This window comes from Mucilaginibacter angelicae, assembly GCF_042434235.1.
Taxonomy (GTDB): Bacteria; Bacteroidota; Bacteroidia; order Sphingobacteriales; family Sphingobacteriaceae; genus Mucilaginibacter; species Mucilaginibacter angelicae.
The window spans coordinates 1-57,671 of record NZ_JBHLTS010000068.1; the positions used below are offsets into that span (position 1 = coordinate 1).

Consider the following 57,671-nt stretch of genomic DNA (forward strand, 5'->3'; position numbering starts at 1 on the left):
AGGCCCCAAGGATTATACGGGGTCTGTAGTTTGACCTTGTTTTTCCAGGCAAATATCTTACTTCTCATCCCAAAGCACGTCATTACATTTTTTTTCAGGTTTCCCCTGATCGTTACTCGCAATGACGGGAGTTATTATACGCGCAGTATAAGAAACCGCGCTGATGGCGTTTAACTCACACTCGTTACCGTTTTCTTCAACTCTGTTTCCAGGTTTTGAAGCTCGGTGTTCAGGGTGCGGCGGTTAGCTGTGCCTTCGTCGTGAATGCGTTTTACCTCGGTAAGTGTTTCAATGAGTGATGAGGTTGTCTTTTTCAGTGTATCTAATGACACTACAGTTTTTTCATTTTCGCGGGCTACGTCAATACTGTTTTGTTTCAGCATTTCGGCATTCTTTTGCAAAATGGTGTTGGTAGTATCCGAGATCTTTTTCTGCATCTCCACGTTCTCTTTCTGACGATTGAGCGCCACCGCTATGGTAAGCTGGTTTTTCCAAACCGGGATAGTGGTTGATACAATTGACTGTGCTTTTTCGGCAATCGTAGTATTGTTATTCTGCACCACACGGATCTGCGCCAGCGACTGCATCATAATGAAACGAACCACTTTCAGGTCGGCCAGGCGTTTATCCAAACGGGTCACAAAATCGCGCAGATCGGCAATTTCATAGTCCTGGTAAGCTGTTGGGTTGCCATCCATCACAGCCAACTTTTCGTTAAGCTCATTGTACTTAAGCTGCCCGGCAATGATCAGGTCTTCCATTTGCTTGATGTAGGTAACGTTACTGTCAAACATGGTTTGCAGCGAGCTGTTATCCTTCAAAGAGTTAACGCGACCGGCCTTGATCTTATTGGTGATTTTGTCGATGTTGTTAACCACAGTATCGTACTTCTGAAAAAGCTTTTTGGTATCAACTACAAGCTTTTTCATGAACGGAATATGTGATATGAACGAGGTGAACGCGTTTTGGTTCAATTCATCAACATCAATATAATTAAGCTCGGTAAGCAGGTCATTGATTAGCACGCCAACCTCACCCGAGTTATAGGTACGTACCGAAGTAAGGAAGTTGTTGCTGTATTTCTCCATCGAGTTTTGTACCTCAACACCATAGTTCAGTATGGAGTTAACATCACTCGGGTTCAAGTCCTTACCCATCTCACCGTATTTTTTAACATCTTCGGTGGGGATAACATCAAGGTTAACATTGCCCTGCTTATCCAGCCTCATAGGCACACTGCTTGCCGCTGGAGCTGCCGCCGGAATATCCAAACTGGTTGGAGTGATCAGCGGTGGTATATTTAGTTCATCATTGTTTGGTGCACTTTCCATAATCTTATTTTAAAAATAATTATTGTGACAAATAACGCCCGGATAACCAATATACCCCGGCATTGGTAGTACTTATAAGTAAGTTGCGGTAACAGTTTTCACGGTTTCTTCCAGCTTGCGGTCGCGGGTTGGCTCACCTATCGCGTTAAATTTCCACTCGTCGTTCTTTTTGTAAAACACGCCCATCACCATTGATACGTGGCCTGCAAAATCTTTGCTGTGCGCAATATCATAGGTAGCGAAGATCTCGTTAACGCGGGTTGGCGTGCCTTCATAAATGCGGATAGATGCAAACGGGATGCTGCCAAAATCCTGGCCCCGGAAGCTGTTCAACACAAAGGCTACATAGCTAACGGTTGGGCTCAGCGTGCCAAAATCAACCGTGATCACTTCGTTGTCTAATCCGTCATTCCCGGCCATGTCGCCAGTAAGGTCGTCACCGCTGTGTTTTACCGAATGATCTTTTGAACGCAGGTTACCAAAGTAAACCACATCAATCAGCTGTTTGCTGTCGTTATACAAAATGCAGCTGGCATCAAGGTCAACCGCTTCTTTGGTAGTACCGAAGCCAAACAAGCCTTTCTTTTCAATAGCTCCCCAGTTTATCCCAACACATACATTTTGTAATTTACTGCCGTTACTTTTTTCAAGGCTGATCCGCTGCCCTTTTTGAAGATTGATAGCCATAATTTTAGTTGTATTTGTTTAAATAATCCTGCAAGCCGCCTTTCATACCGGCCCCCACAGCTTCAAATTTCCAGTTGTTGTCTTTTTTATAGATGCGGCCAAACTCAACGGCAGTCTCTATTGAAAAATCCTCTTCCAGCTCATATTTCAAAATATCTACATTGGTAGCCGAATCAAAAATGCGAACAAATGAATTGCGCACCTGCCCGAAATTCTGGCGGCGGCTTTCGGCCTCGTGAATGGTTACCACAATACAGATCTCGGTAGCCCGCGGATCTATCTTTGACAGGTCGACAATGATCTGCTCGTCATCGCCATCACCTGCACCGGTAAGGTTATCGCCGGTATGCTCCACAGCGCCATCAGGCGATTTTGGGTTATTGTAGAAAACGAAAAAATCGTCGGTCAGTATTTTTTTGTTATCGCCCATGATGAACACCGAAGCGTCCAGGTCAAAAGCCGAGCCTGTTGATGAGCTGTTTGTATCCCAACCAAGGCCTATAGTAAATTTGGGGGCACCAATGGTTTCCCGCTGGCCTTTTTGCAAGTTAATTGCCATGCTGAATTAGTTTATTGTTGTTTATTAATAGGTTTTGTTTAATAAAGTTTAAGTTAGGCGCATAGGCTTCAATAGTATGGTAACCGTTACCCAAAGCCATATCATACAACAAGTTTATGAAATTGCTGCCTTGATCTTGTATAAAAATGCAAAAACTTTCGTGATCGTAATTTAAAATATATTTGACGATGCGGGTATTGATACAAAAATCCTTGCCTTTGATGATATCATTTAAATGATATATCTTTTTAACATGATGATAATTGAGGTAATTTTCAATATTAGGGTGGATGTTTTTGTTCACCAGCTCGGCAAAGTACAGCATGTAAATATCATTCTGTAAGCCATATTCATCAACCATTTTCATGATCATGCGCTCGTGACTGCCGGTTATTTTGATATCATCCAAAAACAGCAGCGTTTTACCCACAAGGAAATCCTTATCTATATGAAAGGAATCGTTACCTATCAAACTGATCCTTTGCTCGGCATCCAGCTCGCCATAATCTTCTTTATAAGTTATGGTGCGGTGTACCTTGGTTTCCTGCACCACAGGGTAACCATGGTCGGCCAGCCAGCGGTTAAGCCTGCACACAAAATGGTTTTTCATGGCGAAGGTAGCCGTAGGGATAAACGAGTATGGGCTCGATATTACTACTATTTGCTTTTTTATGGGCTGTTTGCTCAAGTGTTTTGCAATGAACCCATCGGCCAAATCGGTACCGAAATAGCGTGATACTTCACCATCGCCAAATTTAAAGCGACTGTAATCATCCGCATCGAAACCAAAGTGTGTTGCGCTGTTGATGTGATGTAATGAGTAGGTAGCTTTCATAAACTTAATAAGTTTAAAATTGATAAGTTGTTTGAATTGATGAGCAAGCTGTTAAGGCCCGCATCATTAGCCCCTGCTATATCTGCCGCCGGGTTATCGCCTATGTGTATGATATCTGCCAGGCTTATTTGTTTTGGTTTATTACAATCTTTAACGTTTTGCACCATCAGGTTAAACAAGGCCAGGTTAGGTTTCGACATTCCTTCCTCGTCCGAATAGATCTGGAAGTTAAAAAAGTCGGCCAGGCCTAATTTAACCATCACCTTGCGGAGCGTTTGCCCCTTTATAAAACCTGTATTACTTAAAATACTCAATGAGCAATCGCCTTTTTGTTTTAGATGCTGCAGCGTATCAATTGTTACAGGCGAGTAAACCACCGGCAGGTAGTAGAACAGCAGTTTTTCCATATCGGCGTAAAGCTTATCAATATCTACATCGGCAAGCGGATACTGGTTATCATTGATCATGCTGATCACCATAAGGTACATCTCATCGGCATCAATATTTTTGCCGGTACGCTCGTTTACAGCATTGCACATCAGATCAATCTGGCGGAAAGCCCTTGCAACCTCATCAATACTTTTGCCTGCCGGATTAAAATCCCGCTGAAAGATCTTGGTACGCTCTATCTTAAAATATGGATTTGATTTGATCAGCGTAAGCCAAAGATCAAATGAATAATGCTGGTAGATTTGCATGTTTTTTATAGAGTCAAGAAATCAAGAGAAAAGAACCAAGATAAAAGTCTATGCAGATAATCCTATTCATGATTCTCAAAATCTTTTGTCTTGACTCTTTCTTCCTGGCTCTTACTTCTTGATGTCTTGATTCTCTTTTAATAGCCCTTCAGCAACTCCGAAAGGCTATCAGTTGTATGCGGATCGCCGATGGCGCGGAATTTCCAGGTGCCGTCTTTGCGATAAACCTCAGCAAAGGTCATGGAGCACATGCCGTTATACGTCGAATCGCCCGAGAGACTGAATTTGGCAATCTCTTTACCGTGACTATCAACCGCTCGGATAAAGGCATTCTCCACCATCCCAAAGTGCTGGTTGTTTTTTTGCCCCTGGTATATAGCCACCAGGAAAAGGATGCGGTCATATTTGGGATCGAGCGAATCAAGCTTAACAATGATCTGTTCATCGTCACCATCTCCTGCGCCGGTACGGTTATCGCCGGTAAGCCAGATCTGGCCAGATGGGTGACGCATCGAATTAAAGTAGATCACATCGCCTTCAAACATATGAATGGTACGACCATTAGCGGTTTGCTTGGCATAACCACGATTGGCTACCTTGCCGTTCTTATCCAGCAAAAACGCTATGGCATCCAGGTCATATTCCGCTTCTTCGGCGCCACCAAACAGCTTGCCCAAAAAGCCACCGCCATGGGTTTTTCGCACATCCCAGCCTAAGCCTATAGTTACTGATGACAGATCGAAACTTTCGCCTTTATCATTTTTACGCAGGTCAATTGTTTGACCTTTTACCAAATTTATAGCCATTGCCTTATTTGATTATTTGCCCTTTGAAATATTTACTTAAAAAGAAAGCGAGGTCTTCCTTATAACCCACGCCCGATGCTTCAAATTTCCACGCACCGCCGCGTTTATACAACCTGCCAAATTCAATAGCTGTTTCGATAGAAAAATCTTCGCCCAACTCGTACTTGCAAACTTCGGCTCCTGTTTGGTTATCTAAGATACGAATATAGGAATCACGTACCTGCCCGAAATTCTGACGGCGTGCCTGCGCTTCGTGGATAGTTACCACAAACAGGATCTCCTGGATGCGGGCATCCACTTTCGTTAAATCAACGGTGATTGATTCATCATCGCCGCCATCGCTGTTACCACCTGTGGGGTCATCACCGGTATGGTGAACGGATTGCTCGGGCGAATCGACATTATTATAGAACACAAAAAACTCATCCTGCGGTACCAGCCTGCTGGCGTCGATCATGATGGCCGATACGTCAAGATCGAAATCATAACCTGTACCTTCGTTTGGGTTCCAGCCCAAACCAACTGTCATTCTTGAAAGGCCGATATCTATTTTCTGCCCTTTTTGTAAGTTAATAGCCATTTTAGTATGTGTTATTTTTAGGTGAAACCTGTATTGCCTATTGGGTTTTGCGCGGCATTGCAGGTATTGGCCGGTGACAAACCGGCAATTAAACATTTAATCTAAGGTAGATGTTTTATTGAGGTGATATTGTAAAATTGTCTACACAAAAATAAGACTGTAACAGGCAGTGGTTGTTACAGGATTGAGGGGGATATTTTAGTGGTAAGATAAGGATATCTTTCTTTGGCGCAAGTATTGTAGGCAGGATGTGGGGCACGCACACTTGTACCTATGCGGGAATAATATTAATCCTTTGTCATCCTGAGGAACGAAGGATCTTCTTCGCCCTGTATAGCGGCCCTGTATTTTCAAGAAGATCCTTCGTTCCTCAGGATGACAAAAAAATTCTTCTTTGGCGCAAGTGTTGTGGGCAGGATGTGGGGTATGCACACTTGTGCCTATGCGGAAGCACAAGTCTCCGACTACACTTCTCCCTCGCTCAAGACTTACGCTAAAATACGAGGAAATTGCACAACCCCAGGTTATATCAATTAATGCGCACCAAACTTTATCCAAACAAAATACCCTACCCACAGCAGGATATTGGAATAAACACCGGCCAGCACATCATCCATCATAACGCCTAAACCGCCGCCCAGATCTTCCATCTTGCGAACACCAAGCGGTTTCACAATATCAAAAAAGCGGAACAATACCAATCCGGCTAAAAGGAAATATAAATTAGCGGGGATAAAGAGCATAGCTATCAGCATCCCGGCAACCTCATCAATTACCACGCGCGAGCTGTCTTCGCCCCAGTCGGGTTCAACTTTATTGCCTACAAATACACCCAGCGCGGTAATAAATATGGTAATAGCCAACAGGTACCAGGGATTTTGCAAGGACGGACTTTGCCACAGCAGCCAGATAAAGCCACAGGTAACTATTGCCGCGTAAGTGCCCCCACCCTTCAAAAATCCAATGCCAAAAATGGAAGCTATTGTTTTATTTAAGAACATTTGTTTAATTACTAATCAATCTTTTTCAATTCCCTCCCCAGGGAGGGGTGCGGCTGCCTGTGTTGTGACAGGGAGGGGTCTATACGCTTTGCAAAATCACAAATAGTTCAAGAAACCCCTCCCTACACCCTCCCAGGGGAGGGAATCGCACATGCCCCACGCTTTTACTGAGGCACACTGCCAACTCAAAACTGCCAACTGAACACTACTGCTTATCCAGCACATCCTCCGCTGCCTCGGCAACTTCGGGCTCAATGGTATGCCTTTTAGGGAAGTTGAACAGCAGCGATGTTAGTACCGGGATAATAAATATGGCCACAGTGAATACTGAAGTGAAAATATCAGCGCTTTCGCCTTCCATCATTTTCGAAAATCCGGCTTCGGGGAAAAAGTGAACGTATAATGATGAGGACAGTTTAATACCCAGTACACCTATTACTATAAACGCTACCGTTTCCAGGAACGTGAATTTCTCCATCAGCTTAACAAAAGCCTGGGCCACAAAACGCATAGCCAGGATGCCGATAAACACACCAATATAGATCAGCATTTTGTGATCGGTAAATGCCACTGCTGCAAAAACGTTATCGATAGAAAAGGCAAGGTCCATCAGCTCAACTAAAGCGATGGTTGCCCATAAATTACCTATCAAACCCACGGTCGACTTGTAAAGCCAATTCTTGTTTTTATCAACAGATTCTTCTTCGCTATCACCGTCGGCAGCTGTTAGCTTACCTTTAAAATAATTGAAGCATAAATAAATGAGGTACAAACCGCCCAGTGGCTTTAACCACCAAACCGATACCAGCCAGGCAGCTAAAAACAAACAAACACCACGTAAAACATATGCGCCAATGATACCATAGCGTAATGCTTTTTTACGCTGGTGCGGAGGCAAGTCGAGCACCATGGTAGCCAGTACGGCAGCATTATCAACAGAGAGCAGGCTCTCAATAACAATCAGGTTTAAAATAATCAGGACGCCGGCCTTCAGGTCGGGGCCAAGCACATAGTGTAAAAACTCCATAAATTATATGATATCGGTATTAAGCATTGCTTTTAAAATATTAGCCTGTACATCAACATCGCTCAGGCTTTGTAAAAAATTGATGTCGGCTATTTTTTTATAGTTTTCGGCTAACAGGGATTTTATTTCGGGAGGCATATATGATTTCATCGTTACCACATCACTTTGTAGTTTGTCAATTTTATCCTGCAGCTCATGCGCCAGTTTTTCCTTTTTTGACAGATTGTTATTATTCTCGATGCCCGAAAGCTTTGTTACATCGCAAAATAGGAATAAATTATTGGCAGGCGAAAATAAAAAGTGCCTGTCTTCATCCATAAATTTATAAACTTCCAGTATCAGGTTGCCGGCCTTTAACCCGCAGTAAAACTCGGTACGAAACTCGTGCTTTAACAATACCCCCATCAACTTACGCTGGATAACGGCGTAATTATTATGATAGGTGTCGTTATAATTATGCTGCACCAGTTCGTTATATAACTCGGGCATTATGTTGTAAAAAAAGTCGGAGCCGTAACGCAGACTGAAAGCATTAATATTTTTAGAGAAAGGATAATCAGCGGAGTTATCAGAAAGCACCTGGTAAAGCTTCCGTAAGGAAAGGTTCACTTTAAGGGCCTGGCGTTGCCTGTCAATCTTAAAACCCTGCTCGGTGAGCACATTGTCATCCATCTTATCAATCATCTCTTTGGTAAGCTGGATTTCATCGAGCACAAGGCTCACGTTGTTCTCGTTGTTTTTCTTGATCTTACGGAGCAGGTCGACCAAACTCGTCGTAAACTGAACGTGAAAAAGCTCCAGCTTGTTGATGTCAATCTCGGGATTGGTTTCAAAAAGCTTATGGATAACCTGGGTACGCAGGTATAATTTGTAAATGAGCTCATCTTCAAAAAACACCGACAGCAGCTGAAGCTTGCTGAGCATCCTGTTCGACCCATTTAAAATATTTAACCTGTTTTCATCCATCAACTTACTGTACCCCTTATAATAAATGTAAAAATACAAAATTATAGGATTGAATGTTTGGGCGTATGTTACGAATAAAGGGTGCGTATTTGGATTATTGGATTTAGAATGTACGGCTTTAATTGAACCCAAATATGCGTTAGGGACTAAAGCGGATACCGGCCCGTGGCTAAGGCCCTGTGTAGTATGAGCGTAAAGCCCGGCCGCAGGCAACGCGCGCAATCAATTGACGGTTTTGGAAGAGGCAGTTAAAAAATATGTCATTGCGAGCGTAGCGTGGCAATCTCGTAGCCAATGCATGTCCGATCTGTATAGCTACGAGATTGCTTCGTCGTTCCTCCTCGCAATGACATGCCTTTTTAACCAGCAATGGTAGGAGCTACCCATTCCCACCAAAATAAATTATATTTACATAAAGGTGTAACCCGATCTGCTAAGGTGTAGTCACAGAGGTTATATAATGCAAAGCAAGCTTTCAGATATCGAACTTATTGAGCAAACCCTGGCGGGTAACCAGTTTGCCTATGCCGATTTGGTTAAGCGGCATCAGCGTTTTGTTTTTACGCTGGCTATGCGCTTTGCCAAGGGACGGGAGGATGCTGAAGAAATTGCGCAGGATTGTTTTGTGAAGGCATACCGCTCGCTGGCATCGTTCCAGGGGCAGTCGAAATTTAGTACCTGGCTTTATAGTATAGTTTATACTACCGCCATGACATTTTTAAGAAAGAAAAGGGTAGATACCGATTCTATTGATGACGAGGGCACATTTGTGCAGGTTGAAAGCCATGAATCGGCCTATGATACCAATAATGTAGAAAATAAATCGAGGTCATATTACCTGAACCAGGCCATTGAGCAGCTACTGCCCGACGATGCCACTATAATCACCCTGTTTTATAAGGGCGAACAATCATTAGAGGAAATTGCCCAAACAATGGGTATTGAAACAAATACCGTTAAGGTTAAACTATTTAGGGCGCGCCAGCGTTTGAAAGAAAAGCTGGAGCGCAATTTAAAACACGAGGTGAAAGAACTGATATGAACACCATCGAAGAAAAACTTTGGAACTATATTGATGGTACCTGCACACCGGCTGAGCAGGAAGCCATTGCCCGGCTTATTGAGCAGGATGATATGTACAAACAAAAATACACCGAACTGCTTGTGCTAAACCAGGAATTTGCCAATATGGAGCTTGATGAGCCATCAATGGCCTTTAGTTATAATATAATGGAGGCCATACGGGCCGAACATGCACTGGCGCCTTTAAAATCAACCATTAATAAAAAGATAATATTAGGCATTGCCGCTTTTTTTGTACTGAGCATATTAGCCCTGTTAACAATCATCCTTTCAAACGTTCAAATTTCAGGAAATCCGTTCAGTGTTGTAAACATTAAATTACCAGCAGATTTTAAGTTACCTGCAGCCAGCAGTATTTTCAATAGTGCTTTTATGAAAAGTTTTTTCGTGTTTGATGTAATTTTGGCGCTATTTTTAACCGATAGTTATCTGCGTAGAAAAAAAGCTGCAAAAGAGGCATAAAGTGTTCACTTTTCTGTATGCCAAATTAAGACTATGTGTCTTTCTGACACTTAGTCATTCCCCCGTTTTGTAATATAAACATCAACTTAACCTAATATTAATGTATCAACATGGATACATTAATAAAAAATTTAAAAAGTCCCCGGTTTTGGCACAGTGATTGTAATAGTATTTACGAACTGGTAAACTTACCGGTTTAATTGTGATAAGGTTTAGGTTGAAAGTCTCCCGACGCAAGGTTGGGAGGCTTTTATTTTTTATAACCAATTCTGTCACCCCTCCGCCCTATCCTGCCACTTGACACCCAGGTTTGATTTTTGTAACTTTGTTTTTATGTCGAAAGCAGAAACACTTGAAGATTTTTATCAAAGGAAGATTAACTGGCTGCCCGGTAACCTGCAGCAAAGCATCGGTCACTTCAATGTATTCAGAATTGAGGATTGCATTGGCCCTAATGCAAAGCAGGTAACTTATAGCCGCCGTACCTTTTATAAGATCAGCCTGATGCGCGGTGATAATATCATCCACTACGCCGATAAAAGTATTACCCTTTCGGGCTCAACGCTAATGTTCTTTAGCCCGATGGTACCGTATACGTTTGAGCATATGTCTGACGATCGTACCGGCTTCTTCTGCATATTTACTGAAGAGTTTTTCCTGGAGAAATTCAGGACAGGTTTAAGCGAATTCCCGATGTTTGGCATTAACGCCAAGCCGGTTTATGCTTTAAATGATGAACAGGATGCCTACGTGACCAATCTTTTCCAAAAAATGCTGGAAGAGATTAACACCGAATATGCCTTTAAATATGACCTGCTCCGCAATTATGTTACCGAGCTGGCTTACTACGCCTTAAAGACCGAACCATCCGAAAATGTTTATAAACATGTTGATGCCAAATCGCGCATCACATCTGTATTTACCGAACTACTGGAGCGGCAGTTCCCTATCGAAACCCCTTCGCAACGGTTTGCGCTGCGCTCGGCCAATGATTTTGCGCAACGGCTATCGGTACACGTAAACCACCTGAACAGGGCCATTCGCGAAACTACCGGCAAAACTACTACAGATCATATTGCCGACCGTTTGCTGAGTGAAGCCAAATCGTTACTAAGGCATACCGACTGGAATATCTCTGAAATTGGTTATTGCCTCGGCTTTGAAGAACCTACCCATTTCAATAATTTTTTCAAAAAACAAACCAAGCAAACTCCAGGCTCATTTCGAAATGTTTGAATTTCGTAACCTTTGGTTTGATTAATGTAATGCACTCCCTTTGTTGCCGCTGTAACTTTGTTCTATCTTAATAACAAAGCAAACAATTTTTATGGACAACAACAAAGTATGGTTTATTACCGGTGCTTCAAAAGGCTTTGGCCTTAGCCTGGTAAAACAGCTACTGGATGCAGGACAGCTTGTTGCCGCTACTTCCAGGAATTTACAGGAGTTAACAACCGCGGTTGATACAACAAGCAATAAATTTTTACCCCTACAGGTCGATCTGGCAAATGAAAGCAGTGTATCGCTGGCTTTACAGCATACCCATGAATTTTTTGGTCGCATTGATGTAGTGATCAACAATGCAGGTTATGGCATTGGCGGCGCTATTGAGGAACTGAACGATGCCGAAACCCGCCTGGCATTTGACGTAAATGTATTTGGCACCCTGAATGTGATCCGTGCGGTAATGCCTTACCTGCGCAAACAACGCTCGGGCCACATCATTAACATTTCATCTATTGCAGGCATTACTGCCAACACCGGCTGGGCTATTTACGCCGGATCAAAATATGCGGTGATCGGCATTTCGGAAGTGCTTGCTGCCGATGTTAAAGAGTTTGGGATTAACGTAACCGTGGTTGCTCCCGGGGCTTTCCGCACCAGCTTCCTTACTGCAGATTCGATTTCAATTACCGAAAACAAAATTGAGGATTACACCGAGGTACGTGCCATCCACAATAAATACCTTAAAATGGATGGCAAACAAGCCGGCGACCCTGAAAAAGCGGCAACTGCTATCATTAATGTAGTTTACGAAGAAAACCCGCCATTATACCTGTTATTAGGTGGTGATGCATACAATCGCGCTTTGGCCAAGTTGGATACTTTACACCAGGAAATCAGGCAGTGGCAGGATGTAACCTGCTCAACCGATTTCTAAATTTTATTCCGTTTACCCTATATCTACCTATATAAAAACAATAAAATGGAAAGTATCAAAAACAAAGTGATTGTAATAACCGGTGCCAGCAGTGGCATCGGTGCATCTGCCGCCCGTAAACTGGCACAGCTCGGCGCCAAAGTGGTTTTGGCCGCCCGCAGGGAAGACCAGCTGAAAACCCTGGTACAGGAAATTGGCGACAATGCCATGTACGTAGTAACCGATGTTGCCAAACGTACCGATCTGGATAACCTCATTCAACAGGCTATAGCCAAATTTGGCCAGGTTGATGTAATGTGGAACAATGCCGGCATTATGCCCATCTCCTTTTTTGAAGAGGGCCATGTTGATGAGTGGGACAAGATGATCGACATTAATATTAAAGGTGTATTGTATGGCATTAATGCGGTGCTCCCCCATATGCTTCAACGTGGCGAAGGTCATATCCTTTCAACCTCATCGGTAGGTGGATTAAAAACTTCACCGGGCATCGGGGTGTACAGCGGTACCAAGTTCGCGGTGAAAGCTATCATGGAAACCCTGCGCGAGGAAGTGGCTCAAACCATTAAGGTAACTACCATTTACCCGGGGGCTACAAAATCGGAGTTAGGCCATGACATTACCAGCCCCAAAATCAAAGGCTTATATGGTAACCTTACCAATATGCCCAAACTTGATGAAGAGGCCATAGCCAACGCTGTTATTTATGCAATAAGTCAGCCGGATAATATTACCGTTAATGAGGTTGTGGTAAGGCCGCTTGGGCAAACACGATAATATCAACTGCCGGAGATTTAACCTTTCAAAATAAGCGAAAATCAAAAATCGCCGGTAAAACAGTAACAAATCAATAAAATTAAAATCTATTTAAAACTATGGAAAACAATAAAGTATGGTTTGTAACCGGGGCCTCAAAAGGACTGGGACTTGCCTTAGTAAAAAAACTATTAAATGAGGGCTATAAAGTAGCCGCCACATCGCGCAATTTAAGCGATCTGAACAATGCAGTTGATGTGCACAGCGAGCAGTTTTTGCCACTTGCCGTTAATTTAACCAACGAAGAAAGTGTACAGGAAGCCGTTGAGCTTACCGTAAAAACCTTCGGGAAAATTGACGTTGTTGTCAACAACGCCGGATATGGCTTATTGGGAGGCATTGAAGAACTGACCGACCGCGAGGCGCGTGACAACTTTGAGGTTAACGTATTCGGATCATTGAATGTAATCCGCAAGGCCCTGCCTTATTTACGTGCTCAAAAATCAGGACATATTTTAAATGTATCATCTATAGGTGGCTTCACCGGTGCCTTTGCAGGCGGTGGGATCTATTGCGCCACCAAGTTTGCCGTTAATGGTTTCTCCGAAACCCTATCGGCCGAGGTAGCACCCTTTGGCATTAAGGTTACCATTGTACAGCCAGGTTATTTCAGGACTAACTTCCTGTCGGCCGGCTCATTGGCAGTGCCGCAAAACCAGATAGCAGACTATCAAAACGTACGTGATACAGTAAATTTTCACCAAAACGATATGGACAAGCAACAGGCCGGCGATCCTGAAAAAGCAGCCGCGGCTATGATCAGCATAACCACCGAAGCTAACCCGCCGCTAAATTTATTTTTAGGCGAAGACGCTTATGGGCTGGTTGAAAAAAAGCTTGCCTTCGTTCAAAACGAATTAGAAACATGGAAAGATTTAACACTTTCAACAGCAATACAACAATAAATGCACATCATTATATAGGTGTTTGGGTTACCCGCGATGGGTTTATCCGTCATGAATTTTTACCCAACGGCCGGTACACCGAGGCCCGCGGCGATAAACAAAATGCCTACACCGGTTACTACAGCGTATTAGGTAACCACGTTGAATACCTCGACGATACCGGTTTTACCGCCGAAGGCGATTTCAGGGACGGCGTGTTTTATCACGCGGGCATGGTTTTGTATAAGGAAACGGCGTGAATGAGTACATTAATAACCCGATTGTCATTTCGACGAATCAGCCGGGGAAAGCGCGTAAGGGGGAGGAGAAATCTTCTACACGATGCTTTAAAGTTTGCATGGTGTAGAAGATTTCTCTTTCGCCCCGATGCTTCAGCCCCTCCCATGCTCTATCGAAATGACAAGGGGTTTTGATGACTTAATCAAAGCGGATTTTAAGAAAATACATCATCGTGCTATAATAAAATCAGTAAACATTATTAGCACATAAAAGCTTGCTTGTTAAAGCAGGCTTTTTTTATCTTAGGGGAAATCAAACCCTTGAAAAAATATGAGTTTTAAAACCCAGCTCAGCTCAATTTTTGTTGATGAAATCAATATCCCTCCCGAATTTCAGATTGAAGAAGTACACCAGCGCGAATACCTGAGCGGTGGCGAAATGAAACCATGGAATGGCGAAGTAAGTGAGGTTTACTCCCCCGTTGGCTTTTGGGGCCAGGACGGTACTTTTACCCGCAAACTGATTGGCACCTACCCTGTTTGCACCGAAAAAGAAGCTTTTGAAGCATTGGATGCTGCCCTTGAAGCCTACGACAACGGCCGCGGCGAATGGCCGACCATGAGCATTGCCAACCGTATTAAATGCATGGAGCGCTTCATTTACAAAATGAGCGAACAGCGTACGCTGGTAGTAAAACTGCTGATGTGGGAAATCGGCAAATCATACGCCGATTCGGCTAAAGAATTTGACCGTACCATTGAGTACATCAATGCTACCATTGATGCCCTGAAAGATATCGACCGCCAGTCGTCACGTTTTGAAATGGCCGAAGGGTTGGTAGCCCAGATCCGCCGTTCACCATTGGGTGTGGTGCTTTGCATGGGGCCGTTCAACTATCCATTGAACGAAACTTTTACTACCCTGATCCCCGCCCTGATCATGGGGAATACCATTTTATTTAAACCACCTAAGCACGGTACCCTACTCCATTACCCTTTGTTAAGGGCTTTCCAGGAATCATTTCCTAAAGGTGTGGTAAATACCATTTATGGCCGTGGCGCCGTGGTAACTCCGGGATTAATGGCATCGGGCAAGGTGAACGTGCTGGCTTTCATTGGTTCAAGTAAAGTTGCTAACGACCTTAAAAAGCGTCACCCTAAAATAAACCGCTTAAGGGCTGTTTTGAGTTTAGATGCCAAGAACGCCGCCATCGTAACCAAACATGCCGACCTGCACCAGGCCGTGAGCGAATGTATTTTAGGTTCGCTGTCATTTAACGGGCAGCGTTGTACCGCTATTAAAGTAATTTTTGTACACAAAGAGATTGCTGATAAGTTTCTGAAACTATTAAGTGAAGCAGTCGCCAAGCTTAAATTTGGCTTACCATGGGAGAAAGACGTGAAACTTACCCCCTTGCCTGAGCCTCATAAGCCGGCTTATCTTACCGATATTGTAAACGATGCCTTAGCCAACGGCGCAAAGGTGATCAACGAAAATGGCGGTGAAACATCCGCTTCGTTCTTTTTCCCGGCGATAGTTTACCCGGTTAACGAAAACATGAAGCTATACCGCGAAGAGCAGTTTGGCCCCGTGATTCCTGTAATTCCGTTTGAGGATATTGAAGAGCCGATCACCTACCAGATAGATTCGCCGCATGGTATGCAGGTGAGTATTTTCAGTAATGATGCCAAAGAAATTTCATCACTGATAGATCCCTTTGTGAACCTGGTAAGCCGTGTAAACATCAACAGCCAGTGCCAGCGCGGACCCGATGTGTTCCCTTTCACTGGTCGTAAAGATAGTGCTGAGGGTACCCTATCAGTACATGATGCCTTAAGATCGTTTTCTATCCGCTCATTGGTTACCACCAAAATGACCGAAACCAATAAGAACATCATCAACGAAATTGTGAATGACAATGATTCAAACTTCCTGAGTACGAAGTTTATATTGTAAGTGCAGTTAAAAAACTAAAAAACCAGGCGTCATTGCGAGGTACGAAGCAATCCCCGACTTGCAGGTCCGCCCTGTACAGTTTGGGATTGCTTCGTACCTCGCAATGACGCTTTTTATTTATCCGACTATTCCTTAATTAAAAAATATTTGCATCTTTGTACCAATTCCTTAATTGTTAACCCTTTAATATTTTAAGGACTATGCTACAGAGTATCTCATCCATATCCCATTAGTGCATCACCTTTAACAGGTGGACAGCAATTCTTTTGTTTTTATTTAAACGTTTTTACCGGTGTATTTAACCGGTAATAGGTTTTGTTTGTCTGCGGATTTTTTAGTGTTGAAGGTTTGGCTTGCACTTTCAAAATGGGTATCTCCCTAACCCGGGGACGAATTTTTGAAAATCATAACAGATTTTGAAAAATTAAACACGTAAAGTCCGATGGACATACATGATTTGCCGTACCGTTTAAAATCGGCACGGAGAAAAAAACGACTGGTTAAAGATGCCTTTGATAAAAAGCTGATCGAGCTTGACAAGCAACGCTGGAAACTAAGGTGCCAAATCAGAGAACTGCCGCCTATCCCTTTGGAAAAACCTTACCAAAGTGGTTACATACGCTATTTTATTTTACGCAGCGACATTGCACGCAGTGATAAAGCCGAATTTTATCAAAACCTGCTCAATAAAATAAATGTAAAGTGGTGGCACCACGATAAATCATTTAAAAAGAAAAAGCGCCGTAAAGGCAAATACCTTTATTCGGAGAAAGAGCAAAAACTCAGGGAATTTGATCCTGAAGAATTTCACAGCGCAAAGCTCAATCTTTCAGACGCAGAAAAACGCTGCTTTTATTTAAAGGAAATATGGGATGCACGGCGTCAATGTTGGAAGCCTACATACGCTTTTACCGAACAATGGCGATTTGTATTGGTGATCAGGCCACACATTATCTATACTGCAAAACAAATTGACGAAGTGCTTGAACAACAACTTAGCGCAATCAATAAGTTTATCGATTGGAATAATCATTGGCCACGCATCCGAAAACTAAAGGATCAAACCAATAACCGATGGGATTGGGATTTTTACGAGTTCCCCAAATACATCAACGAATTTAAAAACAAACCGAAGTACACCTCAAAAGAGGCCTACCTCGACCATTAAACTATACCCCTTATGGGCAATTTAAAAACAAAAGAACTGACACAAATAGGTTACGCCGATAATAAACAGCGCAGCCTTGCCGTGAATATGATAGCCAAACACTTTAAGCATTACAGCAAAACCGAGGCAATCAATTTATTAACCGGTATCAGGCAGCAGCCGGATGCCCATCTAAACAATGCAATAACCGGCAAAATTGCCGAAACGTTCATCAGCAAAATACATGAACCGGTATCTGCATCATATGAATTAAAGGATCAACATGGCCCTTTAAATATCTTTGGCGAAGAAAACATTGAGCCATCCGCCATAAAACAAATGGAGCTTGCCCTAAAATTGCCGGTTAGCATCCGGGGAGCATTGATGCCTGATGCCCATAACGGCTATGGCCTTCCTATCGGCGGGGTACTTGCTGTTAAAAACGCGGTGATCCCCTATGGCGTAGGCATGGATATTGGCTGTCGCATGGCTCTATCCATCATTGATGCCGATGAGCGCTTTTTAAAACGCTACACCCATCAAATTAAACAGGCTATAAATGACCATACTCATTTCGGGATCGATGGCGGGTTAAGCGAGTCGCAATATCACGAGGTGCTGGATAGCCCTGTATTTAACCAAACCACGTTGCTCAAAAAACTGCATGGCAAGGCAATTAAACAATTAGGCTCGTCGGGCAGCGGTAATCATTTTGTGGAGTTTGGGCTTATGGCGTTTTATGAAGATAACGCGCTCAATCTTCCGCCAAAACAATACTTCGCTTTATTGTCGCATTCGGGCAGCAGGGGTTTGGGTGCTAATATCGCCCGGCATTATACACAAATAGCCATGGATACCTGCAAGCTTCCGCGCGAAGCACAGCCACTGGCCTGGCTTAATCTTGATACCGAAGCAGGACAGGAATACTGGCTCAGCATGAACCTCGCCGGTGATTATGCGAAGGCCTGTCATGACCGCATCCACGCCAACCTGTTAAAAGCGTTGGGCCTAAAAGCACTGAGCCAAGTGGAGAATCATCACAATTTTGCATGGAAGGATACACTGCCCGATGGTACTGAAGCAATCATCCACCGCAAAGGGGCCACACCTGCACATGCAGGCGAATTGGGAATTATTCCCGGGAGCATGGCTACGCCTGCTTACCTGGTAATGGGTAAAGGAAACGGTGACGCCTTACAATCCGCATCACACGGCGCGGGCCGGGCCACGAGCCGCAAAGAAGCCCGTGAAAATATAACGGGATCGGCCATGAAGAAAATGCTGACCGATGCCGGGGTAACGCTGATCGGCGGTAGCTTGGACGAAAACCCCTCGGCCTATAAAAACATCGAAACGGTGATGGCGGCCCAGCAACAATTAATTGAAGTACAGGGTAAGTTTTACCCGCGCATTGTAAGAATGGATAACGAATAATGAAAAAGATCATACAAATTACAGCCGGCAAAGGCCCGGCTGAATGCTGCCTCGTTGTTGTTAAGATAAGGAACATGATCCTGAAACAGGCAAAAGCTCAAAACATAACCATATCCGTAACCGAAGATAAACCGGGTGATCAAAGCGGCACACTCCTGTCATCTACTTTAATGGCAACAGGCACCCAACTGGAAAGCCTGCTTAAAGAATGGCAGGGAACTATACAATGGACAGCGCAAAGCCCCTTTCGCCCTGCTCATAAACGTAAAAACTGGTTTGTGGGTGTCGAAGTATTTTACATCCCGGAGCAAACACGCTTTGATCCCGCTGATGTAACCTTTGAAACTATCCGTTCATCAGGCCCCGGCGGGCAAAACGTAAACAAAGTTGAAACAGCCGTACGCGGCGTTCACAAACCTACCGGCATACAGGTTACTGTAATGGATAGCCGATCACAATTGCAAAACAAAAAGCTGTGTTTAAGCCGGATCGAAGCCAGGATAAACGCACTGCATGCGGGTAAGCTAACAGATCAGCAGCAAAGCCAGTGGCTGGAGCATCACTCGCTTGAGCGGGGTAATCCGGTTAAGGTTATCAGATTACCGCTTATTTAAAAAGTACTTGTGTAAACCTTACGAAGTTTTGAAAACTTCGTAAGGTTCTTTATGCCCTGCTTTCATTTATAATTCAAATAAGCATCCAGTAAATCTAACCGCATTTTATTTAAATCAGCAGTTTCCGTATTGGAAAGCAGGATAAGTGTCACACCCTTATCTATCAAATGCACCCAGTTTGATTCGTTTCCATACCCTCCGCCCTGCCTTTCGGCAAAAATGGTATTTGTCTGTCCTATTTTTCGCGGGTACACCCAAAAGCCAAATGCCACATCGTCAAGTTTAGGGTAGGATGTCAACATTAAATCTACCGTGGCTTTCTTCAGCAGGGTATGGTTAAATATGGCCTGATCAAAAATGAGCAGGTCCTGCGGTATTGAATACATGGCCCCTGCCGAAAAATGATTATCGATATAGTGATAGGTAGGCATAACTAATGAATCAACACTGCCTTCTTTGTTGTAGTAACCTTCATCAAGATTGGGAACAATATCCTCATGGTGCCAGTAATTGGTATTATTCATTTTCAGCGGGGTCAGGATCTTTTCTCTCAAAACAACATCAAATGGCTGTTTGTAAATTTTTTCGATGATCCTGCCCAATAAAATAAAATCACCGTTGCTGTAATTAAATTTTTTTCCCGGCGTATCAATCAGCTTTTCGGAACAATACCTGTTAATGAAGGTATCTACCGGCCATAAATTCTGATCATATGCTTCAGGAATAAATTTCGGATCCATTTCTTTTAAATACCTCCCGCTGCTATAAGTAAGCAAATTGCGAATGGTAACTTTATGTGATGCTTCCCCTTTATATTCAGGATAGTAAGCCGATATGGTTGAGTCAAGGCTGATCTTACCCTGCTCGTATAGCTGCATAATGAGCGCCGCCGTAAAAGTTTTTGTAACAGAAAAGATCTGGAACCTCGTTTTGGGTGAGAAGCTGAAATTATAATGCCTGTTGGCTATGCCTGTATATTTTAAATAATCCGGCTTACCGTTTTTAGCTATTAAAACTACACCGTTAAAATTTCTTTTTTTAATACAGGAATCAAGCACCTTATCAACTGCCTTATGCTGGCCGTAAGCAGTTGTTATTAGTAAGGATAGGAATAGGCCTAAGAGATGTTTTTTCATTAGCAATGTATAGATCAGAAAATTAGGCATTAATATACTAACTTACAATTGCAGTATTTTTCAGGCTATATAACAGATTAAGGCTGCAAAGTAGATTACATTAGGAAATCACGCATAAAACAGGAGGCACCTACGGATTTAAACGCGTTTACCCTTAATTTTCAAACCAATTAAATTACCCCTAAATCTTGTATCATTTTCCACCCGCCCGCTTCACCATAAAATCTAAAGCCGCCTTATCAGGCAAAGTTTTCGCTCCTGGCTTTTCGCCCAATATCATTACTTTATTATCGCTTGTTGAATAAGCCGGCCAGGCTGGTACAGCTTTTCCGTTTGGGTTACCGGTTTTTACAAAATTAGCCCAGTAGGTACTCATGGTATTGGCCAGCTGCTGATCAACAGGCTCCCAGGGACGGTTCAGAAATTTGAGATTATCGTAAGCATAAGCCACCTCCCCGGTATGGAAAGCACCGTATTTAACAAAATCGGCAGTAGCAGGCAGGCGGCGGGTAAAACGGTAAACATAAATTTTCGATTTCCCCTTTTCGCCCTGTACATTGGCCCAGGTATAATTCTGGATCCCGAAAGTTTGATCACGGTTAATCCTGATCTGCGATGTAGCCGCTTCCGGGTCTGAACTTGCCGGATAAAGCTTCAAAAACTCTTCTGCCTGTGCTCCGTATTGCGTACTGATCATCTTTTTATAATCTTCGGCCGTTTTGGGTGCGCCCACAAAAGCGTCATCCTCGTTCCAGCCGGTAAGTACCGGTACATCGTTTTGTTTATGCTCGTTAAAAATACCGGCTATAGCATCGGGCAAAACATAACCATCAATAACCGGGCGGCTTTGACCTTTGCCAACAAGTTCGGCAGCAGGTTTACTCCTCAGCTCGGCAATAGAATTTGCGCCTAAAGCAGTGGCTGTTTTTACGCCATTTACTTCTGCTTCTCTTAAATCGCCATACCCTCGCGGACTGATGAAGCTTGCCCCACTTTCGGCAATCGCGCCGTTAAAAAGCCCCTTACCTAACGGTGATGCCACCAAACAATTTACGCTCATCGCCCCCGCCGACTGCCCCGCTATGGTAACCTTATCCGGGTCTCCGCCAAAGGCGGCTATATTCTGTTTCACCCATTTCAGCGCGGCAAGCTGATCCATCAAACCATAATTCCCGGAAGCATTATGCGGCGACTCTTTGGTTAATTCTGGATGCGCAAAAAAGCCAAAGACCCCAACGCGATAGTTAATAACCACAAATATAATCCCCTTTTTAGCCATGGCTTCACCGTCATAAATAGGTACGCCCGCACCTCCGCTTACAAAACCGCCACCATAAATGTACACCAGTACAGGCCGTTTTTCGGATGGTGTTTTTGCTGCAGTCCACACGTTCAGATACAGGCAATCTTCGCTGATGGGCTCATAAGGGATCAGGAACTCACGTGTGTAAACGCCGAACGGATCCGGCTTGCTTTGCATTGGGCTGGCTGCAAATTCGGTACATTTTTTTACGCCCTCCCATGGTTTTACAGGTTGTGGTTCCTTCCAGCGCAAATCACCAACCGGCGGTGCGGCAAAGGGGATCCCTTTATAAATATGCACATCCCCGTCCTGGCTCATGAAACCCGAAACCTTACCGGCATCGGTAGCAACAACATCAAGGCTTTTATTTTGTGCGATAGCAAAGCCGGCCAGCAGCAAAAGCGGCAGTAAAAGGATACGTTTCATTGATTATATGTTTATGACATTGGTTTGTTAAACTTACGAAGTTTTGAACATTTTGTAAGCCGTTCTACCTAAGAATAGCATGGCGCATAGTTGACTCACCCGGTCGGCGCTTCGCTGGACCACCCTCTCTCCGGCTTCGCCGCAAAGAGGGCTAAAAAAATAAATTAAAATCCCCCTCTTTACGCTTGCGTAGAGAGGGGTGACAAGCGTAGCGATGTCGGGGTGAGTCGATACCGCGTTTATTTAAAGCTCCCCCCTTTGTAACAATCGCCACACTTAACAAAAACATCATATTGCATTTTAAATGCTTTGCTGATATTTGGCGCAATCAATTTTTTTCTCGATGAAGTTTAAACATCTGCTTCTTATTTCCCTCTCCTTCGCTACCGTTTCGGTATCGGCACAAAAAAAGAAAACTACAACGGCCGCCCCTGCGTCGGCATCAATTCCCCGCCCCAAACTGGTTGTGGGTTTGGTGGTTGATCAAATGCGCTGGGATTACCTGTACCGCTATTATGACCGTTACCAGGCAGGTGGTTTTAAACGGATGCTGAATGAAGGCTTTACCTGCGAAAACACCAATATTGAATACATTCCTACAGTAACCGCTGCAGGGCATACCTGTATCTATACCGGCTCCATCCCTGCTATTCATGGCATAGTGGGTAATGATTTCATTATCCAGGCCACCGGCAAACCTATATACTGTACTGACGACAGTACCGTTGTAGCTGTTGGAAGTACTTCAAAAGCCGGGCAAATGTCGCCCCGCAATTTGCTGGTTACTACGGTTACCGACGAGTTGAGGCTGGCCACTAATTTCCGCTCAAAAGTTATCGGCATAGCATTGAAAGACCGCGGCGGTATCCTCCCCGCAGGCCACTCAGCAAATGCGGCTTACTGGTTTGACGATGCCAGCGGCAACTGGATCACCAGCACTTATTACATGACAGACCTGCCTGCCTGGGTTAAAACTTTTAACGGCCAAAAAATTGCCGAAAAATACCTGAAGCAAGACTGGAACCCGCTATACCCTGTGGACACTTACATTCAAAGTGCACCTGATAACAGCGACCGTTATGAAGGTAAATTTGCAGGTGCCGCAACACCAACCTTACCGGTTAAAACATCTGAGCTTTATAAAGGCCGCATCGGCATGATCCGCTCAACTCCTTTCGGCAATACCATGACGCTTGATTTGGCTAAAGCAGCCATTGAAGGCGAAAAATTGGGTAAAAACACCGTAACCGACTTTTTAGCAGTGAGCCTTTCATCAACAGATTATGTTGGTCACCAGTTTGGCCCTAACTCGGTTGAGGTTGAAGACACTTATCTAAGGCTGGATCAGGACCTTGCCTCGTTTTTCAATTATTTAGATGCAACCGTAGGTAAAGGCAATTATTCGGTTTTCCTGAGTGCCGACCATGGTGCTGCCCATAACCCCAACTTTTTGAAAGATCATAACATCCCTGCAGGTGTTTGGGACGATGCCAAAGCTGCAAAAGAAATGAATGCAATGATCAGCGATAAATACAAAGTGAATAACCTGATCATCAGCATGGATAACTACCAGGTTAACTTTAACAATGCCACTATTGCAAAAGCAGGCGTTAGCGAAGACGCAATAAAACAGGATTGTATCGAATACCTGAAGAAACAGGCAGGTGTTGCCTATGCAGTCGATCTGCAAAAGATCCAAACAGCCAATATTCCTAATGATCTGCGCAGCATGATCATTAATGGCTATAATGCCGAGCATAGCGGTGCCATCCAAATCATCCTGAAACCAGCATGGTACACCGGTCACGGTACAAATGACCGTGGCCCAACCGGTACAACACATGGCACCTGGAACCCTTATGATTCGCACATTCCCTTGGTATTTATGGGCTGGGGCATTAAACATGGCAGCCTTACCCGCCAAACACATATGACAGATATTTCGGCAACCATAGCATCGTTATTACATATTCAGGCCCCGGATGGCAGCGTAGGCAAAACCATCAGCGAAGTTTTGAAATAATGTTGAAATAATATTGAGGCCCGGAGGCTGGGAAATTTTTAAAGTCCGAAAGATTCTTTGTAGTTTTTCGGACTTTATATTTCAGCCAAATTCCCGGATTTAAAAATGAAAAAATACGTCTCTAAATTTCATTATCTAACACATGATCTGCCTGGCTTTAGCCATGTACAACAGGTGCAGATGGCTTGCGGCGCAGGTGCAAACTGGGTACAATACCGTTGCCTTACCAAACCCGAAGATGAGCTGATTGATGAAATAAACGAGATAGCCGAAATTTGTGATGACTGGGGCGCAACCCTCATCATTGCCAATCATTACGACCTGATTGACCGTGTTGACGTGCAGGGTGTGCATATTGATGATATTGATGCCGATTTGCCTACCATCCGTAAGGTTATCGGCCCGGATAAAACCCTTGGTGCATCAGCCGCAGATACTGATGAATTGCTGCATTTACAAAGCACCGGTGTGGTTGATTATTATGCCTACGGACCTTTTGCATCCGCTGCTACTGACGAACTCACAGCGCATAGCCCGATTGGTTTTAATGGTTATCGCCAGTTAGAGAAACTGGGAATCGGCATCCCGGTGATAGCCATTGGGGGCATCCGGTTGGATGATGTAGAGCATTTACTCCAAACCGGCATTGATGGCATAGCAGTGTCATCGGCCATAAACCTCGTAGCCGACCCTGCAGCAAAGGTTAAGGAGTTTTACAGGAAGATGTATTGATAGCGGGAATTTACTTGTACGTAGATATCTTTAACCCGATGTCATTTCGAAATGAGGAACGAGTGAGAAATCTTATACGCCCTGCTTAAACACTGTTCTGTTGTAGAAGATTTCTCTTTCGCGCCACGGTCACGCTCCCCTCCGCTCTATCGAAATGACACTGCGTTAAAAAAATTTAACACTGACAATACATGGAAATCAAGTTTATCTTAAAAGCGATTCCTTCGTCATAAAACACCGTCACCGCCCCATATCCCGATAAAAATCTCATCTTTATATTTTCATTTAATATTCATCTGTTCCATTTACATTAGCAATGTCATCACATCATATAGTACGCGAAAAACAGGAGCCGGCTTTACTGGTTTTAAGTATGGATACTTTTGATGAGGAAATGCTGGGGCAACTGCTGGAATGGAGCCCAACGGTGATCTGCACCACTGATACCGCCGAAAAGCTGGATGCCGGAGGAATAAAGGTTGACTGGATAATAGGCGATGGTGATGTGGGTGATTTACAGTCGGATGTGAAACTGATGCCTGCGGGAGAAGACAATGCGGCGGGGGCAGCTTTAAAATACCTGGTAACGCATAATTATCCGGCGGTTAATGTAATTATTGATGTGCTGGAGCTAAAGGACTTTTTATTTTATGCTGATAAAATAAACCTGGTGATTTTCAGGGAGCGGCAAAAGATTTACCCGGTTAATTCGGGGTTCAGCAAATGGAAACCGGCCGGCGAGTTCATTGAATTACTTTCGCATCCGTCAGGGTTGCAAATAAGCGGACTTGAAGCCAGCGGCAGTAACAGGTATAAAACCACCCACGATGGCTTTTTTACTCTGCAGTTTGAGCAATCTTTTTTGTTCATTGCCGAGGATATGGAGTAGCGAAAGCAATACCCGGTACGTATAGATAGTATTGGTTCGCTTTTTGAGTAAAAAATAATTTAAAACGCGTTAAACCGTTTAAACATTTAATAGTCTATATATTTATATCAGCAAAAAATACCGTGCTGATCAGTTAAAAATCTTTCATCATGAAAAGGACATATAAAAATCTATTAACAATTGCATTAGGGGGCTTGTTGAGCTTATCCCTGGCATTTAATGCTGATGCACAACGTGGAGGCGGTTCTCGCGGAGGCGGTGGTGGCGGCGGAGGCGGCTCAAGATCGTCAGGTGGTGGTGGCGGAGGCGGTAGTGTTTCCCGTTCTTCTGGTGGCAGTTTTTCCCGTCCGTCAACTTCATTTAGTGGTGGTACACGTACTGCTATAGCTGCTCCAACACGGAGCTATGGTACAGATTCACGCAGCAGTGTGGGTTCTCAACGCAGCTATGGCGGTATCAGGCCAAATGGCACAGCTATAGCGCCACAACGCAGCTACGGCAACACTGCCCGTGTTTATAACGGCAGCCGCAGCTATACTACTGTAGACAGGCGCGTTTATAACGGCGGTCGCGGTACTTATTACAGGGGTGGTGTCAGCTATGGTGCTGGCGGTCGCAGGGTTTATCCGGGCACTTACCACTATGGTGGCCGTGGCGGTTACTTTGGCAGCCACTACTATTATCCATACCATAACTATTACAATTCGTTCTATTATCCACGTTTGGGCTTTAGCATAGGTTTCTTACCTTATGGATACTATCCTTTCTGGTGGGGCGATTACCAATATTACTACAGCGATGGTTTGTACTATCGTCAATATAACGATCAATACACTGTTGTTGAGCCGCCAATAGGTGCCGAGATAAAAACATTGCCATCAGGTGCTCAGTCAATCATGATTAATGGCGAGCAGTACTACGAATTAAACGGTGTTTACTACCAGCCATATACCAAAGATGACGGCTCAACTGTTTACGTTATTGCGGGTAAAGACGGCGAGTTAAATACAGATCAGGGTAATGGCGATGGCAGTAATGTAGACCAGGGCCCGCAAATCGGAGACATTGTAACTCAGTTACCAGCCGATTGCAGGAAGATCAAGATCAATGGCGAAAAGCTGTTTGTATCACCTGATGGTTATTACTACCAGGAAATCCAAAACGGCGACAACAAAAGCTACAAAATTGTAGGTACCCCGTCAGACGATCCTGAAGATAACAACAGCGATCAAAACCCTAACCAACAGTAATTTAATAAAAATTCAATTATATTATGAAGGCTGCTTCCGTAATGGAGGCAGCCTTTTTTTGTTCCAACGTAGTGACTAAGAAAGCTTATCTTCATCTTCATCTCCGTCAGCAGACAAGTTTCGGGCGAAAGCGGGCAGAACAATGGCGGCCTTGTGCGGCCGCTGGGGCATAGCAAGTTTTTGCAGAAGCCTGGGTACGAGCGAGCGCAGCCGGGCAAAATAATTGCAGCCCGTGGTTCTGACCGTTTTGCAGGGCAATGGCCTGTGCGGCAAAGAAACATTTCTGCTGACTTGATTTTTGGTTACTTTTTATCAAGAAAAAGTAACAGCCTCCCGCGGCAATTGAGCGGGCCGATGTTTTTTAGATACCAATAAATTCGTTACTTGCCTATCGGGGATTGCTTCATACCTCGCAATGACGGGTTGATACGTTATATTTTACTAATTTTTTTAGGATTTAGCGTTTTCTTTTCTGAATTTTACTTTTATGAATAACCTCCCTCCATTAGCTGAACGTATGCGCCCCAAATCGCTTAATGATTATGTGGGGCAAAAACACCTTGTTGGGCAGGGTGCGGTTTTACGGAAAGCCATCGAATCGGGTTCATTACCGTCGATGATATTCTGGGGGCCGCCGGGGGTAGGTAAAACAACGCTGGCATATATTATTTCACAATCATTGTACCGCCCGTTTTTTGCTTTAAGTGCTATTAATTCGGGTGTTAAAGATGTACGGGAGGTGATTGAAAAAGCATCGCTGTTAAAAGAGCAGGGCGAAATACTGCCCATATTATTTATCGATGAGATCCATCGTTTTTCCAAATCGCAGCAGGATTCATTATTGGGCGCTGTAGAACGGGGCATAGTTACGCTGATAGGCGCCACTACCGAAAATCCGTCGTTTGAAGTGATCTCGGCCTTACTGTCGCGTTGCCAGGTTTATATCTTACAGCCCCTTTCCGAAACCGACCTGATCGACCTGCTCAACAAGGCCATGAAGGAAGATGTGGTTTTGCAGGATAAAAACATCACCATAAAAGACTACGAAGCATTGCTGCGCCTTTCGGGAGGTGACGCCCGTAAGCTGCTCAATATTTTCGAGCTGTTGGTAAACGCCTTTGATACACAGGAAATAGTATTGACTGATGAGGTTGTACTGGAACACGTGCAGCAAAACATGGCCCTGTATGACAAAACGGGCGAACAGCATTATGATATTATTTCGGCCTTTATCAAATCCATGCGGGGTTCCGACCCTAACGGGGCAGTTTACTGGCTGGCGCGTATGATAGTAGGCGGCGAAGACCCGCTTTTCATTGCCCGGCGCATGCTGATCCTGGCATCTGAGGATATCGGCAATGCCAACCCCAATGCGTTATTGCTGGCCCAAAGCTGCTTTGAAGCTGTAAACAAAATAGGCATGCCCGAATCTCAGCTTATTTTATCGCAAACGGCTATTTACCTTGCAACATCGGCCAAAAGTAATTCGGCCACCACGGCTATTGGCGCAGCTATTGCATTGGTGCGCCAAACCGGCGATTTGCCTGTGCCGCTGCATTTGCGCAATGCCCCTACCAAGTTCATGAAAAATATAGGCTATGGTAAGGATTACAAATATGCCCACAGCTTTGAAGGCAATTTTACCGACCTTGATTTTCTGCCGGATGCCATCCGCGGAACAAAAATTTATACGCCCGGTAACAATTCAAAGGAAAACGAATCAAAAGAAAAGTTAAGAAAACTTTGGGGCGACAGGTATAAATACTAATTTAAGCTTCGCTTTCAAAAGGTATATCTTAAACTAACCTATACCTTAACACTTAACTGTCTACATCTATGATCACTACCTTTATCAGGCACGAACTTAAAGCTTTCTGGCGGTCAAAAAACACGGGGAAAAGCATTGCTATCCGCGTGGTAATGGCTTTGCTTATCCTTTATCTTTTTGGATGTATTTTGCTTGCAGGGCTATTTTTAAACAATATCCTGGCCTGGGCTTTTCCTCATGATGATGTGGTAGTTTCATTTTATGGCATTATCCTGCTTTATTTTTTGTTCGATCTGATCATGCGCATGCAGTTTCAGGAATTGCCCACTTTACGTGTACAGCCATATTTACACCTACCTATAAAACGCAATACCGTTGTTGGCTATTTAGCTTTTACGGCCATGCTCTCGGTTTTTAACCTTTGGCCTATTATACTTTTTGTACCCTTTGTTTTAAAGGTGGTCCTTACCGATTCAGGCGCTTTACCTGCGCTGGCCTTTATATTGGCCATTATTAGCATTATGCTTTTTAACAATTACCTGGCCTTATTTATTAAACGCAAGGCTAATTTAAATGGATGGGTTTTCCTGATTTTCGTAGCAGCGCTGGCACTTATTATCACCGGCGATTTTCGTTTTCACCTGTATTCGGTACGCAATATTTCTTATTTATACTTCGGCCATTTGCTGAGCAAACCTGTGTTGGTATTGCTGCCGGTTGTGCTTGCTGTGGCCATGTATTACATCAACTTTGCCTACTTAAAGCAAAATCTCTACCTCGAAGAGCTAAGCTCACGCAAGGCATCGGCTTATAAAAGCAGCACGGAGTTTCCGCTGTTAAACCGTTTTGGTAAAGTAGGTGATCTTGTGGCTAATGAGCTAAAGCTGATCTTTCGTAACAAGCGGCCACGTTCTGCATTGGTTATGGGGCTGTTCTTTATGTTTTACGGGCTTATATTTTACACAAACAGTCAGTACGGCGAACCCTGGTATATTTTTGTAGGGATGTTTATGACCGGTATTTTCATCATTAGTTACGGTCAGTTTATGTTTAGCTGGCAGGCCGCTCATTTCGATGGTCTTTTGGTAAGCAAAATTAACTTCCGTGATTTTTTTAAGGCAAAATACTTGCTGTTCACCATGGTATCAACTGTGGCTTTTATCCTTACTACACCTTATGCTTATTTTGGCTGGCGTATTGTATTGGTGCATTTCGTAATGTACCTGTGGAACATCGGCATCAATACTACCATTGTGCTGTTTTTTGCCAACCGCAATGCCAAACGGATAGATCTTTCAAAAGGCGCGTCATTTAACTGGGAGGGCGTGGGCGCTACGCAAATGCTTATTTCGTTCCCGCTGATGATCACACCGTATATTATTTACCTCCCCTTCGCCCTGTTTAAGCATGCTGATATAGGCCTGGCTATGCTGGCCGGTACAGGGATCATATTCATTTTAACCCGCGATTTTTGGGTAAAAAAACTGGAAGAGGATTTTATACAAAAACGTTATACCATTGCCGAAGGCTTCAGAAATAAATAAACATGATTGAAGTAAGAAATCTTAAAAAAATTTATAACGGCATTACCGTTGTAGATGTACCCTCCCTGCAAATTAATAAAGGCGAAAGTGTTGGCCTTGTGGGCAATAACGGCGCAGGCAAAACCACGCTGTTCCGTATGGTGCTTGATCTGATCCGCGCCGAAAGCGGCGAGATCTTATCGAATGGCGAAGTTATAGCCGGGCACGAAAAATGGAAGGATTATACAGCAGCTTATCTCGATGAAGGCTTCCTGATAGATTACCTTACGCCCGAAGAGTATTTTTATTTCATCGGCGGCCTGAATGGTCACAACAAAGCACATGTTGACGAGATCTTGCTTGGCCTGACTGATTTTTTTAATGGTGAGATCCTTAAAAAAGGTAAATACATCCGCGATCTTTCAAAGGGTAACCAATGCAAAGTTGGCGCAGCAGCCTGCCTGTTACAGGAACCGCAACTGCTGATGCTGGATGAGCCCTTTGCCAATATCGACCCAAGCACCCAGTTCAGGCTTAAAAACCTGCTGAAAGACCTGAACAAAAACAAAGGTGTAACCACTATAGTATCCAGCCATGACCTTAACCACATCACCGATGTATGCGACAGGATCCTGCTGATGGAAAAAGGTGTGATCATTAAAGATATTGCTACAAGTTCATCAACGTTGAATGAGTTGGAGGAATATTTTGGCGTACAGGTCGCCCCCCCCGCCCCCTAAAGGGGGTGCCTTTGATTTGCAAGGTTTCTCTTGTCTTTATAACAAAAAACGCATTGCCTTGGCAATGCGTTTTTTGTTTATGCATAAAAATAAAAAGAGGAGCTTGAAGGTAAGCCCCCCTTTAGGGGGCGGGGGGGGCTGCCAGTAGATCATCCGTCAACTTTTCAAACTCGCTGATAAACTCAGTATAATGCTCGCCGGTACCCGGGCCGCTGAAACCTGTGTGGATCTTTTGCACGTCGCCGTTTTTATCAATAATAATGGTAGTAGGAAAACCAACCACTTTTGATAACATCGGCAGGCTTTGAGCGGTTTGTTTTTTATCGCTGGTGTAACCGGTTACCAAAAGCGGGTAAGTTACTTTAAAGCGATCTTTTACCTGTTGTAGCGCTTTCTTCGATTTTTCAAAATCGGTGGTGCGTTCATAGGCCAGGCCAATTACTTCAACACCTTTATTGTGATACTTTTTATAGTAGTTAACCATATAGCCGGTTTCGTCCATACAGTTTGGGCACCATGAACCCAGGATCTGCACAATCACTACTTTATTTTTGAACCTCGAATCATCAAGCGAAACGGTTTTGCCGTCAAGATCTTTAAAACTGAAGGCTATTTTTTTATATCCCGGCTTTAACGAGGTAAGCGAATAAGCATCGGGCAGTTTGGCGTTTTCATCTTTTACTGCAGCCCATGGTTGCACAGATGAATATCCGGCGTAAAACTTACCGTCGGTTATGGTTTTATCATTGCCGATAGTAGCGGTAAAAGTATAGGCATGGCCTCCGTCAAAGCAGGACAGGTAAAGCTTATTACCGGCAACGGTGCCTTCAAGATAGCGGTAATCGCCGGTGGTAGTTAAAAACGTGCCGGTAAGCTTGGCGCCATCCTGTTTAAATTCGCCAACCGTTGTATCGCGCCCTTCACCCTCACCAAACACTGCCGACCAGCGACCGCCGATATTAAATGCAGGCTTTTCGGGGTTTTTGAAAAAGCGCCATGAAGTATTAGGCACCGCGCTGAACGGAACTAAAAGATCGTTATCGGCCAGGTGCCTTACCCAGTTGCCGTTAAGGCTATCCCCATTAAGTTTCAGTTTAAAATCCGAATTGAACAACGGCATATGGATAAAAACAGAATCGCCTTTGATGGCAACATCCGTTACCTTAAAGCGTTCGGCACCGTTAATAATAGCCAGAGCTGGTTTACCGCCGGTGTTGTTAACCTCAAAATTGAAAGGAATTTCAGTGCCTGATTTAGTTTTAAGCGCACCGCGCCATACACCTGTTTTTAGTTTGGTTTGAGCAAAACCGGTCTGCAGAAATAATAATCCGCAAATACCGGCTGCGATATTTTTGAAAGTCATACTTAAATATATAGTCTACTAAATCTATATACTTTCAAAGGTATAAAAACAGTACCGTTATTTCAACAAAGTGCGCGAAATGACAATTCTTTGAATTTCAGATGTTCCCTCATAAATCTGGGTGATTTTGGCATCACGCATCAGGCGTTCAACGTGATATTCCTTCACATAACCGTAACCGCCATGAATCTGTACCGCTTCGGTAGTGGTACGCATAGCCACTTCGGATGCATATAGTTTTGCCATTGACGATGCCTGCGCATAAGGTTTTCCATGATCTTTAAGCCAGGCCGCCTTAAGGCACATCAAACGTACCGCCTCAATTTCGGTAGCCATATCGGCCAGCTTAAACTGGATAGCCTGGTGATCGGCCAGGGGTTTGCCAAAAGTTTTTCTGTCCTTGGCATATTGCTTAGCCAGTTCATAAGCCCCGGATGCGATCCCTAAAGCTTGTGAAGCAATCCCTATGCGGCCGCCTTCCAGCAGGCTCATAGCAAACTTAAACCCAAAGCCATTTTCGCCGATACGGTTCTCTTTGGGTACTTTAACATCGGTAAACATCAGCGAGTGGGTATCAGAACCCCTTACCCCCATCTTGTTCTCTTTAGGGCCAACCGCAAAGCCGGGCATTCCTTTTTCAACAATAAAAGCGTTGATGCCATGGTGTTTCTTTTCGGCATCGGTTTGGGCTATTACAATATAGGTTGATGCCGTACTGCCGCTGGTGATCCAGTTTTTGGTACCATTAAGCAGATAATGATCGCCCATATCAATGGCTATAGTACTTTGTGATGTGGCATCAGAGCCCGCCTCCGGTTCCGAAAGGCAAAAAGCACCAATGCATTCGCCTTTGGCCAGCGGCACTAAATATTTTTGTTTTTGTTCTTCACTGCCATATTTTTCAAGGCCATAGCATACCAGCGAATTATTCACGGATACAATTACCGAGGTGGATGCATCAATTTTGGAAAGCTCCTCCATCACCAGCACGTATGATATTGCATCCATACCTGCGCCGCCATATTGGGGCGATACCATCATACCCAGGAAACCCAGTTCACCGAGTTTCCTTATTTGTTCGGCGGGAAATTTTTGCAGTTCGTCGCGTTCAATAACACCAGGTTTCAATTCTGTTTGCGCAAAATCGCGCGCAGCCTGGCGAATCATTTTTTGTTCTTCGGTCAGTTCAAAATACATGGGTATAATTAAAGCCTAAATATATAAATTACTATGCATGCATAGTAAAAATTTGTAAACAAAAAAAGAGAGCTTTTTTTGAAGCTCCCTTTCCCCTAATTAATTTAAACTATTGATTAAACCCAAAACAAAGAACAAAAAATCTCAACTTGGGCGTCTGAGAATTCAATTTAATTTTTCACAGGTAGATGTTACTAAATCTTTTATTTTTCACAGATGATACAGGGCGAGTATCTATATACAAATCTTTTGCCATAATTATAAAATTGTGGCATTAATATTTCATGTTTAAACGTTGGTTGTTCATTTTTATAAAAGAATAATATCTGCATATAAAATGTATTGATGTTATTTTATTTTTAGCTTACATAAAAAACACAAAATATATAATAAGCCGATCCAGTCATGCTTTTAACTGATTTTGAATACCTTAACGACACCGATAGTGCATTTAAACGAAAAGTTGCTTTACAGATTAAAACTTTACGCAAGCAAAACCGGGTTACCCAGGAGAAGTTTTTTAACGAAACACGCATAAATATTGCCCGGCTCGAATCCGGTATTATTGATATCAGGTTGGAAACACTTCGTAAAATTTGTTATTATTTTGATGTTTCTTTAGCAGGTTTTTTCCAGGGGATATATTAAATTATCATATTTAGAAAAAATCCCTGTCCTAAATTCTATTTTACCATACAGTCGTTGTATTTTAATTCATACACACACCTAAAAAATGAACAAACCAACCCATTCCTTATTCATAATTGCAGCCACGCTTGGCACTTTGATGAGCGCCTGCAACCATGACGACAAAACAAAAGCTTACGAAGCCGGCGATCCCGTGATCCATAACATGGATACTACCGTAAAACCAGGTGACGACTTTTTTAAATATGCCAACGGCACCTGGCTGCGCAAAAACCCTATCCCTGCGGCGTATGCTTCATGGGGTATCGGCAATGTGGTACAGGAAGAGTTGCGCGACAGGATGAAGAAGATCAACGAAGACGCACTGAAAGCCAACGCACCAAAAGGCAGCAACACCCAAAAAATAGGCGATTTCTATTTCAGCGGAATGGATACTGTAAACATCGAAAAGCAGGGCCTTGCACCGCTGAAGGATGAACTGGACAAAATTGACCGGATAACAGATATCAAAAGCCTGGTTGAGGAGTTTGCTCATTTACAACGTATAGGCGTTACGCAGCCTATTGGTGCCTATGTTGGGCAGGATGCCAAAAACAGCTCAAAAATGGCTTTGAGCTTATACCAGTCGGGCATCGGTATGCCTAACCGCGACTATTATTTTAATAAGGATGAGCATAGCGTAGCCATCCGTACCGATTATCAAAATAAATATCTACCTACCATGTTTAAACTGGCCGGTTTACCTGCTGATAAAGCGGTAGCGGCAGCTAAAAAAACCTACTCGCTCGAATCTTTTTTGGCTGATAGCAGCCGCAAGCTGGAAGACCTGCGCGATCCGTATCATAACTATAATAAAATGACGCTTGCCGCACTGGGCAAACTGGCCCCGGATATCGACTGGAAACCCACCTTCGAAAAGATGGACTACAAAAATGCCGATACCGTAATTGTAGGGCAGCCTGAATACTACAGGGCACTGAATAAGGCATTAAAAGTTTATACCATAGATGATTGGAAAAACTACCTGCGTAATAACCTGATAACGACTTTCGGCTCATACCTGAGCAAACCTTTTGACCAGGAGATCTTCCGTTTTTATGAGAAAGTAATTGAGGGCAGTACTGCCCAGCTCCCACGCTGGAAACGGGTACTGGATACTGAAAATGGTTTGATGGGTGAAGTACTGGGACAGATCTTTGTAAAAGAGTATTTCCCCGAAAAAACAAAGGAACGTTATGTAAAACTGGTTGAAGAAATGCGTACCAGTTTTAAAGAACATATTGAAAAGCTGGACTGGATGAGCCCCGAAACCAAGGAGAAGGCTTACTACAAACTATCCAAAGTAAACCCTAAAGTTGGTTATCCGGATAAATGGAAGGATTTTTCGACCTTAGAGATCAACCGTGGCCCTTATGCGCTTAACGTATTGCGGGCAAATGAGTGGTGGCATAATTTCAGTGCGGCCAAACTGGGCCAACCGGTTGACCGTACCGAATGGGATATTACACCGCAAACCTATAATGCTTACTACAATCCATCGAACAACGAAATTGTATTGCCAGCCGGTATTTTTACAATCCCCGGTTACAAGGATGAAAATATTGATGATGCCATTATTTATGGCTACGCTGCTGCATCAACCATAGGCCATGAAATGACCCACGGTTTTGATGATCAGGGACGCCAGTTTGATGCCGCCGGCAACCTGAAAGCCTGGTGGAAACCCCAGGACTCAGTAAAATTCAGCCAGCGTGCTAAAATGCTTATCGACCAGTTTAACGGATACAGCATTTACGGCTTACACGTAAACGGCAAAGCCACCCAAGGCGAAAACATTGCCGATTTGGGCGGGATTGTAATAGGTCTTGATGCATTCAAGAAAACCCAGCAGTATAAAGAAGGCAAACTTATTAATGGCCTAACCCCACTGCAGCGCTACTTTTTAGGTTATTCTTTAGGCTGGCTTACGCAGGACAGGAAGGAATCGCTTTCAAGCCAGATCCTCACCAATGAGCATGCCCCGGGCTTTATGCGGGTTAATGGCCCTTTTACGGATGTGCCTGAGTTTTATGAGGCTTTCCATATTAAAAAAGGCGATAAGATGTGGATAGATCCGGATAAAAGGGTGAAGATCTGGTAAGTGTATTTTCAAAAAAAATGTCATTGCGAGGAGCAGCAGGGACAGAGCGTTGGGACGACGTGGCAATCTCATAGCTATGCATAAAAACTCTGCAAGCCTGCTCTGCATCCGACGAGATTGCCGTGCTATCGCTCGCAATGACATGAGTTATTTAATCAATCTACAATCCCGGTGATTCCCGCATATTTTAACCCGAAATATATCCCATATGTTACAAAGGCCTTATTTAAAGGCCTTTGTTTTTATTAAATTTGTTAAAACGCGTTGACATGACCAAACTTTACAAAGGAACCCTCTTTGGCGGAGCCGCTTTGGCTTTATTTGCCCTGAGCGCCTATCAAACAAAAACTACTGATAACCCCGCCGACCCAGTTTACGATAACCTCGATAAATCGGTAAGTCCGCGCGATGATTTCTTTAAATACGCCAACGGCGGCTGGCTTAAACGCAACCCCATACCCGCAGCATATTCAAGCTGGGGCATAGGTAATGTAGTATCAGAAGAACTGCGCGACAGGCTCAAAAAGATCAATGAAGACGCACTGAAGGCCAATCCACCCAAAGGCACATCCACCCAAAAAATAGGCGATTTCTATTATACCGGACTCGATAGTATAAACATTGAAAAGCAGGGAATCAACCCGATAAAAGCACAGCTGGATATCATTGACCAGGCTACTGATATAGCGGGGATCCTGAACGCTGCCGCTATATTAACCACCACCGGTACTCGCAACATTATAGGTAGTGGTGTACGGCAGGATGCCAAAAACAGCGTTAAAACCATGCTGCAGCTGGGGCAGTCGGGGCTTGGCTTACCTAACCGTGATTACTATTTTAAAACCGATGCCCGTACCACAAAAGTACGTACGGATTACATGAATAACCACCTGCCTGCCATGCTGAAGCTTTCGGGCTGGGATGAGCAAAAGGCAACACAGGGCGCAGCAAGCGTGTTTAAAATAGAAAAGTTTTTGGCCGATAGCAGCCGCAAGCTCGAAAACCTGCGCGATCCGTACCACAACTACAACAAAATGACTATAGCCCAGTTGGGCAAGCTTACGCCCAACATCAACTGGCCGGTAATGTTCAGCAAACTGGAATACAAACAGGCTATTGATACGGTAATTGTCGGTCAGCCGGAATATTACAGGGCAGTTAATACCGCGCTTGCCGCTTTTTCGGTTGATGACTGGAAAGCTTACCTGCGCTGGAAACTGATTTCATCATATGCTCCGTACCTCAACACTGCTGCCGATGCCGAAAGCTTCCGCTTCAGCGGCAAGGTAATATCGGGCCGCAAGGAACAACTGCCCCGCTGGAAACGTGTATTGGATACCGAAAATGGCCTAATGGGAGAACTGCTTGGACAGCTTTTTGTGAAAGAATACTTCCCGGTAGAGGCCAAGCAGCGTTATACCGATATGGTTGAGGCCATACGCCAGGCTTACCGCGAGCATATTGCTAAGCTGGACTGGATGAGCCCCGAAACCAAACAAAAAGCATTAATAAAGCTCAACGCCATTCATCCTAAAGTTGGCTACCCTGATAAATGGAAGGACTTTTCGAGTATGGAGATCAGCCGCGAATCGTATGCGGGCAATGTGATGCAGGCCAGGCACTGGACTTACCTGTTCAACATCAACAAATTGGGCAAACCGGTTGACCATACCGAATGGGGTATGACGCCACAAACCTATAACGCCAGCTATAGTCCATCAAACAATGAGATCACCCTGCCTGCTGCACAATTCAGTATCCCTGGAGTAAAAGATAACGAGGTAGATGATGCTGTTGCTTATGGCTATGTGGCTGCATCAACCATTGGTCATGAAATTACACACGGCTTTGACGATGAGGGCCGCCAGTTTGATTCCAAAGGCAACCTTAGGGCCTGGTGGACACCAACAGATTCGGCAAAATTCACCAAACGGGCCAATATGCTTGCCGATCAGTTTAGCAACTATGTAGTATTGGACAGCCTGCACGTAAACGGCAAAGCATCCTTAGGCGAAAACATTGCCGATCTGGGCGGGATTGTATTGGGTATAGATGCATTCAAAAAAACCCGGCAATACAAAGAGGGTAAACTGATTGATGGCCTTACCCCAATGCAGCGTTTCTTTTTAGGCTACGCCCTCGGCTGGCTCGGGCAGCAGCGTGACGAATCATTAGCCAACCAGATCCTGACGGATGTACATGCTCCCGGTTTTTTAAGGGTAAACGGCCCATTTAGTGACGTGCCCGAGTTTTACCAGGCTTTCCACATTAAAAAAGGTGATAAAATGTGGATTGATCCGGATAAGCGAGTTAAAATCTGGTAAGATAGTTGTACCCTTTTCAGGCTTTTGAAGGATATTTAATTTTCTTCGAAAGCCTGAAACATGGAGCTTCAATGAACCTGTAAAAAAGATAAGCAAAAGCAATACTGAAAATAAAGGCACCCGCAAACGCTATTCCTTTTGACATCATCCCATATGGCAATGAGCAATAGAGGTATATAAAAGTCTCCACTTTTAAGCCTATTATTTCGTGAGTGAGATACAGGGAAAAAGAGATCTTAGAGAAAAAAGAGACCACTGAATTACTTTTCAATGGCAGAATCAGCAGCAGTAATGCAAACAAAGAGCCCAGCGCGTGTGCTAAGGTCTGTTCATATATGGCCAATGCGGTAACAATAACGCCTAATATCAAAACTTCAGGAAGCTTTTTTATTCCTTTTCTGTACAGATAGTATAAGATGCCTAAGGTAAAAAAGGTGAGAACACCGGGTAGTAATCCAAAATGATCACCCAGAAACGCTGTAGGAATGCACAATGCCACTACTGCCCATGCTCCCCATTTTTTTATTATGAATGGAAAAGTAATAGCGATAAACAAATAAAACTGAAACTCTATACCTAAAGTCCAATAAACGCTGCTTAAATAGGTGTGTCCGAAAAAGTTATTTAAATAGGCCAAATGGAGTAAAATATCCGTCCAACTAAATTTATAATGATCAAACCAGTAGATATTAACAATTAGTGCTATGGCCATTGAAGCAATATACGGCGGTTCTATTCTGATTAACCTTTTGGTTATAAATTTGCGGGCAACGCTCAGATCATAGTTTTCCGGTATCGACCAGCAAATAATGAAACCCGATAAAAAGAAAAACATTTCTACACCAGCCCAGCCGTAGCCGGTTACAGAACCAGCTATCGGAATCTTCTTTCCGCCTAAATGAAAAACTGCAACAGCTAAAGATGCTATTGCTCTTATATAATCAACCTGTGGGATATGCTGTTTCTGCGTTATTGTCGGTTCGGGCATCAACGAATATATAAATATATTCATTGATGCCCAATCCAACTGTCAAAAATGCAACCTGTGTTATCAAAAGCGTGTCAATTTCAGCGTGTTAACAATTTTTTAATATAAAACACTTTCAATTACAGTAAATTCTATTTACGTTTGAATTTTTTCTTGATGTAGCTTCAAATAATTTTTTACCCTGAAGCACATGTTACGCGTCGATAGTTCCAAACCATGCCAAATTATTTATGCCATTGCCAAGCATGATTACCTATCGTATGTAATTGAGCCTCACATTGTTCAGCTTAACCCCAACGGCGAATTTTCATTAACCCATCAGCGTTTATTTTCCAATACGGCTAAAGAGTTTTGTGAGTTTCTGGACGAGACGGATATCAAACTCGTTAAATTATTGGAGGAAATGGAGCAGGGCAACGTGATTAAAAGGTATTATAAAAAACCAATCCGTCCGTTTGAGTTTTTCTCCAGGATCTTCAACGAGCAGATGTTTGATATGATCCGTCCAAAACTGGAGAAACGGATTGCCGAGGCTTTATCATTACTTTGCGGCAAGCAGGTATACCAGATGAGCAAGGAGGGTTATCCCGGCGAACGTAAGCTCCAGCTGGCCACTGAGGCAGCATCGGTATTATTCCACTTCAGGCGTAATGAAGATGAGATCAGGTATTTCCCTACCATCAAATACCAGGGCATGCGCATTGAGTTCATGTTTAAAAATGCCGAGATCATTTGCAACCACCCGGCCTGGATGCTGCTTGACGATACCCTGTATTATTTTGATAAGGAGATTGAGGGTAAAAAGCTACAGCCCTTCCTGAACAAGCGCTTTATTGCCATACCCAAATCGTCGGAGCAATCATACTTTGAAAAGTTTGTTGCCCCGCTTATCGAAAAGCATAATGTTTACGCCGAAGGGTTCACTATCAATACCGAAAAGTATGATGCCCGGCCCGTGCTTAAACCAATTTATGTTGAAGGGGGCACTTCGCAATTACAGCTGTTTTTTAAATATGCCGGTTATATATTTCCTTATGGCGATGGCAGGCACATTTCTGTACGGATGGAAAAAACCGGCGATGATTACCTGTTTCACCGCATTAAACGCTCAACCACCTGGGAAAAGGGCAAAATGCAGCAACTGGAGCACCTCGGCCTTAAAGTAGCATCGTCATTGTTCCAAAACCTTGAAGTTGCCGGTCATGATGATGACGACGATCGCTCATTTTCGGTTTTTGAATGGCTTAATCAGCATCATGATCAGCTTATTGAACAGGGCTTTGAGCTGGAACAACCCGAAGGGCAAAAACGCTACGTTTTTGGCAGCAGCAAAATTGAACTGGAAGTAACCGAAAATAACGACTGGTTTGATATCAATGCCATGGTGAGCTTCGGCCCATACCGCATCCCTTTTATCCAGCTAAAAAATCATATCCTCAATCATAAAAAGGAATTTACGCTACCATCGGGCGAGATTGCCGTGATCCCCGAAAAATGGTTTTCACAATACGGCAACCTGCTGCATTTTACCGAAGGCAGCAATGAACTCAAACTTCGCCGTCATCATATTGGCCTGGTAACTGACTTGGCCGAAGGCGAAATGGCCAGCGTTACCATGACCCGCAAACTGCAAAAGCTTACCAATTTTGATGAGCTTGAAGATGTGCCGATGCCTGTTAATTTTGAGGGCAATTTGAGGCCATACCAAAAAGCGGGCTATAACTGGTTCCACTTTTTAAAGCAATACCATTTTGGCGGCTGCCTTGCCGATGACATGGGTTTAGGTAAAACCATCCAAACTTTATCCTTACTGCAAAAGCACAAGGAAGATACCGAAAACGCGGGAGGCAAAGCCACTTCGCTGGTGATCATGCCTACTTCGCTCATATATAACTGGCTTAATGAGGCGCGTAAGTTTGCACCGCAATTAAGGCTGATGGTACACACCGGCACCATGCGCTACCGCAGTGCCGAAGTTTTTGCCAATTACGATGTGGTGATCACCACCTATGGCATTAGCCGCATTGATATTGAAATGTTTAAGGATTTCTTTTTTGATTACGTGATCCTTGATGAAAGCCAGAATATCAAAAATCCGTCGTCAAAATCATACCAGGCGGTTAAGCAACTCAAATCGCGTTTTAAGCTGATCCTGAGCGGCACCCCGGTAGAAAATTCGGTTAATGACTTATGGACGCAGATGTCATTCATTAATCCCGGTTTACTGGGTGCGCAGCAGTTTTTCCAAAACGAGTTTGTTACCCCTATAGAAAAGAAAAAGGACGAGGATAAGGCCCGCAAGCTGCAGGCCCTGATCAAGCCTTTTGTGTTACGCCGCACCAAGGAGCAGGTAGCAACAGAGCTTCCCCCAAAAACGGAAAACCTTTTCTACTCCCAGATGACCGAAGAACAATCTTCTGTTTATGAAGAGATCAAATCCGAATACCGCAACGAGCTGTTGAAAAGCCTGGAGGACGGTACTTTTGCCAAAACGCAGATCCAGGTATTACAGGGGTTGATCAAGCTAAGGCAAATTGCCAATCACCCCATCATGATTGATAAAGATTACGAAGGCGATAGCGGCAAGTTTGAAGATGTGGTACACACGCTGAACAACGTGCTCGACGGCGGCCACAAAGTGCTGATATTCTCACAATTCGTAAAACAGCTTAGCATTTACCGCGATCATTTTGAACGTGTTGGCATCCCTTATGTATACCTTGATGGCAGTACCCAAAACCGCGGTGATGTGGTGAAGCAGTTCCAGGAGGATGAAAAGACCCGTGTATTCCTGATCTCGATAAAAGCAGGCGGCGTAGGCCTCAACCTCACCGAAGCGGATTACGTTTTCATCCTCGACCCATGGTGGAACCCGGCCGTTGAACAACAGGCTATTGACCGTACGCACCGCATTGGCCAAACCAAAAACGTATTCATCTATAAGTTCATCACCAAAGATTCGGTTGAAGAAAAGATCCTGGCCCTGCAGCAACGTAAGCTGAGCCTTTCAAGAGCTTTGATCACCACCGAGGAAAGCTTTATCAAATCGCTTACAGCGGAGGATATTAAGGAGATATTGGGGTAGGCTTTTCTTGCTGTAAGAAACACAATAAAAGCGAGTGTCATATACGATAGAGCATGTGTTGGAATGAGTACCGGGGCGAAAGAGAAATCTTATACGCCGTGTAGAGTTGTTATGCATAGTTCATGGCAGGGTGTATAAGATTTCTCCTCACCTTCCCCGCCCGCTCCCCAACCGTTTCGTCGAAATAACAGAAAGGTTTTATGAGAGAAATACGTACTAATGTTCAAAAACTACTTCCCTGCTCAAAAATCCACATACACCAACCTACAAACCTGCTTGCTGCTCCTGTTGGCATCGGTAACAATGAGTGCTCCTTTTTTATACAAAGCTATCCCTTCCCAGTTATTTTTAACACCATCAAATGAGCGTATGTATTTCCACTGTTTACTTTTACGGTTCTCCAACATTACAATAGCTGCGTAAGGATTATTTTGCAAGTAGTTTGGATCAGCTTTCAACTTACTGCCAAGTTCAGGAATAGTTTTGCTTATTGCAGCTTCGGGGCTTTTTACCCAATCGTTGTTTAAATAAGCGTTATAGTCCCCATTCCAGAAATAGTTAATACCGTAAATATGCCCGTTATCGGCCGCGGCAATATCGGTAACCCTGAAATACAGGAATGGTGTTTTGATCTGTTCAGGGGCTTTGTTAAATGAGGTATCTATCAAGTATCCCAATCCTCCCTTAGGCATGGCGTTAAACTCATAATATGCCAGCAGCTTATTTTCTTTAGGCAGATAAGTAACACTTTCAAAACCGGCATTGCTGATTGATGGATATCTCCGGAGGGAAATAAAATGTGCAGGATCAATTGTCACTTCACCTTTAACGGTATCAAGTTTTCCCTTAAGTATAAAACAATACGCATACTTATCATCTGTTTCGATGGAAAGGAACACGGTATTGTTAACAATACTAATAGCTTCAAAACCTTCATAATTAGCTTTAACAGAATCGGGCAGCAAATTCAGTTTTTTTACGCTGATAATTTTATAAGCAGTTAACGCAGTATCCCGGCCGTCAACAACCCGGCCTATACTATCGGTAAGGATACTATACAGGTTAAATGTTCCATCAAGTTTCGTTTCCTTATGATCGCCGTATTGAGGTTCGAGATAAAGGCGATTGTCATAGATGGTCATGCCCGAAAATTCCTCGTTAACTCCGTTGATGTTTTTTGGCAGGGGGATGTTTTTATAAACATGCTGTGCCCTGGCTACCACCGCAGAAAGGATGGCCATGACCAGTGTTAATAGCAATACGCTCTTTTTCATATTGGCATGGGTAATGTTGATTAAATGTAGAGAATAAAGTCGGGAAATTTTTTGCTTTAATCTTGGGCTGCCATAACAAGGAAAGCTGAGCGCATAGTCAACTCACCCGGTCTACGCTTCGCTGGACCACCCTCTCTCCGGCTTTACCGCAAAGAGGGTAGGGAAAATAAAAAAACCAAATCCCCTCTTTACGCTTGCGTAGAGAGGGGTGACAAGCGCAGCGATGTCGGGGTGAGTCGATACGGCGGCAAATTCTTTATTTCTGCATTCGTTACAAACAAGCTCGGGTTATTTAAGCGGGGCACTACCCCCATTCAATAAAACACCTTTTAGCACGTTATATAGTACCAAAAGCGGTTAAATAGTGTATCTTGGGGATTTAACAGGGGCACATTTAACAATTATCACCAAACATTGTGAGTGTTAAACAGATATATCAGCCGCGATATATTATTATTTAACACTTTTTAACATTTATGCAAGGATTTTAGTTGGCGAAAAATTGAGCGGGTGTTTAAGTTTGCCTACCGAAACGAAAAAAATTAATGGAAGAACAAAATAGCTATACAGGAAATGTTGCATCGGCAGCTCCAACGTCGTATTCAACCGACATCAGGGCGCTGAATGAAATGATACAAAGAGAAAGCGCGTTCATCGATCTGCTGATCATGGAGATGGATAAAGTGATAGTAGGACAGCGTTACATGGTTGAACGTTTGCTTATCGGTTTGCTGGCCAACGGGCACATTTTATTAGAGGGTGTACCGGGACTGGCAAAAACCCTTGCAATTAATACACTGGCAAGAGCTATCCAGGCCGATTTTAGCCGGATCCAGTTTACACCGGATTTGCTCCCTGCCGACGTATTGGGTACCATGATCTACAACCAAAAGAAAGAAGAGTTCATAGTGCGCAAAGGCCCTATCTTCTCTAACTTTGTTTTGGCCGATGAGATTAACCGCGCGCCTGCCAAAGTGCAAAGCGCGCTGCTTGAAGCCATGCAGGAACGCCAGGTAACCATTGGTGATACTACCTATAAACTGCCCGATCCGTTCCTGGTACTGGCAACCCAAAACCCTATTGAGCAGGAAGGTACTTATCCCCTGCCCGAAGCACAGGTTGACCGTTTTATGCTGAAAGTGGTGATCAAATATCCTAACAAAGAGGATGAGAAAAAGATCATGCGCGCCAACATTTCGCCGGCCGGTATGGGCAAGCCAAACGCTATCATCAAGCCCGAAGAGATCATCAAAGCCCGTAAAATAGTGCGCGAGGTTTACATGGATGAAAAAATTGAGCAATACATTATTGACATTGTTTTCGCTACCCGTTTCCCTGATCAGTTTAAGCTTGCCAAATACAAAACGCTGATCACCTTTGGTGCATCGCCAAGGGCAAGTATCAGTTTAGCGCTGGCATCAAAAGCATATGCCTTTATTAAACGCCGCGGCTATGTGATCCCCGAGGATGTACGCGCTGTTTGTCATGACGTGTTAAGGCACCGTGTAGGCTTAAGCTACGAGGCCGAAGCCGAAAACATTACCAGCGAGGATATCATTACAGCGATATTGAACGCGGTTGAGGTACCGTAATAGCCCCACCCAAACCCTCCCCGGGAGGGAGGGCTTTAAGAAAAGGGTATTATTTAATTAACTAAAAAATTCAAAAGTCTCCCCTACCGGGGGAGATTTAGAGGGGGCCAAATGGCTAAAGACACCAAGGATCTGCTAAAAAAGGTAAGGAAGATAGAGATCAAAACCCGTGGATTAAGTAACCACTTATTTTCGGGCGAGTATCATTCGGCTTTCAAGGGGCGCGGTATGGCGTTTAGCGAGGTGCGTGAATACCAGATCGGCGACGAGATCCGTACCATCGACTGGAACGTAACGGCCCGCTTTAACGCGCCTTACGTAAAAGTATTTGAAGAGGAGCGTGAGCTTACCGTTATGGTGCTGATGGATGTGAGCGGATCTGAAAATTTCGGCACGCAAAACCAGCAAAAGCAGGATCTGGCAACTGAGCTTTGCGCTGTACTGGCGTTTTCGGCCATACAGAACAATGATAAAGTAGGCATCATATTTTTCAGTGATAAGATCGAGAAGTTTATCCCGCCTAAAAAAGGCCGCAGCCATATCCTGATGATCATCCGCGAGCTGATTGCTTTTCAACCAGAAAACAAGGGCACCAACGTAGCCGAAGCGCTGAAATACTTCACAAGCGTTATCAAAAAGAAATGTACGGCCTTTGTTATCTCTGATTTTATTACTTCGGAGTTTGAAAATGAGCTTAAGATCGCCAATAAAAAGCACGATATCATTGCCTTAAAGCTGTATGATAAACATGAAGAGGAGTTTCCCAACCTGGGCCTCATCCCGGTTAAGGACGAAGAAAGCGGGCATATCATGTGGGTAAACACTGGCGATAAAGCCGTTCGCGACGCCTTTAAATGGGATGCCGTAAAACGCAACGCTGCCCTGCAGGATACTTTTCGCCGTTCGGGGGTTGATTATACTACCATTGGCACACATGAATCATACGTTAAACCATTAATGACATTATTTAAAAAGCGGGAAGGCCGGCGGTAAAATATATGAACAGGTACATCAAATACACCCTGACTATGTTGGTATTGCTTGCAGGCTTTCACCAAACAGGCAGGGCACAAAACTTTGGAGCAAAAGCCACGCTGGATAAAAAATCTATCCTCATAGGCCAACAAACCCAGCTCAATTTAAGCATCCGTTTTCACGCTAAGGACAATATTGGCTTCCCTAAACTGCCCGACAGTATAGGCAAAATTCAGGTAGTTAAATTTAAGGCGGATACTGTTGCCGACAAGGGCGATCAATCCATAAAAACCATTACCAGACATTATACTATCACTGCTTTTGACAGTGGCACCTATGTTATCCCGTCGTATGTGTTTAAATCGTCGGTAGGCGACTTACAAACCGATACGCTGAACCTTGATGTAAGAACAGTGGCGGTTGATACAACCAAAACCTTTTATGACATTAAACAGCCGCTGATAGTTAAATACACTTTCTGGGACTGGCTCCACGATAACTGGAAGCTGGTTTTGGGCATTTGGCTGGGGCTGATTGTGATAGCCGCCGCGGTTTATTATCTTCTTAAACGACCTAAGAAAGAAGTGGTTGTTGAAGAGGTTAAACCCGATATTCCGCTGCATATCCAGGCGCTTCAAAAGCTTGAAGAGATCAAAAACAAGCAGCTTTGGCAGCATGACCAGGTTAAGCAATATTATATTGAGCTGAGCGACGTGGTTCGTGAATACCTCGAAAAACGGTATACCATACAAGCCCTGGAGCAAACATCCGAAGAGATCTTTGCCAGCCTGCGGAATATGGAGATAGCCAGCGAAGACAGGAACCTGCTAAGGCAGCTGCTTGTACTTGCCGATATGGTGAAATTTGCCAAAGAAAAACCGGTTGCCCATGAAAATGAAAAGAGCATGGAAAACGCTGTTACCTTTATTAAAGATACCCAGCCCCATGCCAGGCCGGCCGATGTTAACGTGAAGGGAGATGAGGCAAAATGATTTGGTTTAAAGGAATAGAATTTGCGCATCCCGGGTTTTTTTGGCTACTCATCAGCATCCCGCTTATGGTGGGCTGGTACATCTGGAAACAAAAGCAGCTGCAGGGTAACCTGGCCATGCCTACTATCAGGGGTTTTGCTATGATCACCAAAAGCATGCTGCCGCGTTTCAGGCATTTGGGCATCATATTGCGCTCACTGGCGATGATCGCGTTGATCATTGCGCTGGCAAGACCTCAATCGTCATTGAGCTGGCAGGATACTACAACTGAAGGTATTGATATCGTCATCGCTTCGGATATTTCGGGCAGTATGCTCGCCGAAGATTTTAAGCCCAACAGGCTTGAAGCGGGCAAAAACATCGCTATTGATTTTATCCAGAACCGCCCTAATGACAGGATAGGCCTGGTAGTTTTCAGCGGTGAAAGCTTTACACAATGCCCGCTTACCATCGATCACTCGGTATTGGTAAACCTTTATGCCGATATCAAAAACGGGATGATTGAAGACGGCACCGCCATTGGTATGGGGTTGGCCACGGCCGTAAACCGTTTAAAAGACAGCGAAGCCAAAAGTAAAGTGGTGATCCTGCTTACCGATGGTTCAAACAACTCGGGCTCTATTCCCCCGGTTACTGCTGCCGAAATTGCCAAACAGTTTGGCGTAAGGGTTTATACGGTAGGTATCGGTACAAATGGTTATGCGCCTTATCCTGTTCAAACCCCTATGGGGGTACAATACCAGCGCATGAAAGTTGATATTGATGAAGGCACACTGAGTAAAATTGCCACCATTACCGGCGGTAAATACTTCAGGGCAACAAATAACAGTGCTTTGAAGGATATTTACGAACAGATTGACAAACTGGAAAAAGCCAAGATAGATGTTACCCAGTACCGCAAAAAAACCGAACGCTTTTTGCCATTCGCTATTATTGCACTGGCACTTTTATCGTTAGAATTTTTAACAAAAAACACCCTGCTTAAGGGAGCTTTAACATAACAGCATGCTACGTTTTGCAAATACAGAATTTTTATGGGGATTGCTTGCTATTCCGCTGCTGCTCTTTATTTTTTTGAGGGTAAACTGGTGGAAACGTAAAGCCATAGCCTCGTTGGGCAATAAGGAGATGGTGCTGCAGATGATGCCGCAGGTTTCCTTTTCGCGCCCGTGGATCAAGTTTATCTTTTTCATATTGGCCTATTCGCTGGTTATTGTAGGCATAGCCGATCCGCAGCTGGGTTCAAAAACCGAGGAGGTAAAACGTAAAGGCGCCGACCTCATGATCCTGCTCGACGTATCAAATAGTATGCTTGCGCAGGACCTTGCCCCTAACCGCCTTGAAAACGCCAAACGCGCACTATCCCAATTGATAGATAAACTGCATGACGACCGTATTGGCATAGTAGTATTTGCGGGCCAGGCTTATGTACAGCTCCCGGTAACTACCGATTATGCGGCAGCTAAACTGTTCTTGAACACCATTAATACCGAAATGGTGCCAACACAGGGCACAGCTATTGGTGCGGCAATTAATTTAGGGATGCAGTCGTTTGATTTTAAGAATGGTACCGGCAAATCCATCATCATTATTACCGATGGAGAAAACCATGAGGACGATGCCGTAGCCGCAGCCAAATATGCTTTAGCTAAAAATGTTACCGTAAACGTGGTTGGTGTAGGTTCGGAAGAAGGCGCACCTGTTCCCATTTACCAGGATGGTAAGCAAGTCGGCTTTCATAACGATAGCACCGGCCACCCGGTAGTTAGTAAGCTTGATGAAACCATGGGTAAAGAAATAGCCGAGGCAGGAAAAGGCGTTTACGTGCGTGCTAACAATGCCAACAGCGGCCTTAACATTGTGATGGATGAGATAGCCAAAGTACAACGCAAAATGACGGATACAAAACAGTTTAAAGATTTTGAGGACAGGTTCCAGTTTTTCCTTGCCATAGCCTTTGTACTGTTACTGGCCGAGTTCTTTATTTCCATCCGTAAAAACATGCGCCTGAGTAAGATTAAATTATTTGAAGTAAAAAACACATGAAGCAATATATCATAGCCATTATTTTAGTGCTGCAGGCTTCATTTCTTTTTGCCCAGCAGGAAAAAAAATTTATCAATAAGGGTAACGAGCTTTACCAGCAAAAGAAATATAAGGAAGCTGAAGCAAGTTATCGCCAGGCCATGACCAAAAAGGATAAAACCGTTGAGGGTAATTTTAACCTTGGCGATGCCATGTTTAAGCAGCAAAAATATGATCAGGCTGCCGAACAGTTTAACAAGCTCGCCGCCGCGTCGGCCGATAAAAATGTAAAAGCCGGAGCTTTTCACAATATTGGCAACTCCTTTTTAACCCAAAAAAAATACCAGGAAAGTATCGACGCTTATAAAAAAGCACTCGTTAACAACCCTATGGATGATGAAACCCGGTATAACCTTGCCTATGCCCAAAAAATGTTAAAAAAACAGCAAGACAAGAATAAAGGCGGTGGGGGCAACAATAATAAAGACAAAAACAAGGATAAGAACAAAGACAACAAGGATAAAAAAGACGATAAGAATAAAGACAAGAACGATAAAAAAGACCAGGACAAAAACAAGCAGGACCAGGACAAAAACAAGCAAAACCAGGATCAGAAAGATCAGCAGGGACAGCAGCCAAACCAACTGTCAAAAGATGATGCTCAGCGCATGCTTGATGCCCTCAACAATGATGAGAAGCAAACCCAGGATAAGCTGAAGAATAAAAAATTAAAAGGGGCTAAAGTTCCTATTTCAAAAGATTGGTAAATCTTGTTGTTTTGTAGATACTAATGAAAATTAAACTTTCCATATTAACGCTGCTGCTGTGTTGCTCAAGCCTGGTTTTTGCACAGGTAAAGTTCACGGCATCGGTAAATAAAACCACCATAGGCACGGGCGAGGTACTTGAAGTTACCTTTTCCATCAATGCCAATGGTGATCGTTTTGCTCCGCCTGCTTTCGGCGGGTTCCAGGTAGTTGGTGGACCTAACGTATCCAACAGTATGTCTATGATTAACGGGGTCACCTCGGCAAGCATAGCATACGGGTATGATTTGGTACCGACTAAAGAAGGCGAATTGACCATCGGCCCTGCCACTATTATGTCGGGAGGAAGACCATACAGCACCTCTCCCATTAAAGTTAAAGTAGTAAAAAGCCAGGGTGGACAGGCCAGTCAGCAAGCTCAGCAACAAGGCGGCAACGGCCCCGATAGCCGCAACATTCAAAAAGGGCGTGTAAGCGATATCTCCAAATCATTATTTTTACGTGCCGAAGTTGACAAAACAACCGCCTACCTTGGTCAGCAGATCATGATGAATCTGCGCCTTTATACCCGCGTTAACATCGCTAACGGCGAGCCTGAAAAGATCCCCGATCTTAATGGTTTTTACAGCCAGGAAATTAAAAGCAATAACCCCAACGCCCAATGGCGTACCGAGGTTTTAAACGGCGTACGCTACAATGTTACCGATATTAAACAAACTATCCTGTTCCCCGAGCATGAGGGCAATATCACCATTGAGCCCTCTATCATGAACTTTATTGTAAGGCAGCAGGCCGCTTCATCATCCGGCGATCCCTTCGACGCTTTTTTTGGCGGATATGAGGATGTGAAATATAAGGTTAAAAGCACGCCTGTTGTTATCCACGTAAAACCATTACCGCTGGCAGGCAAGTCTGCTGAGTTTACCGGCGCTGTGGGTAAATTTAATATTGAAGCTTCGCTCGATAAAAATGATATCAAGGCTAATGATGCTATCAATTACCAGGTAAAGGTAAGCGGTACGGGCAACCTGAAATTGCTGAAACCGATCAGCCCCAACTTCCCGACCGATTTTGAGAAGTATGAACCCAAGATCACCGATACGATTACCGAAAGTTCCGCCGGTTCATCGGGCCACAGGAAATACACGTATCTGCTTATCCCAAGGCACCAGGGCGATTTTACTATCGACCCGGTTAAGTTTGCCTACTTTAACCCGGCTACCGGCAGGTACGTTTCGTTAAGCACCCCGGCATTCCATATCAAGGTGGCTAAAGGCTCGGGCGATGGCAGTAATGTTACCGCCTTTTCAAACGCGGGCAAGCAGGATGTTAAGGTGCTGAGCAATGATATCCGCTATATTAAAACCGGCAGCGAGTTAAACGACGTCGGCAGCGACTTTTACGGTTCGGGATTATATTATTTCCTGCTGATCCTGGGCCCGGTAGGTTTTTTAGGGGCGTTAGTTTATGGCAAATGGCGCGATAAAAACAATGCCGATGTGGTAGGTTTAAAAAGCCGCAAGGCGGGTAAAGTGGCGGCCAAACACCTGGCCAGCGCTAAGCAGCAGCTGAATGATAAAAAGGCCTTTTATGAAAATCTGTTCCGCGGTTTATACGGTTACCTGAGCGATAAGCTTAATATCCCTTATGCCGACCTGAACCGTGAAAAGATAGCCTCCGAGTTAAAAGCCCGCTCGCTTGATGAAAACCTCATTAACGAGATGCTGGACACGCTTGACCTTTGTGAAATGGCGCGCTATGCCCCTGTATCGGGCATTACCGAGCAGCAGGTGTTTGATAAGGCACAGAACATGATCAATAACATTGAAAATAAAATATAACATGATGAAGCGCATTATATACTTACTGCTCATCATCGTTATGCCCATGTACGCATTAGCTAACGATGATGCTAATATCTTGCTAAAAAAAGGAAACGACCAGTACGCTAAGGGCCAGTACAAAGAAGCTATAACCACCTACCAAAAAATTGTGGACGATGGGCACCAGTCGGCATTGGTTTATTATAACCTGGGCAATGCTTACTTTAAAAATGAGGATGTGACATCGGCGCTGCTGTACTATGAAAAGGCGCATAAACTTTCGCCGGGCGATGATGATATCAATTTCAATATCCAGTTTGCCAATCAAAAAACAGCCGATAAGGTAGATGCCGGTACCGAATTTTTCATCACCAAGTGGTGGCATTCGTTTATCCTTCGTTTTTCGTTAACTTCTTTAGCTGTGATGACCATCCTGTTTATCATAGCAGGCTCGGGATTACTAATAGCCTACAGGTTTACTAATTCGGTGGGCATTAAAAAAGCATCATTTTATACAGCCTTAGTGTTCTTACTTTTCGGCTTTGCAAGTATGTTTGCAGCAAGCCGCCAGGAGCAATATTTTGATGCCCATCATGGGGCTATCATCTTCAGTACATCGGTAAATGTAAAAAGCGCTCCAACACCAAATGCCAAAAACCTGTTCCTGATCCATGACGGCACCAAAGTTCAGATATTGGACAATAACAACGGCTGGATGAAGGTAAGGCTGGCCAGCGGCAACGAAGGCTGGATCAACGCTTCGGATGCTAAGGAAATATAGTTTTTGGTGGTGAAAGGTTAAAGGCGAAAGGTAATATACTCTCCTTACTTCAACAATTGCTGTCCGTAGACTCCCTTCACTGGTCGAAGTTTAGCGATAGCGTAACTTCGTCCTAAAATGGTGGAAGCATCCTGCTTCCTTGAACCATTAATTGCAGGAAATCACGGTTAAGCTTTCAGCTTAACCTATTTAGGTCCAAGTTACGCTATCGCTAAACTTGAACCAGTATTAGCTTTTTGCTTTAAGCTTCAAACCCTATTCTTCGCTAACAACTCCAGCACATCTTCTTCAGTACCGGTAAAAGGGCCTGATGACTCGATCTTGAAGCTGGCCATAGCGGCTGCAAACTCTCCTGATTCCTGGAAACCCTTGCCTTTGGCGCGCTGGTATAAATAACCTGCCATATAGGTATCGCCACAACCGGTAGCATCGACAACTTCCGATGGCTTGTAAGCCGGCACCTGGTAATAAACACCGTCGGTATAAATAACAGAGCCCATACTGCCCAGGGTAACCACCACCTCTTTAACACCCCATTCGTTCAAAACTTTGGCCCCTTCACGGATATCGGTAATACCGGTCAGCACCTCCAGTTCGTGTTCGTTGACTTTCAGGATATGGATGTATTGCAGGGCTTCGCGTTTTTCAGGCCAGTCAACAGCTATCACATTTTTATCTTCCACCTTACGAAGATAACCTTGTGCATCAAGGGAAAGCTTGCCGCGCTGGGCAAGGGCTTTGATAAATCCTACCGAAATATCATCGGCCAGTAAAGGGCCTAAATGATAAACGCGGGCATCTATTTCATCAAGTTGTTCAATAGTAAAAGGATCAGCTTTTTGCAGTACACGCTGGGTGCGGTGATCCTGGTTAGCAGAGTAAATATTTTCAAAGTAAACCGTTTCGCCGCCGGTAGTGGCATGTACTTCAATTCCCTTGCCGCGGAGTTTTTCAACCACAGGCATTTCGCTCAAAGCAAGCGAAGTAACCAGTGTATAACTCACATCCATATTACGGATAGCGTTTGAAAAGTAAAAAGAAGTACCGCCCGCCATGTGCTTCACCGCTTGCGGCGTTACCACTTTATCTAACGTAATATGCCCTACACAACAAATATCGTACATGAAATTCCCCTATTATGATTTGATAATCAGCCCTTATTATTTAAAACAAACGGCAAATGTAAGAAATAGGATTTGGTGTACAAGCTTATCGGCGTTTTGTGACAAGGAAATCACTTTAGGATTATGCCGGTTTTTCACATCAATTTTTGGATCGGATCGAAGAGCTGCAACTAAAACGCAATTCCCGTATCTTCAAATCTTCACCAACACATCAGCGCCGGCCATTTCGGCCAGATCGTCAAAATATACCGAAGCGAGGTGCTCCCAGCTTAAGCGGCTGCTGTATTGAAGCCCCTCTTCAATAAATTGTTCTCTTAAGCTATTGCTCTTCAGCAATAATTCTATCCTTTCAACATAACAGGCAGCATTATAAGGATCGCATTTAAAACCATTGATGCCCTGCTCAATAAAATCCTTTGAGCCGCCGCCATCGGCAATAACGCAGGGCAAACCAGATGCCATGGCCTCAAGCACCACGTTACCATAAGCTTCGGATACCGAAGGGAACAGGAACAGGCTTGATGATGCGTATAAAACCGAAAGTGTCTTATGATCAACCTTGCCTGTAAATACGGCATTTTTCATCTTCACTTCGCAAGCCTTGCGTGCCACGCCATCGCCTGCAATTATAAAATTGACCTCCGGGTGGTATTCCTGCATTATGGTATAGACCTCAAACAGGGTTTCCAGGTTTTTTTCCCAAACCAGGCGGCTCGCAAATAAAATTGTAGGATTATCATTCCCGGTTAGCGCCTGCACGGTTTTACTGTTTTTATGCCGTGGCGAAAACAGGCCGCTATCCATTCCCCTTTGCCAAAGCTTCATGCGGTAGGTATCAACGCCAATATCAATTAACTCTTCCTTCATACTTACCGAGGGTACGTATACCTGGTCGCACTGGTTATAAAAAACCTTATGGCTTTCGGCCATTATTTGTTTAACCTTATTGATCAGGAAAGGGGTGTGCTTCAGGTAATAATCGATGTAGGAAATAAAGTGGGTATGATAGATACTGATGACCGGCAAGCCACGCTGCGTGGCATATTTTAAGGCAAAATTGCCCAATAACGATGGTGTGGCGATGTGTATAATGTCCGGCACAAAGCTATCTATCTCCTCCTTTAGCTCGCTCATCACCAGGCCCGGTATAGCCATAGTGTAACCAGTATTAATAGGCAGCGTTAGGGCCGGAACTTTTAATGATTCAAAACCAGCTATGCTATCCGGGCCTGCTCCGTATACAAACAAAAATTCAAAAATATTACGGTCAATCCGTTTAATGAGCTGGTACATCGTACGTACCGCACCGTCAAAATCTTCAATAAGTATTTCGGCAAAAAAGGCTACTCTGATCTTTTTCATCTTATTGACTGATTAAAGGTTATTACTTGGTGTTCACCTTCGCATATCTTACAGGCTCCAGCCCCGTCATCAGGAACTCCCTTAGTTCGGCTAATTTATCGGTATTGATCAAATCGACCTCACATTCAACTAAAGCCCGCCATACTTCTTTATTTTCGGGAGAGGCCCAAAGACGCACCCGTTTTTTGTACTGATGTGCCACAGCTACGTAATCACGCAGTAATTGTTTCTGATCTTCAGGCATGGGGCCATTGCCAGTCCAGCTGATGAGCCGCGAGTATTTGCAGCTGGCAGTTTTATAAATAGTATTTGAAAGCGTATCGGTACGCACCTGCATTAAGTCTTCATCAATAAAAGCGTAGCGCTGCTTTTGCGCTTTGAGCATTTTATAGGGCTTATTACCGGTTATAACAATAGTTACGGCCCCTTCGGTTATTTTACCGTTATCATAGCTCGACAGCATTGGCGCATAACGTTTCAATACCTCCGATAGCTTTGCGTAGGTCTTATCAGCGTCGGATTTAATATCGATCATGAGCGTAACGGGCGATACCGGGTACACAACTTCTTTATTTTTGCCCTGGTGGCAATCAAATAACGGAATTAAATAAAGCTGCTCCAGGGTACGTTTCTTTTGAAAGGCGGGCAGGATATGTGCTACCAGCAATTCACCGTCGCGCAGGTAAATATCAGCTTCTACATTTTGAAAGCCGTTATCCAGGGCATCGTACAAAGGACGGTTATGCCAGTAATCATTGTGGGCGAAACCTTTAGAGAGGGAGCTGTTTTGAGCGAGACAGGTGGCGGCTCTGAGTGTCAGGATAACAAAAAACACAAATTTTAGGTGCTTGTGGCAAAATGCTGCTTGCATCGTAAATTTTATTTGTTGATGCAAATTTAGCTTTCTGATATGTACCGATAGTTATGTCATGATAAAGTAAAAGTACTATGTGATTTAATTTATTGTAAACGAATTTACATTTTCATTACATTATAATATATTAATCGACACTTTTAGATTAAAGCGGATTCACATTAAATCTGCATTTTATAAACACCTGTTAATAAAGGGGGTAGGTGAGCTAAGTATCAATTCGACAAGCTGTTGCCAGGTAGAAGCTTTTTTATGGAGCCTTAATATTTCAGAAATAAGCCCGAATACATCTGCCGCGCTCCCACCCTGCTCCTTCAGGTACTTAACCGATGTTGAACCCGCCGACTTGGACAATTTTTTCCCCGGTTCTTCAAGCAATAAGGGATGATGATAAAATACAATATCATTAAAAGCTGGTTTATCCAGCACGGTTGCCAGTTGAATTTGGGCAAGCGTTGATGCCCAAAGATCATCCCCTCTTACAACCAGGTCGACACCATAAAACAGATCGTCAACAACCGAAGTAAGTTGGTAAGCCGGAAAGCCATCTTTTTTCCTGACAACAAAGTTTTTCATTTCAGCTGGTAATTGTGCCTGGATGGTTTCACCACCGTAGCTCTTTACTTTCAACACAGCATTATTATTGGTGCGTAAACGCCAGCTTGCTTCTGGAGTACTTAAAGGGATCTGTTTATCAAAACAATTACATAAGCCTGCTTCATTAAGCTGCCTGCGTGAGCAGGTACAGGCAAAAACAAAACCACCGGCAGCCAGTTGCTCAAGGGCTTCATTGTACAGGTGCATTCTATGAACCTGCGAAAAATTGGCTTCAAAATCATTCGCATCCTGCGGCCCTTCATCCCAGGGGATTCCCAGAAAATTAAGCGTATCAAAAATATCGGTTAAATATTCAGGGTTAACCCTTGCCCTGTCAAGATCATCAATCCGCAATAATATTTTTGCGCCGTGTTTACGGGCCAATGCCGCAGTAATAGAAAACGACAGCCCATTACCCACATGCAAAAACCCGCTTGGCGTTGGCGCTATGCGGGTTTTATTAAAGTGTATCGGGATGTTGGTCAATTGTTTTGGGGTTGATGAATAGCCAAGATACAAAAGATGGATGCTTTGGCAAAAAACGCGCGGAAGATACTTCTTGAACAAGGGCTTGTGCGATTCCCTCCCCTGGGAGGGTGTAGGGAGGGGTTTCTTTAATATGCTCACTAACGGGCAAGGCGTATAAACCCCTCCCTGCCACTA

50 protein-coding genes are annotated in these 57,671 nt (G+C 44.0%); 30 read left to right on the forward strand and 20 right to left on the reverse strand.

Going from position 1 to position 57,671, the window contains the following annotated elements; all coding sequences use genetic code 11:
- Positions 1 to 170: 170 nt before the first annotated feature.
- The 10 genes from ACFFGT_RS21615 to ACFFGT_RS21660 form a co-directional block, all read right to left on the reverse strand.
- A complete protein-coding gene (locus ACFFGT_RS21615; RefSeq protein ID WP_377024592.1) occupies positions 171 to 1,331 on the reverse strand; it encodes a toxic anion resistance protein in 1,161 nt (386 codons plus the stop codon).
- A 72-nt stretch (positions 1,332 to 1,403) separates the two neighbouring features.
- On the reverse strand, positions 1,404 to 2,018 hold the full coding sequence (locus tag ACFFGT_RS21620) for a TerD family protein (RefSeq protein WP_377024593.1): 615 nt from the start codon (positions 2,016 to 2,018) through the stop codon (positions 1,404 to 1,406).
- A gap of 4 nt (positions 2,019 to 2,022) precedes the next feature.
- Positions 2,023 to 2,577, reverse strand: coding sequence for a TerD family protein (locus tag ACFFGT_RS21625; RefSeq protein ID WP_377024594.1), 555 nt, complete (start codon positions 2,575 to 2,577; stop codon positions 2,023 to 2,025).
- Complete coding sequence (locus ACFFGT_RS21630) at positions 2,567 to 3,412, reverse strand: phosphoribosyltransferase family protein (protein WP_377024595.1); 846 nt, start codon at positions 3,410 to 3,412, stop codon at positions 2,567 to 2,569. Before ACFFGT_RS21630 ends, ACFFGT_RS21625 begins: the two co-directional genes overlap by 11 nt.
- Positions 3,409 to 4,110 carry an HAD family hydrolase gene (locus ACFFGT_RS21635; RefSeq protein ID WP_377024596.1) on the reverse strand — a complete coding sequence of 234 codons (702 nt, stop codon included), beginning with the start codon at positions 4,108 to 4,110 and terminating at the stop codon, positions 3,409 to 3,411. Before ACFFGT_RS21635 ends, ACFFGT_RS21630 begins: the two co-directional genes overlap by 4 nt.
- Positions 4,111 to 4,247: 137 nt before the next feature.
- Positions 4,248 to 4,916, reverse strand: a complete 669-nt coding sequence (locus ACFFGT_RS21640) for a TerD family protein (RefSeq protein WP_377024597.1) — start codon at positions 4,914 to 4,916, stop codon at positions 4,248 to 4,250.
- Positions 4,917 to 4,920: 4 nt separating this feature from the next.
- Complete coding sequence (locus ACFFGT_RS21645) at positions 4,921 to 5,496, reverse strand: TerD family protein (RefSeq protein WP_377024598.1); 576 nt, start codon at positions 5,494 to 5,496, stop codon at positions 4,921 to 4,923.
- A 533-nt stretch (positions 5,497 to 6,029) separates the two neighbouring features.
- Positions 6,030 to 6,497, reverse strand: coding sequence for a phosphatidylglycerophosphatase A family protein (locus tag ACFFGT_RS21650; RefSeq protein ID WP_377024599.1), 468 nt, complete (start codon positions 6,495 to 6,497; stop codon positions 6,030 to 6,032).
- Positions 6,498 to 6,702: 205 nt separating this feature from the next.
- Positions 6,703 to 7,524 (reverse strand): MeeY/MeeF family manganese export membrane protein, encoded by an 822-nt coding sequence (locus tag ACFFGT_RS21655; protein ID WP_377024600.1) that lies wholly within the window; start codon positions 7,522 to 7,524, stop codon positions 6,703 to 6,705.
- A 3-nt stretch (positions 7,525 to 7,527) separates the two neighbouring features.
- Positions 7,528 to 8,490, reverse strand: a complete 963-nt coding sequence (locus ACFFGT_RS21660) for a hypothetical protein (RefSeq protein ID WP_377024601.1) — start codon at positions 8,488 to 8,490, stop codon at positions 7,528 to 7,530.
- Between the two features lie 460 nt (positions 8,491 to 8,950).
- On the opposite strand from ACFFGT_RS21660, the gene ACFFGT_RS21665 reads away from it, so the two are divergent.
- The 11 genes from ACFFGT_RS21665 to prfH all read left to right on the forward strand — a co-directional run bounded on the left by ACFFGT_RS21665 (position 8,951) and on the right by prfH (position 19,287).
- Positions 8,951 to 9,532, forward strand: a complete 582-nt coding sequence (locus ACFFGT_RS21665; RefSeq protein ID WP_110586394.1) for an RNA polymerase sigma factor — start codon at positions 8,951 to 8,953, stop codon at positions 9,530 to 9,532.
- Complete coding sequence (locus ACFFGT_RS21670; RefSeq protein WP_377024602.1) at positions 9,529 to 10,035, forward strand: anti-sigma factor; 507 nt, start codon at positions 9,529 to 9,531, stop codon at positions 10,033 to 10,035. The genes ACFFGT_RS21665 and ACFFGT_RS21670 overlap by 4 nt, the downstream gene beginning before the upstream one ends.
- Before the next feature lie 333 nt (positions 10,036 to 10,368).
- Positions 10,369 to 11,271: a helix-turn-helix domain-containing protein gene (locus ACFFGT_RS21675; protein WP_377024603.1), complete on the forward strand. Its 903-nt coding sequence runs from the start codon at positions 10,369 to 10,371 to the stop codon at positions 11,269 to 11,271.
- Positions 11,272 to 11,362: 91 nt separating this feature from the next.
- A complete protein-coding gene (locus ACFFGT_RS21680; protein ID WP_377024604.1) occupies positions 11,363 to 12,196 on the forward strand; it encodes an oxidoreductase in 834 nt (277 codons plus the stop codon).
- A 45-nt stretch (positions 12,197 to 12,241) separates the two neighbouring features.
- Entirely contained in the window at positions 12,242 to 12,973 is a 732-nt protein-coding gene (locus ACFFGT_RS21685) for an SDR family oxidoreductase (RefSeq protein WP_377024605.1), read from the forward strand.
- 98 nt (positions 12,974 to 13,071) lie between these two features.
- Complete coding sequence (locus ACFFGT_RS21690; RefSeq protein WP_377024606.1) at positions 13,072 to 13,917, forward strand: oxidoreductase; 846 nt, start codon at positions 13,072 to 13,074, stop codon at positions 13,915 to 13,917.
- Positions 13,878 to 14,156: an Atu4866 domain-containing protein gene (locus ACFFGT_RS21695; RefSeq protein ID WP_112651662.1), complete on the forward strand. Its 279-nt coding sequence runs from the start codon at positions 13,878 to 13,880 to the stop codon at positions 14,154 to 14,156. The genes ACFFGT_RS21690 and ACFFGT_RS21695 overlap by 40 nt, the downstream gene beginning before the upstream one ends.
- 310 nt (positions 14,157 to 14,466) lie before the next feature.
- Entirely contained in the window at positions 14,467 to 16,092 is a 1,626-nt protein-coding gene (locus ACFFGT_RS21700) for an NADP-dependent glyceraldehyde-3-phosphate dehydrogenase (protein ID WP_377024607.1), read from the forward strand.
- A gap of 442 nt (positions 16,093 to 16,534) precedes the next feature.
- Positions 16,535 to 17,260: a hypothetical protein gene (locus ACFFGT_RS21705; RefSeq protein ID WP_377024608.1), complete on the forward strand. Its 726-nt coding sequence runs from the start codon at positions 16,535 to 16,537 to the stop codon at positions 17,258 to 17,260.
- Positions 17,261 to 17,272: 12 nt separating this feature from the next.
- A complete protein-coding gene (locus tag ACFFGT_RS21710; protein WP_377024609.1) occupies positions 17,273 to 18,673 on the forward strand; it encodes an RtcB family protein in 1,401 nt (466 codons plus the stop codon).
- Positions 18,673 to 19,287 (forward strand): peptide chain release factor H, encoded by a 615-nt coding sequence (prfH, locus tag ACFFGT_RS21715; protein ID WP_377024610.1) that lies wholly within the window; start codon positions 18,673 to 18,675, stop codon positions 19,285 to 19,287. The genes ACFFGT_RS21710 and prfH overlap by 1 nt, the downstream gene beginning before the upstream one ends.
- Before the next feature lie 62 nt (positions 19,288 to 19,349).
- Here the strand turns inward: prfH and ACFFGT_RS21720 are convergent, their stop codons facing one another.
- Positions 19,350 to 20,423, reverse strand: coding sequence for a serine hydrolase domain-containing protein (locus tag ACFFGT_RS21720; protein WP_377024611.1), 1,074 nt, complete (start codon positions 20,421 to 20,423; stop codon positions 19,350 to 19,352).
- Between the two features lie 193 nt (positions 20,424 to 20,616).
- Entirely contained in the window at positions 20,617 to 22,152 is a 1,536-nt protein-coding gene (locus ACFFGT_RS21725) for a carboxylesterase/lipase family protein (protein ID WP_377024612.1), read from the reverse strand.
- A 343-nt stretch (positions 22,153 to 22,495) separates the two neighbouring features.
- On the opposite strand from ACFFGT_RS21725, the gene pafA reads away from it, so the two are divergent.
- The 7 genes from pafA to ACFFGT_RS21760 all read left to right on the forward strand — a co-directional run bounded on the left by pafA (position 22,496) and on the right by ACFFGT_RS21760 (position 31,077).
- On the forward strand, positions 22,496 to 24,175 hold the full coding sequence (gene pafA, locus ACFFGT_RS21730; RefSeq protein WP_377024613.1) for an alkaline phosphatase PafA: 1,680 nt from the start codon (positions 22,496 to 22,498) through the stop codon (positions 24,173 to 24,175).
- Positions 24,176 to 24,280: 105 nt separating this feature from the next.
- On the forward strand, positions 24,281 to 24,907 hold the full coding sequence (locus ACFFGT_RS21735; RefSeq protein ID WP_377024614.1) for a thiamine phosphate synthase: 627 nt from the start codon (positions 24,281 to 24,283) through the stop codon (positions 24,905 to 24,907).
- 316 nt (positions 24,908 to 25,223) lie between these two features.
- Entirely contained in the window at positions 25,224 to 25,796 is a 573-nt protein-coding gene (locus ACFFGT_RS21740) for a thiamine diphosphokinase (protein WP_377024615.1), read from the forward strand.
- Positions 25,797 to 25,945: 149 nt separating this feature from the next.
- The gene (locus ACFFGT_RS21745) at positions 25,946 to 27,046 is read left to right on the forward strand and encodes a DUF6515 family protein (protein WP_377024616.1); all 1,101 of its coding nucleotides are present in this window, start codon (positions 25,946 to 25,948) and stop codon (positions 27,044 to 27,046) included.
- A gap of 487 nt (positions 27,047 to 27,533) precedes the next feature.
- Complete coding sequence (locus ACFFGT_RS21750) at positions 27,534 to 28,814, forward strand: replication-associated recombination protein A (RefSeq protein WP_377024617.1); 1,281 nt, start codon at positions 27,534 to 27,536, stop codon at positions 28,812 to 28,814.
- A gap of 68 nt (positions 28,815 to 28,882) precedes the next feature.
- Positions 28,883 to 30,358 carry a DUF5687 family protein gene (locus ACFFGT_RS21755; protein ID WP_377024618.1) on the forward strand — a complete coding sequence of 492 codons (1,476 nt, stop codon included), beginning with the start codon at positions 28,883 to 28,885 and terminating at the stop codon, positions 30,356 to 30,358.
- 2 nt (positions 30,359 to 30,360) lie between these two features.
- The gene (locus tag ACFFGT_RS21760) at positions 30,361 to 31,077 is read left to right on the forward strand and encodes an ABC transporter ATP-binding protein (protein ID WP_377024619.1); all 717 of its coding nucleotides are present in this window, start codon (positions 30,361 to 30,363) and stop codon (positions 31,075 to 31,077) included.
- A gap of 121 nt (positions 31,078 to 31,198) precedes the next feature.
- Here the strand turns inward: ACFFGT_RS21760 and ACFFGT_RS21765 are convergent, their stop codons facing one another.
- Positions 31,199 to 32,440 carry a peroxiredoxin family protein gene (locus ACFFGT_RS21765; RefSeq protein ID WP_377024620.1) on the reverse strand — a complete coding sequence of 414 codons (1,242 nt, stop codon included), beginning with the start codon at positions 32,438 to 32,440 and terminating at the stop codon, positions 31,199 to 31,201.
- A gap of 57 nt (positions 32,441 to 32,497) precedes the next feature.
- Positions 32,498 to 33,637: an acyl-CoA dehydrogenase gene (locus ACFFGT_RS21770; RefSeq protein WP_377024621.1), complete on the reverse strand. Its 1,140-nt coding sequence runs from the start codon at positions 33,635 to 33,637 to the stop codon at positions 32,498 to 32,500.
- A gap of 405 nt (positions 33,638 to 34,042) precedes the next feature.
- Between ACFFGT_RS21770 and ACFFGT_RS21775 the strand changes: the two genes are divergently transcribed.
- From ACFFGT_RS21775 to ACFFGT_RS21785, 3 genes are all read left to right on the forward strand, one after another.
- A complete protein-coding gene (locus tag ACFFGT_RS21775; RefSeq protein WP_377024622.1) occupies positions 34,043 to 34,285 on the forward strand; it encodes a helix-turn-helix domain-containing protein in 243 nt (80 codons plus the stop codon).
- An 85-nt stretch (positions 34,286 to 34,370) separates the two neighbouring features.
- Positions 34,371 to 36,425 (forward strand): M13 family metallopeptidase, encoded by a 2,055-nt coding sequence (locus tag ACFFGT_RS21780; RefSeq protein WP_377024623.1) that lies wholly within the window; start codon positions 34,371 to 34,373, stop codon positions 36,423 to 36,425.
- Positions 36,426 to 36,694: 269 nt separating this feature from the next.
- On the forward strand, positions 36,695 to 38,749 hold the full coding sequence (locus tag ACFFGT_RS21785; RefSeq protein ID WP_377024624.1) for a M13 family metallopeptidase: 2,055 nt from the start codon (positions 36,695 to 36,697) through the stop codon (positions 38,747 to 38,749).
- A gap of 16 nt (positions 38,750 to 38,765) precedes the next feature.
- Here the strand turns inward: ACFFGT_RS21785 and ACFFGT_RS21790 are convergent, their stop codons facing one another.
- Complete coding sequence (locus ACFFGT_RS21790; RefSeq protein ID WP_377024625.1) at positions 38,766 to 39,761, reverse strand: acyltransferase family protein; 996 nt, start codon at positions 39,759 to 39,761, stop codon at positions 38,766 to 38,768.
- Between the two features lie 166 nt (positions 39,762 to 39,927).
- On the opposite strand from ACFFGT_RS21790, the gene ACFFGT_RS21795 reads away from it, so the two are divergent.
- Positions 39,928 to 42,822: a DEAD/DEAH box helicase gene (locus ACFFGT_RS21795; protein ID WP_377024626.1), complete on the forward strand. Its 2,895-nt coding sequence runs from the start codon at positions 39,928 to 39,930 to the stop codon at positions 42,820 to 42,822.
- A 242-nt stretch (positions 42,823 to 43,064) separates the two neighbouring features.
- On the opposite strand, the gene ACFFGT_RS21800 is transcribed toward ACFFGT_RS21795, so the two are convergent.
- Entirely contained in the window at positions 43,065 to 44,096 is a 1,032-nt protein-coding gene (locus tag ACFFGT_RS21800; RefSeq protein WP_377024627.1) for a hypothetical protein, read from the reverse strand.
- A gap of 545 nt (positions 44,097 to 44,641) precedes the next feature.
- Here ACFFGT_RS21800 and ACFFGT_RS21805 point away from each other — a divergent pair.
- From ACFFGT_RS21805 to ACFFGT_RS21840, 8 genes are all read left to right on the forward strand, one after another.
- Positions 44,642 to 45,688, forward strand: a complete 1,047-nt coding sequence (locus ACFFGT_RS21805) for an AAA family ATPase (protein WP_446686301.1) — start codon at positions 44,642 to 44,644, stop codon at positions 45,686 to 45,688.
- Between the two features lie 111 nt (positions 45,689 to 45,799).
- Entirely contained in the window at positions 45,800 to 46,681 is an 882-nt protein-coding gene (locus ACFFGT_RS21810; RefSeq protein WP_377024628.1) for a DUF58 domain-containing protein, read from the forward strand.
- A 5-nt stretch (positions 46,682 to 46,686) separates the two neighbouring features.
- Entirely contained in the window at positions 46,687 to 47,655 is a 969-nt protein-coding gene (locus ACFFGT_RS21815) for a hypothetical protein (protein ID WP_377024629.1), read from the forward strand.
- Positions 47,652 to 48,656: a vWA domain-containing protein gene (locus ACFFGT_RS21820; RefSeq protein WP_377024630.1), complete on the forward strand. Its 1,005-nt coding sequence runs from the start codon at positions 47,652 to 47,654 to the stop codon at positions 48,654 to 48,656. Before ACFFGT_RS21815 ends, ACFFGT_RS21820 begins: the two co-directional genes overlap by 4 nt.
- 4 nt (positions 48,657 to 48,660) lie before the next feature.
- A complete protein-coding gene (locus tag ACFFGT_RS21825) occupies positions 48,661 to 49,701 on the forward strand; it encodes a vWA domain-containing protein (RefSeq protein WP_377024631.1) in 1,041 nt (346 codons plus the stop codon).
- Positions 49,698 to 50,447 carry a tetratricopeptide repeat protein gene (locus ACFFGT_RS21830; protein WP_377024632.1) on the forward strand — a complete coding sequence of 250 codons (750 nt, stop codon included), beginning with the start codon at positions 49,698 to 49,700 and terminating at the stop codon, positions 50,445 to 50,447. Before ACFFGT_RS21825 ends, ACFFGT_RS21830 begins: the two co-directional genes overlap by 4 nt.
- Before the next feature lie 23 nt (positions 50,448 to 50,470).
- Entirely contained in the window at positions 50,471 to 52,288 is a 1,818-nt protein-coding gene (locus tag ACFFGT_RS21835) for a BatD family protein (RefSeq protein ID WP_377024633.1), read from the forward strand.
- 1 nt (position 52,289) lies between these two features.
- Positions 52,290 to 53,051, forward strand: coding sequence for a tetratricopeptide repeat protein (locus tag ACFFGT_RS21840; RefSeq protein WP_377024634.1), 762 nt, complete (start codon positions 52,290 to 52,292; stop codon positions 53,049 to 53,051).
- 248 nt (positions 53,052 to 53,299) lie between these two features.
- On the opposite strand, the gene ACFFGT_RS21845 is transcribed toward ACFFGT_RS21840, so the two are convergent.
- The 4 genes from ACFFGT_RS21845 to ACFFGT_RS21860 all read right to left on the reverse strand — a co-directional run bounded on the left by ACFFGT_RS21845 (position 53,300) and on the right by ACFFGT_RS21860 (position 57,635).
- On the reverse strand, positions 53,300 to 54,175 hold the full coding sequence (locus tag ACFFGT_RS21845; RefSeq protein WP_377024635.1) for a PfkB family carbohydrate kinase: 876 nt from the start codon (positions 54,173 to 54,175) through the stop codon (positions 53,300 to 53,302).
- 192 nt (positions 54,176 to 54,367) lie between these two features.
- The gene (locus tag ACFFGT_RS21850) at positions 54,368 to 55,537 is read right to left on the reverse strand and encodes a glycosyltransferase family 4 protein (protein WP_377024636.1); all 1,170 of its coding nucleotides are present in this window, start codon (positions 55,535 to 55,537) and stop codon (positions 54,368 to 54,370) included.
- Positions 55,538 to 55,559: 22 nt separating this feature from the next.
- Complete coding sequence (locus ACFFGT_RS21855; RefSeq protein WP_377024637.1) at positions 55,560 to 56,408, reverse strand: phosphatidylinositol-specific phospholipase C/glycerophosphodiester phosphodiesterase family protein; 849 nt, start codon at positions 56,406 to 56,408, stop codon at positions 55,560 to 55,562.
- A gap of 177 nt (positions 56,409 to 56,585) precedes the next feature.
- Positions 56,586 to 57,635, reverse strand: coding sequence for a glutamate--tRNA ligase family protein (locus ACFFGT_RS21860; RefSeq protein ID WP_377024638.1), 1,050 nt, complete (start codon positions 57,633 to 57,635; stop codon positions 56,586 to 56,588).
- Positions 57,636 to 57,671: the final 36 nt, after the last annotated feature.

Coding starts and splice junctions, on each gene's coding strand:
- ACFFGT_RS21830 (WP_377024632.1), top strand. CDS start 49,698: ATGAAGCAATATATCATAGCCATTATTTTAGTGCTGCAGGCTTCATTT.
- ACFFGT_RS21795 (WP_377024626.1), top strand. CDS start 39,928: ATGTTACGCGTCGATAGTTCCAAACCATGCCAAATTATTTATGCCATT.
- ACFFGT_RS21660 (WP_377024601.1), bottom strand. CDS start 8,490: ATGGATGAAAACAGGTTAAATATTTTAAATGGGTCGAACAGGATGCTC.
- ACFFGT_RS21700 (WP_377024607.1), top strand. CDS start 14,467: ATGAGTTTTAAAACCCAGCTCAGCTCAATTTTTGTTGATGAAATCAAT.
- ACFFGT_RS21840 (WP_377024634.1), top strand. CDS start 52,290: ATGATGAAGCGCATTATATACTTACTGCTCATCATCGTTATGCCCATG.
- ACFFGT_RS21630 (WP_377024595.1), bottom strand. CDS start 3,412: ATGAAAGCTACCTACTCATTACATCACATCAACAGCGCAACACACTTT.
- prfH (WP_377024610.1), top strand. CDS start 18,673: ATGAAAAAGATCATACAAATTACAGCCGGCAAAGGCCCGGCTGAATGC.
- ACFFGT_RS21710 (WP_377024609.1), top strand. CDS start 17,273: ATGGGCAATTTAAAAACAAAAGAACTGACACAAATAGGTTACGCCGAT.
- ACFFGT_RS21635 (WP_377024596.1), bottom strand. CDS start 4,110: ATGCAAATCTACCAGCATTATTCATTTGATCTTTGGCTTACGCTGATC.
- ACFFGT_RS21650 (WP_377024599.1), bottom strand. CDS start 6,497: ATGTTCTTAAATAAAACAATAGCTTCCATTTTTGGCATTGGATTTTTG.
- ACFFGT_RS21680 (WP_377024604.1), top strand. CDS start 11,363: ATGGACAACAACAAAGTATGGTTTATTACCGGTGCTTCAAAAGGCTTT.
- ACFFGT_RS21855 (WP_377024637.1), bottom strand. CDS start 56,408: ATGCAAGCAGCATTTTGCCACAAGCACCTAAAATTTGTGTTTTTTGTT.
- ACFFGT_RS21755 (WP_377024618.1), top strand. CDS start 28,883: ATGATCACTACCTTTATCAGGCACGAACTTAAAGCTTTCTGGCGGTCA.
- ACFFGT_RS21690 (WP_377024606.1), top strand. CDS start 13,072: ATGGAAAACAATAAAGTATGGTTTGTAACCGGGGCCTCAAAAGGACTG.
- ACFFGT_RS21745 (WP_377024616.1), top strand. CDS start 25,946: ATGAAAAGGACATATAAAAATCTATTAACAATTGCATTAGGGGGCTTG.
- ACFFGT_RS21850 (WP_377024636.1), bottom strand. CDS start 55,537: ATGAAAAAGATCAGAGTAGCCTTTTTTGCCGAAATACTTATTGAAGAT.
- ACFFGT_RS21825 (WP_377024631.1), top strand. CDS start 48,661: ATGCTACGTTTTGCAAATACAGAATTTTTATGGGGATTGCTTGCTATT.
- ACFFGT_RS21805 (WP_446686301.1), top strand. CDS start 44,642: ATGGAAGAACAAAATAGCTATACAGGAAATGTTGCATCGGCAGCTCCA.
- ACFFGT_RS21735 (WP_377024614.1), top strand. CDS start 24,281: ATGAAAAAATACGTCTCTAAATTTCATTATCTAACACATGATCTGCCT.
- ACFFGT_RS21810 (WP_377024628.1), top strand. CDS start 45,800: ATGGCTAAAGACACCAAGGATCTGCTAAAAAAGGTAAGGAAGATAGAG.
- ACFFGT_RS21670 (WP_377024602.1), top strand. CDS start 9,529: ATGAACACCATCGAAGAAAAACTTTGGAACTATATTGATGGTACCTGC.
- ACFFGT_RS21845 (WP_377024635.1), bottom strand. CDS start 54,175: ATGTACGATATTTGTTGTGTAGGGCATATTACGTTAGATAAAGTGGTA.
- ACFFGT_RS21655 (WP_377024600.1), bottom strand. CDS start 7,524: ATGGAGTTTTTACACTATGTGCTTGGCCCCGACCTGAAGGCCGGCGTC.
- ACFFGT_RS21620 (WP_377024593.1), bottom strand. CDS start 2,018: ATGGCTATCAATCTTCAAAAAGGGCAGCGGATCAGCCTTGAAAAAAGT.
- pafA (WP_377024613.1), top strand. CDS start 22,496: ATGAAGTTTAAACATCTGCTTCTTATTTCCCTCTCCTTCGCTACCGTT.
- ACFFGT_RS21695 (WP_112651662.1), top strand. CDS start 13,878: ATGGAAAGATTTAACACTTTCAACAGCAATACAACAATAAATGCACAT.
- ACFFGT_RS21615 (WP_377024592.1), bottom strand. CDS start 1,331: ATGGAAAGTGCACCAAACAATGATGAACTAAATATACCACCGCTGATC.
- ACFFGT_RS21685 (WP_377024605.1), top strand. CDS start 12,242: ATGGAAAGTATCAAAAACAAAGTGATTGTAATAACCGGTGCCAGCAGT.
- ACFFGT_RS21720 (WP_377024611.1), bottom strand. CDS start 20,423: ATGAAAAAACATCTCTTAGGCCTATTCCTATCCTTACTAATAACAACT.
- ACFFGT_RS21675 (WP_377024603.1), top strand. CDS start 10,369: ATGTCGAAAGCAGAAACACTTGAAGATTTTTATCAAAGGAAGATTAAC.
- ACFFGT_RS21760 (WP_377024619.1), top strand. CDS start 30,361: ATGATTGAAGTAAGAAATCTTAAAAAAATTTATAACGGCATTACCGTT.
- ACFFGT_RS21835 (WP_377024633.1), top strand. CDS start 50,471: ATGAAAATTAAACTTTCCATATTAACGCTGCTGCTGTGTTGCTCAAGC.
- ACFFGT_RS21785 (WP_377024624.1), top strand. CDS start 36,695: ATGACCAAACTTTACAAAGGAACCCTCTTTGGCGGAGCCGCTTTGGCT.
- ACFFGT_RS21625 (WP_377024594.1), bottom strand. CDS start 2,577: ATGGCAATTAACTTGCAAAAAGGCCAGCGGGAAACCATTGGTGCCCCC.
- ACFFGT_RS21740 (WP_377024615.1), top strand. CDS start 25,224: ATGTCATCACATCATATAGTACGCGAAAAACAGGAGCCGGCTTTACTG.
- ACFFGT_RS21725 (WP_377024612.1), bottom strand. CDS start 22,152: ATGAAACGTATCCTTTTACTGCCGCTTTTGCTGCTGGCCGGCTTTGCT.
- ACFFGT_RS21800 (WP_377024627.1), bottom strand. CDS start 44,096: ATGAAAAAGAGCGTATTGCTATTAACACTGGTCATGGCCATCCTTTCT.
- ACFFGT_RS21790 (WP_377024625.1), bottom strand. CDS start 39,761: ATGAATATATTTATATATTCGTTGATGCCCGAACCGACAATAACGCAG.
- ACFFGT_RS21780 (WP_377024623.1), top strand. CDS start 34,371: ATGAACAAACCAACCCATTCCTTATTCATAATTGCAGCCACGCTTGGC.
- ACFFGT_RS21645 (WP_377024598.1), bottom strand. CDS start 5,496: ATGGCTATTAACTTACAAAAAGGGCAGAAAATAGATATCGGCCTTTCA.
- ACFFGT_RS21640 (WP_377024597.1), bottom strand. CDS start 4,916: ATGGCTATAAATTTGGTAAAAGGTCAAACAATTGACCTGCGTAAAAAT.
- ACFFGT_RS21665 (WP_110586394.1), top strand. CDS start 8,951: ATGCAAAGCAAGCTTTCAGATATCGAACTTATTGAGCAAACCCTGGCG.
- ACFFGT_RS21765 (WP_377024620.1), bottom strand. CDS start 32,440: ATGACTTTCAAAAATATCGCAGCCGGTATTTGCGGATTATTATTTCTG.
- ACFFGT_RS21705 (WP_377024608.1), top strand. CDS start 16,535: ATGGACATACATGATTTGCCGTACCGTTTAAAATCGGCACGGAGAAAA.
- ACFFGT_RS21775 (WP_377024622.1), top strand. CDS start 34,043: ATGCTTTTAACTGATTTTGAATACCTTAACGACACCGATAGTGCATTT.
- ACFFGT_RS21770 (WP_377024621.1), bottom strand. CDS start 33,637: ATGTATTTTGAACTGACCGAAGAACAAAAAATGATTCGCCAGGCTGCG.
- ACFFGT_RS21750 (WP_377024617.1), top strand. CDS start 27,534: ATGAATAACCTCCCTCCATTAGCTGAACGTATGCGCCCCAAATCGCTT.
- ACFFGT_RS21815 (WP_377024629.1), top strand. CDS start 46,687: ATGAACAGGTACATCAAATACACCCTGACTATGTTGGTATTGCTTGCA.
- ACFFGT_RS21820 (WP_377024630.1), top strand. CDS start 47,652: ATGATTTGGTTTAAAGGAATAGAATTTGCGCATCCCGGGTTTTTTTGG.